Source organism: Micromonospora sp. NPDC047812 (assembly GCF_040704175.1).
In the GTDB taxonomy this organism is placed as follows: Bacteria; Actinomycetota; Actinomycetes; order Mycobacteriales; family Micromonosporaceae; genus Micromonospora.
Map to the genome: position 1 here is coordinate 1,183,576 of NZ_JBEYRY010000001.1, position 57,229 is coordinate 1,240,804.

50 protein-coding genes and 1 pseudogene (2 of these 51 running past the window's edge) are annotated in these 57,229 nt (G+C 74.8%); 20 read left to right on the top strand and 31 right to left on the bottom strand.

Translation table 11 applies throughout. The features are described 5' to 3' along the window. On the bottom strand, positions 1-694 hold the 5' portion of the coding sequence (locus AB0883_RS05395) for a PspC domain-containing protein (RefSeq protein WP_366639638.1). It extends 572 nt beyond the left edge of the window; only the first 694 of its 1,266 coding nucleotides appear in the window; the start codon lies at positions 692-694; its stop codon lies beyond the left edge, outside the window. A 172-nt stretch (positions 695-866) separates the two neighbouring features. Here AB0883_RS05395 and AB0883_RS05400 point away from each other — a divergent pair, with 172 nt between their 5' ends. The 3 genes and pseudogenes from AB0883_RS05400 to AB0883_RS05410 all read left to right on the top strand — a co-directional run bounded on the left by AB0883_RS05400 (position 867) and on the right by AB0883_RS05410 (position 4,707). Then, a complete protein-coding gene (locus tag AB0883_RS05400) occupies positions 867-2,549 on the top strand; it encodes a PspC domain-containing protein (RefSeq protein ID WP_366639640.1) in 1,683 nt (560 codons plus the stop codon). Continuing rightward, positions 2,546-2,734 (top strand): annotated as a pseudogene (locus AB0883_RS05405) (hypothetical protein); the annotation flags it as partial. The gene AB0883_RS05400 and the pseudogene AB0883_RS05405, both read left to right, overlap by 4 nt. A gap of 719 nt (positions 2,735-3,453) precedes the next feature. Then, complete coding sequence (locus tag AB0883_RS05410) at positions 3,454-4,707, top strand: phosphatidylserine decarboxylase (RefSeq protein ID WP_366639642.1); 1,254 nt, start codon at positions 3,454-3,456, stop codon at positions 4,705-4,707. A gap of 67 nt (positions 4,708-4,774) precedes the next feature. Here the strand turns inward: AB0883_RS05410 and AB0883_RS05415 are convergent, their stop codons facing one another. The 3 genes from AB0883_RS05415 to AB0883_RS05425 all read right to left on the bottom strand — a co-directional run bounded on the left by AB0883_RS05415 (position 4,775) and on the right by AB0883_RS05425 (position 8,060). After that, the gene (locus AB0883_RS05415) at positions 4,775-5,695 is read right to left on the bottom strand and encodes a CDP-alcohol phosphatidyltransferase family protein (protein WP_366639644.1); all 921 of its coding nucleotides are present in this window, start codon (positions 5,693-5,695) and stop codon (positions 4,775-4,777) included. Between the two features lie 362 nt (positions 5,696-6,057). Next, a complete protein-coding gene (locus AB0883_RS05420) occupies positions 6,058-6,984 on the bottom strand; it encodes an NUDIX domain-containing protein (RefSeq protein WP_366639646.1) in 927 nt (308 codons plus the stop codon). A 128-nt stretch (positions 6,985-7,112) separates the two neighbouring features. Continuing rightward, entirely contained in the window at positions 7,113-8,060 is a 948-nt protein-coding gene (locus AB0883_RS05425) for an NUDIX hydrolase (RefSeq protein ID WP_366639648.1), read from the bottom strand. A gap of 144 nt (positions 8,061-8,204) precedes the next feature. On the opposite strand from AB0883_RS05425, the gene AB0883_RS05430 reads away from it, so the two are divergent. Continuing rightward, positions 8,205-8,522 (top strand): PspC domain-containing protein, encoded by a 318-nt coding sequence (locus AB0883_RS05430; RefSeq protein ID WP_366639650.1) that lies wholly within the window; start codon positions 8,205-8,207, stop codon positions 8,520-8,522. Between the two features lie 7 nt (positions 8,523-8,529). Here AB0883_RS05430 and guaA read toward each other — a convergent pair whose 3' ends face one another. Next, on the bottom strand, positions 8,530-10,083 hold the full coding sequence (gene guaA, locus AB0883_RS05435) for a glutamine-hydrolyzing GMP synthase (RefSeq protein ID WP_366639651.1): 1,554 nt from the start codon (positions 10,081-10,083) through the stop codon (positions 8,530-8,532). A 46-nt stretch (positions 10,084-10,129) separates the two neighbouring features. Then, positions 10,130-10,954: a bacteriorhodopsin gene (locus tag AB0883_RS05440; protein ID WP_366639653.1), complete on the bottom strand. Its 825-nt coding sequence runs from the start codon at positions 10,952-10,954 to the stop codon at positions 10,130-10,132. A gap of 213 nt (positions 10,955-11,167) precedes the next feature. On the opposite strand from AB0883_RS05440, the gene AB0883_RS05445 reads away from it, so the two are divergent. After that, the gene (locus AB0883_RS05445; RefSeq protein WP_366639655.1) at positions 11,168-11,866 is read left to right on the top strand and encodes a bacteriorhodopsin; all 699 of its coding nucleotides are present in this window, start codon (positions 11,168-11,170) and stop codon (positions 11,864-11,866) included. After that, complete coding sequence (locus tag AB0883_RS05450; protein WP_366639657.1) at positions 11,844-12,959, top strand: Brp/Blh family beta-carotene 15,15'-dioxygenase; 1,116 nt, start codon at positions 11,844-11,846, stop codon at positions 12,957-12,959. The genes AB0883_RS05445 and AB0883_RS05450 overlap by 23 nt, the downstream gene beginning before the upstream one ends. Positions 12,960-13,071: 112 nt before the next feature. Here AB0883_RS05450 and AB0883_RS05455 read toward each other — a convergent pair whose 3' ends face one another. After that, a complete protein-coding gene (locus AB0883_RS05455) occupies positions 13,072-14,769 on the bottom strand; it encodes a GMC family oxidoreductase (RefSeq protein WP_366639659.1) in 1,698 nt (565 codons plus the stop codon). A gap of 136 nt (positions 14,770-14,905) precedes the next feature. Here AB0883_RS05455 and AB0883_RS05460 point away from each other — a divergent pair, with 136 nt between their 5' ends. Continuing rightward, positions 14,906-16,024, top strand: coding sequence for an LCP family protein (locus tag AB0883_RS05460; RefSeq protein ID WP_366639661.1), 1,119 nt, complete (start codon positions 14,906-14,908; stop codon positions 16,022-16,024). Positions 16,025-16,089: 65 nt separating this feature from the next. On the opposite strand, the gene AB0883_RS05465 is transcribed toward AB0883_RS05460, so the two are convergent. The 4 genes from AB0883_RS05465 to guaB form a co-directional block, all read right to left on the bottom strand. Continuing rightward, complete coding sequence (locus AB0883_RS05465) at positions 16,090-17,547, bottom strand: M1 family metallopeptidase (RefSeq protein WP_366639663.1); 1,458 nt, start codon at positions 17,545-17,547, stop codon at positions 16,090-16,092. Between the two features lie 173 nt (positions 17,548-17,720). Beyond that, a complete protein-coding gene (locus tag AB0883_RS05470) occupies positions 17,721-19,130 on the bottom strand; it encodes a M1 family metallopeptidase (RefSeq protein ID WP_366639665.1) in 1,410 nt (469 codons plus the stop codon). 49 nt (positions 19,131-19,179) lie between these two features. Continuing rightward, on the bottom strand, positions 19,180-20,298 hold the full coding sequence (locus AB0883_RS05475) for a GuaB3 family IMP dehydrogenase-related protein (protein ID WP_366639667.1): 1,119 nt from the start codon (positions 20,296-20,298) through the stop codon (positions 19,180-19,182). Positions 20,299-20,328: 30 nt separating this feature from the next. After that, a complete protein-coding gene (guaB, locus tag AB0883_RS05480) occupies positions 20,329-21,891 on the bottom strand; it encodes an IMP dehydrogenase (protein WP_366639669.1) in 1,563 nt (520 codons plus the stop codon). A gap of 186 nt (positions 21,892-22,077) precedes the next feature. On the opposite strand from guaB, the gene AB0883_RS05485 reads away from it, so the two are divergent. After that, positions 22,078-22,488 carry a DUF5319 domain-containing protein gene (locus AB0883_RS05485; RefSeq protein ID WP_132230961.1) on the top strand — a complete coding sequence of 137 codons (411 nt, stop codon included), beginning with the start codon at positions 22,078-22,080 and terminating at the stop codon, positions 22,486-22,488. Positions 22,489-22,619: 131 nt separating this feature from the next. On the opposite strand, the gene AB0883_RS05490 is transcribed toward AB0883_RS05485, so the two are convergent. Beyond that, positions 22,620-23,441, bottom strand: a complete 822-nt coding sequence (locus tag AB0883_RS05490) for a LuxR C-terminal-related transcriptional regulator (protein WP_366639671.1) — start codon at positions 23,439-23,441, stop codon at positions 22,620-22,622. A gap of 252 nt (positions 23,442-23,693) precedes the next feature. Here AB0883_RS05490 and AB0883_RS05495 point away from each other — a divergent pair, with 252 nt between their 5' ends. After that, positions 23,694-24,077: a WhiB family transcriptional regulator gene (locus tag AB0883_RS05495; RefSeq protein ID WP_089003203.1), complete on the top strand. Its 384-nt coding sequence runs from the start codon at positions 23,694-23,696 to the stop codon at positions 24,075-24,077. A 101-nt stretch (positions 24,078-24,178) separates the two neighbouring features. Here the strand turns inward: AB0883_RS05495 and AB0883_RS05500 are convergent, their stop codons facing one another. From AB0883_RS05500 to groES, 3 genes are all read right to left on the bottom strand, one after another. Beyond that, positions 24,179-25,846 (bottom strand): molybdopterin-dependent oxidoreductase, encoded by a 1,668-nt coding sequence (locus AB0883_RS05500; RefSeq protein ID WP_366639673.1) that lies wholly within the window; start codon positions 25,844-25,846, stop codon positions 24,179-24,181. Between the two features lie 112 nt (positions 25,847-25,958). Beyond that, complete coding sequence (gene groL / locus AB0883_RS05505; protein ID WP_366639675.1) at positions 25,959-27,605, bottom strand: chaperonin GroEL; 1,647 nt, start codon at positions 27,603-27,605, stop codon at positions 25,959-25,961. 70 nt (positions 27,606-27,675) lie between these two features. Then, entirely contained in the window at positions 27,676-27,990 is a 315-nt protein-coding gene (gene groES / locus AB0883_RS05510; RefSeq protein WP_088998427.1) for a co-chaperone GroES, read from the bottom strand. 249 nt (positions 27,991-28,239) lie between these two features. On the opposite strand from groES, the gene AB0883_RS05515 reads away from it, so the two are divergent. The 7 genes from AB0883_RS05515 (at position 28,240) to AB0883_RS05545 (ending at position 35,642) form a co-directional block, all read left to right on the top strand. Next, positions 28,240-29,481, top strand: a complete 1,242-nt coding sequence (locus tag AB0883_RS05515; RefSeq protein WP_366639677.1) for a methyltransferase domain-containing protein — start codon at positions 28,240-28,242, stop codon at positions 29,479-29,481. A gap of 83 nt (positions 29,482-29,564) precedes the next feature. Continuing rightward, positions 29,565-30,044 carry a Cys-tRNA(Pro) deacylase gene (ybaK, locus tag AB0883_RS05520; protein WP_366639679.1) on the top strand — a complete coding sequence of 160 codons (480 nt, stop codon included), beginning with the start codon at positions 29,565-29,567 and terminating at the stop codon, positions 30,042-30,044. A 193-nt stretch (positions 30,045-30,237) separates the two neighbouring features. Next, complete coding sequence (locus AB0883_RS05525) at positions 30,238-31,335, top strand: sugar ABC transporter substrate-binding protein (RefSeq protein WP_366639681.1); 1,098 nt, start codon at positions 30,238-30,240, stop codon at positions 31,333-31,335. Between the two features lie 107 nt (positions 31,336-31,442). Beyond that, positions 31,443-32,270, top strand: coding sequence for an ATP-binding cassette domain-containing protein (locus AB0883_RS05530; protein WP_121399830.1), 828 nt, complete (start codon positions 31,443-31,445; stop codon positions 32,268-32,270). Then, on the top strand, positions 32,267-33,526 hold the full coding sequence (locus AB0883_RS05535; RefSeq protein ID WP_121399831.1) for a sugar ABC transporter permease: 1,260 nt from the start codon (positions 32,267-32,269) through the stop codon (positions 33,524-33,526). The genes AB0883_RS05530 and AB0883_RS05535 overlap by 4 nt, the downstream gene beginning before the upstream one ends. Before the next feature lie 28 nt (positions 33,527-33,554). Further along, positions 33,555-34,736 (top strand): ROK family protein, encoded by a 1,182-nt coding sequence (locus AB0883_RS05540; RefSeq protein ID WP_366639683.1) that lies wholly within the window; start codon positions 33,555-33,557, stop codon positions 34,734-34,736. Between the two features lie 168 nt (positions 34,737-34,904). Then, a complete protein-coding gene (locus AB0883_RS05545; RefSeq protein ID WP_366639684.1) occupies positions 34,905-35,642 on the top strand; it encodes a DUF4142 domain-containing protein in 738 nt (245 codons plus the stop codon). A 603-nt stretch (positions 35,643-36,245) separates the two neighbouring features. Here AB0883_RS05545 and AB0883_RS05550 read toward each other — a convergent pair. From AB0883_RS05550 to AB0883_RS05615, 14 genes are all read right to left on the bottom strand, one after another. Further along, on the bottom strand, positions 36,246-37,823 hold the full coding sequence (locus AB0883_RS05550; RefSeq protein ID WP_366639686.1) for a Na+/H+ antiporter: 1,578 nt from the start codon (positions 37,821-37,823) through the stop codon (positions 36,246-36,248). 177 nt (positions 37,824-38,000) lie between these two features. After that, positions 38,001-39,806, bottom strand: a complete 1,806-nt coding sequence (locus AB0883_RS05555; protein ID WP_366639688.1) for an ABC transporter ATP-binding protein — start codon at positions 39,804-39,806, stop codon at positions 38,001-38,003. Beyond that, positions 39,806-41,506 (bottom strand): ABC transporter ATP-binding protein, encoded by a 1,701-nt coding sequence (locus AB0883_RS05560; protein WP_366639690.1) that lies wholly within the window; start codon positions 41,504-41,506, stop codon positions 39,806-39,808. The genes AB0883_RS05555 and AB0883_RS05560 overlap by 1 nt, the downstream gene beginning before the upstream one ends. Before the next feature lie 103 nt (positions 41,507-41,609). Further along, positions 41,610-41,864, bottom strand: a complete 255-nt coding sequence (locus AB0883_RS05565; protein ID WP_091627865.1) for a hypothetical protein — start codon at positions 41,862-41,864, stop codon at positions 41,610-41,612. 18 nt (positions 41,865-41,882) lie between these two features. Further along, positions 41,883-42,929 (bottom strand): tRNA (adenosine(37)-N6)-threonylcarbamoyltransferase complex transferase subunit TsaD, encoded by a 1,047-nt coding sequence (gene tsaD, locus AB0883_RS05570; RefSeq protein WP_366639692.1) that lies wholly within the window; start codon positions 42,927-42,929, stop codon positions 41,883-41,885. Then, positions 42,926-43,384 (bottom strand): ribosomal protein S18-alanine N-acetyltransferase, encoded by a 459-nt coding sequence (gene rimI, locus AB0883_RS05575; RefSeq protein WP_366639694.1) that lies wholly within the window; start codon positions 43,382-43,384, stop codon positions 42,926-42,928. The genes tsaD and rimI overlap by 4 nt, the downstream gene beginning before the upstream one ends. A 55-nt stretch (positions 43,385-43,439) precedes the next feature. Next, positions 43,440-44,117 carry a tRNA (adenosine(37)-N6)-threonylcarbamoyltransferase complex dimerization subunit type 1 TsaB gene (gene tsaB / locus AB0883_RS05580; RefSeq protein ID WP_121399839.1) on the bottom strand — a complete coding sequence of 226 codons (678 nt, stop codon included), beginning with the start codon at positions 44,115-44,117 and terminating at the stop codon, positions 43,440-43,442. 66 nt (positions 44,118-44,183) lie between these two features. Then, positions 44,184-45,032, bottom strand: coding sequence for a maleylpyruvate isomerase family mycothiol-dependent enzyme (locus AB0883_RS05585; protein ID WP_366639695.1), 849 nt, complete (start codon positions 45,030-45,032; stop codon positions 44,184-44,186). 82 nt (positions 45,033-45,114) lie between these two features. Continuing rightward, positions 45,115-45,816, bottom strand: a complete 702-nt coding sequence (gene ung / locus AB0883_RS05590; protein WP_366639697.1) for a uracil-DNA glycosylase — start codon at positions 45,814-45,816, stop codon at positions 45,115-45,117. Between the two features lie 60 nt (positions 45,817-45,876). Then, positions 45,877-46,359, bottom strand: a complete 483-nt coding sequence (gene tsaE, locus AB0883_RS05595) for a tRNA (adenosine(37)-N6)-threonylcarbamoyltransferase complex ATPase subunit type 1 TsaE (RefSeq protein ID WP_366639698.1) — start codon at positions 46,357-46,359, stop codon at positions 45,877-45,879. Continuing rightward, positions 46,356-47,447, bottom strand: a complete 1,092-nt coding sequence (locus AB0883_RS05600; protein WP_366639699.1) for an alpha/beta hydrolase — start codon at positions 47,445-47,447, stop codon at positions 46,356-46,358. Before AB0883_RS05600 ends, tsaE begins: the two co-directional genes overlap by 4 nt. Further along, the gene (gene alr / locus AB0883_RS05605; RefSeq protein WP_366639701.1) at positions 47,444-48,562 is read right to left on the bottom strand and encodes an alanine racemase; all 1,119 of its coding nucleotides are present in this window, start codon (positions 48,560-48,562) and stop codon (positions 47,444-47,446) included. The genes AB0883_RS05600 and alr overlap by 4 nt, the downstream gene beginning before the upstream one ends. Before the next feature lie 99 nt (positions 48,563-48,661). Continuing rightward, on the bottom strand, positions 48,662-50,131 hold the full coding sequence (locus tag AB0883_RS05610; RefSeq protein WP_366639703.1) for an NAD(P)H-hydrate dehydratase: 1,470 nt from the start codon (positions 50,129-50,131) through the stop codon (positions 48,662-48,664). 51 nt (positions 50,132-50,182) lie between these two features. Next, positions 50,183-50,551: a holo-ACP synthase gene (locus AB0883_RS05615; RefSeq protein WP_366639705.1), complete on the bottom strand. Its 369-nt coding sequence runs from the start codon at positions 50,549-50,551 to the stop codon at positions 50,183-50,185. 175 nt (positions 50,552-50,726) lie between these two features. Here AB0883_RS05615 and AB0883_RS05620 point away from each other — a divergent pair, with 175 nt between their 5' ends. Both AB0883_RS05620 and AB0883_RS05625 read left to right on the top strand, forming a co-directional pair. After that, complete coding sequence (locus AB0883_RS05620) at positions 50,727-51,023, top strand: type VII secretion target (RefSeq protein WP_366639706.1); 297 nt, start codon at positions 50,727-50,729, stop codon at positions 51,021-51,023. Positions 51,024-51,103: 80 nt separating this feature from the next. Beyond that, positions 51,104-52,864, top strand: a complete 1,761-nt coding sequence (locus tag AB0883_RS05625; protein ID WP_366639708.1) for an alpha/beta hydrolase — start codon at positions 51,104-51,106, stop codon at positions 52,862-52,864. A gap of 67 nt (positions 52,865-52,931) precedes the next feature. Here the strand turns inward: AB0883_RS05625 and glmS are convergent, their stop codons facing one another. Beyond that, the gene (gene glmS, locus AB0883_RS05630) at positions 52,932-54,845 is read right to left on the bottom strand and encodes a glutamine--fructose-6-phosphate transaminase (isomerizing) (protein WP_366639709.1); all 1,914 of its coding nucleotides are present in this window, start codon (positions 54,843-54,845) and stop codon (positions 52,932-52,934) included. A 204-nt stretch (positions 54,846-55,049) separates the two neighbouring features. Between glmS and AB0883_RS05635 the strand changes: the two genes are divergently transcribed. Continuing rightward, entirely contained in the window at positions 55,050-56,240 is a 1,191-nt protein-coding gene (locus AB0883_RS05635; protein ID WP_366639710.1) for a pyridoxal phosphate-dependent aminotransferase, read from the top strand. A gap of 21 nt (positions 56,241-56,261) precedes the next feature. Here the strand turns inward: AB0883_RS05635 and AB0883_RS05640 are convergent, their stop codons facing one another. Continuing rightward, complete coding sequence (locus AB0883_RS05640) at positions 56,262-56,867, bottom strand: PadR family transcriptional regulator (protein WP_366639712.1); 606 nt, start codon at positions 56,865-56,867, stop codon at positions 56,262-56,264. Positions 56,868-56,964: 97 nt separating this feature from the next. Here AB0883_RS05640 and AB0883_RS05645 point away from each other — a divergent pair, with 97 nt between their 5' ends. Then, positions 56,965-57,229 carry the 5' portion of an FtsX-like permease family protein gene (locus AB0883_RS05645; RefSeq protein ID WP_366639714.1) on the top strand. Its footprint extends 2,564 nt past the window's final position, so 265 of the gene's 2,829 nt are visible here — the first part of the coding sequence; the start codon lies at positions 56,965-56,967; its stop codon lies beyond the right edge, outside the window.

Below are 57,229 nucleotides of genomic sequence, written 5' to 3' on the forward strand. Positions count from 1 at the left end.
CCTGCTCCCGGATGCGCCCCTCGCGCTCCGACCGGAGCTGGTTGTACGTCCGCCACAGCACCGGCGCGGCCACCACGCCGACCCCGGCGAGCCCGACCAGGGCGAAGATCACGCCGTTGAGCACGGCGTCGAAGTTCTGCGCCGGGGAGTACACGGCGGCGACGCCGATGATGCCGACCGCGACCAGCACCCCGCCGCCGATGAACCGGAGCACGAACGCCCGCCGGTCGCTCTCCTCCACCACCGCGCCCAGCCAGGGCACCGGCATGGAGTCGCCCCACTGCCGCCGCCGCTCGGGCGCCGACTGGTGCCAGATCACCCCGGCGCCGACCGCGATGATCGCGACCAGCCAGCCGGCGGTGCCGGCCGCGCCGACCGAGTCGAAGACCATCACCTGCACCAGCAGCACGCCGAGGCCGATCGCCACGAACGGCAGCAGCTGGGCGACGTCCCTGCGGGCCGGCACGGCGGTGTCGCCCGGGCGCAGCGGCACGACCGCCCAGAAGGCCGCGTAGAGCAGCAGGCCGAGCCCGCTCAGCCCCAGCAGCACCATGAAGGCGACCCGTACCCGCAGCACCGAGATACCGAGGTGGTCGGCGATGCCGGCGGCCACGCCCGCGGCCATCCGGTGCTCGGGGGCGCGGTAGAGGCGGGGTGGCTGGGTCACGGCGCTGATCGGAGACTCCCTGGTCACGGCGGGCACGAAAGCGGGCGACGGCCCGTTGCCGGCGTCGGGTCGATCGTCACACGGCACACCGCCGCCCGACCACGGGGACGCCCCCGACATTCGGGCCGCCGGGATCTCAGGGTGGGGTCAGGGTCGGCTCCTGAGGCCGTCCGGCGGGTCGGGGCAGCAGGATCGAGGCATGACCGAGGAAGCTGCCCAGTCCGCCGACCCCGGGGCGGCACAGCCGGGTGGGCCACCCCCCACCGCGACACCGCCCGGTGGGCCCACGCCCGCCGGCACCGGAACGCCGCCGCCCGTGGCAGCGCCGGCCGCCGCCGGAGACGCGGGTGGGACGCCGCCGCCCGGCGCCGGACCGGGCCCCGGACCGCAGCCATCGTTCGGCGGCGCCGGCTTCACCTCGCGGTACGGGCTGGTGCGCCCCCGCGACGGCCGCTACCTGGCCGGCGTCTGCGCAGCGATCGGCCGGGCCACCAACACCGACCCGGTGCTCTGGCGGGTGCTGCTGGCGGTGCTGGGCTTCTTCGGCGGCATCGGCATCCTGGTCTACGTCACCGCCTGGCTCATCATCCCCGGCGAGGGGGACAGCGCCTCCCCCGTCGAGTCCATGCTGGGCCGGGGCCGCTCCAGCATGTCCCCGGTCACCGTGATCGTGCTCAGCATCCTGGTCGCGATCAGTTTCGGCTACATCGTCACGGACGCGTTCCGGGCGGTGCTGCTCGGCGCCACCATCCTGATCGGCGGCGCGCTGCTGCTGAACCGCGACACCCGGGCCGCCCAGGGCGCGCCGGTCGGCCTCGTGCCGCCCGTGCCGCCCGTGCCGCCCACCGCCCCGCCCGGGCCGGTGCCGCCGGTCGGCCATCCCGCCCCGGTCGCGTACGCGGCCCCGCCGACCGTGGCCGTGGCCCCCGGCGCGGGCCCGGTCCCGGCCCCGCCGCTCGCCCAGGCCACCTGGAGCGCCCCGGCCCCCGAGCGGCCGGCCGAGCCCACGGCCGAACTGCCCGCGTGGCCACCGGCTCCCCCGGCCCCGCCCGCCCGCCCCTCGACGGGTACGCCGACCGCCGGCTGGCCGCCCGCCCCGCCCACGTCCGGCTGGCCCGCCGCGAACCCGGGCGCACCGGGACCGGGCCACCCGGCGTCCCCGCCCCGGCCCCCGGGCTACCGGCCCCCGTTCGCCCCGCACGGCCCGTACGCCGGGCTGACCGTCGTGCCGCCCGCGCCGCCGAAGCGGGTGAAGCCGCCGAAGCGACCGCGTGAGCGCTCCCCGCTCGGCGCGGTGACCTTCTCGCTGATCTTCCTCGCCCTGGGCGTGGTCGCCGTCGTCGACCTGCTGGACGTGTTCGACGTCGGGGCGTCGGCGTACTTCGCGGCGACGCTGGCCACCATCGGGCTCGGTCTGCTGGTCGGCACGTGGTTCGGGCGGGCCCGGTGGCTGATCGCGCTCGGCGTGGTGGCCGCCGCCGCCCTCGGGGTGGCCACCGTGGCCGAGTCCTACGACCGGATCCGGGGCGTCGACGGCAACGTCACCTGGGCCCCCACCGACCACCGCGACCTCGCCCTGCGGTACGAGAACAGCTTCGGCGACACGGTCCTGGACCTGCGCGCGGTCGACTTCGACAAGAAGAACACCGAGATCACCGTCTCCGTCAACTTCGGCGAGTGCACGGTGGTGGTGCCGCCGAACGTCGACGTCACCACGGTGGCCGACGTCAACGCCGGCGACGCGGTCGTCTTCGGCAAGCGCTCCGGCGGGCTCGCCGGCGAGCTGCGGGAGGCGACCGACCTGGGGCCGGACGGCCCGGGCGGCGGCACGCTGCGCCTCTACATCCACGTCAACGCCGGCAACCTGGAGGTGACCCGGTGAAGGCCCACCGCACCGACATCGTGTCCTTCGCCTTCGGGCTGATCTTCCTCGGCCTCGCCGCGTGGTGGCTGCTCGCCCAGCTGCTCGGGCTCGCCCTCCCACCGGTCGGCTGGTTCCTGGCCGGCGCGCTGATCCTGATCGGCCTGCTGGGCCTGGTGGGCGCGCTGCGCTCCGGGCGGTCCGCCGGCGCGGCCACGGCCGGCGGGGCCGCTCCCTCCGACACCGCCCCCGCCGACGCTGCGGCCCCGGACGCCCGGGCCGCGCTCGCGGACCCGGTCGAGCCCGTCTCCACCCCACCTGGCGCGCAACCGGGCGGCCGGGCGACGGACCGGCAGGCCACGGAGGTGGACCCGACCCGCTGGGACCTGGACCGGCCCGCGCCGGCCGACGAGCCGGCGGCCTGGGGTGGCCGACGGTCCGACTGGGGCGAACGCTCCGACTGGGGCGGGCGTTCCGAGTGGGACGTGGCCGCGCCGACGACCGGCGGCCCGACGCCGGGCGGACCGACGTTGGACGGCCCGACGCCGGGCGGGCCGACGCCGGGCGGGCCGACGCCGGGCGGACCGACGTTGGGCGGACCGGCGACGACCGGATCCCGGGCCGGGGGCGAGGCCGACGAGTGGCCGACGGAGGCCGTCACCCACGTCCGGACCGAGGCGGTCGAGGACCGCGCCGCCGACGAGGACGCCCCGACCCGGCGGATCGACGGCCCGCCGGCCGGTGAGGAGCGCACGCGCGGCTGACCACAGCGGTGCGACCGTCGTCGGCGGCGGCCTATGCTGGCCGTGGAGAACTCGCCTTCCCCGGCCGGCCCGCGCCGACCTGGCCGCCGCGCCGGCCGGACCGCGCCGCCGTGGCGGTCCCGCCGCGATTCCCGTCTCTACCCGTCAGGAGTCCGTCCGACATGACGCAGTCCCCCGCCGTGCGCACCTTCGGCCGGTCCGGTCCGGTCCGCATCGGCGAGCGAGCCGCCCATACCCTCGTCTCCGAGCTCGCCCGGATCAACGACCCGAAGGCCGCGCTGCTGGTCGGCGCGACGCCGGAGTCCGCGGTGCTGGCCGCGGCGATCGACGCGCTGCTGCCCGGCGACACCCTCACCCTGGTGCCCGCCGGGTCGACCTCCCCGGCGGCCCTCCGGGAGCACGTCACCGCCCAGGGTCGCTGGGTGGCCGACCGGGTCCGCGTGGTCGACACCCTCGCCGAGGCCGAGCCGGCCGCGGTGGTCGTCGCCGGGGAGCCGCTGACCGGCACGGCCGACGAGACCCGCGCCGCCGTCGAGAGCCTGACGAAGTACCTCGTCGACGGCGCGGTGCTGAGCGTGGCCACGACCGCCACGCCGGGGCGTACCGCGGGCGCCGCAGCCGAACTGGACCGGCAGGGCGCGCTGTGCGGCGTCGGGGTCGACCTCGTGCTGCGCAACACGCCGCCGCTGCGGGTGTACCGGCTCCGCTACACCCCGGCCGACGCCGCGTCGGCGGCCCGACTGGCCCCGGCGTACCGCCCGTCCAGCGTCCCGCTGACCCGGGGGATGCACATCGACTCCAACGGCGTGGCCGCGGCCGGCATCGCGCTGGGCCTCGCCGCGGTGGCCCGGGCGACCCGGCCGAAGTCGAAGCTCTGGCTGCTGCCGGCCCTGGCCGCCGCCCCGGTGGCCGCCTTCTTCCGGGACCCGGAGCGCGACGTGCCGGAGGACCCGTCGGCGGTGGTCGCCTCGGCCGACGGTCGGGTGCTGTCCGTGCAGCGGCTGCACGACGAGCGCTTCGGCGAGGGCGAGTGGCTGCGGATCGCCGTCTTCCTGTCGGTGCTGGACGTGCACGTCAACCGCGCCCCGGTGGCGGGCAAGGTGGTCGACTACTTCGTCGCCGACGGTGGCTTCGCCAACGCGATGAAGCCGGCGGCGGAGCACAACGTGGCCGCGTACACGGTGCTGGACACCGCGCGCGGCACGGTGGTCGTGGCGCAGCGCACGGGCCTGATCGCCCGGCGGATCGTGCAGCGGGCGCCAATCGGCGCGCTGCTGGCCCGGGGCGAGCGCTTCGGCCTGATCCGGTTCGGCTCGCGCACCGACGTCTACCTGCCGGCGGACGCGGCGGAGCCGCTGGTCGGCCCCGGGGACAAGGTCGTCGGGGGCTCGACCGTCATCGCCCGCTGGCGCTGAGGGCCGGTCCGGACGACACGAAGAAGGGGCGCCGCGGGATCGCGGCGCCCCTTCTCGCGTACGTGGCTCAGGCGGTGCGACGCTGACGCAGCCAGAGCACCGGGCCGCTGACCAGGTAACCGACCACGATCAGGGCGAAGGTGAGCCGGATGTCGATCAGCGCGCCGATCACCGGGGCCAGCCACAGCCACGGCGGCAGCTTCACCAGCCGGGCGAGCTTCGCGTAGGGGAAGCTGGAGACCATGGCGAAGGCGAGCAGCGCCACGCCGGCGACCTGGACGATGCCCGGCACGGGCAGCCCGATGGCGACGGTCAGGGCGAGCACGGCGGCGGCCATGGTGGTGGGCACGCCGCAGAAGAACCTGCCGTCCTTCGGCGAGACGTTGAACCGGGCGAGCCGGATCGCCGCGCACGCCGCGACGAGGGCGCAGGCCACCGCGGCGGCCGGCGTGGAGACCGAACCGGCCAGCGAGGCGTAGACCACCACGGGGGCGGCCAGGCCGAACGAGCACATGTCGGCCAGCGAGTCCATCTGCGCGCCGAACGGGCTGGCCACGCCGAACTTGCGGGCGAGCGCGCCGTCGAGGCCGTCGAAGACGACGCAGGCGATCAGGCAGAGCGCGGCGACGCGCACCTCGCCCTGCATGGCCAGGAAGATGGCAAGCATGCCGAGCATCAGGCTGCTGAGTGTGCAGGCGTTGACCACCGCGAACTTCATCCGGCGGGCGACCGTCCGCTCGCCCGGAAGCAGCGGGATCGACATCGCCGGGTCGTCGTCGACCGGGGTCGTGGGGCCCAGCGCGGGGCTGACCGGGACGATCGAGGCGACGTCGGCGCGCTCGACCCGGTCAAGTCCGTAGCGGCGGCGCGGCCGGTCGGCGTAGCGGTGCTCGGGCATCGAGAGGTCGCTGGTCGCGTGCAGGTCACCGTCGCGGCGCCCCACCCGGACCAGCAGCACCTGCCGGGCGAGCGTGCTGCTGCGGCGCAACGGGCCCGCCCAGCGACGCCCTGCGGGACGCGGACTGTCAGTGGTACGACGCCGGCGCCATGGGGCTCTCGGCACGTTTCCTCCATCACCGGATCGGTTTACCGCCGCGAGGGCGGGTGTCCGGCTGTCTCGTGCCGGACCTCTCTGGCCCGGCAGCCGTTTTGCGGAGTACACCATCGCATAGGGGAACGGGGGTTGGCGATAGCTGCCGGCGGTACTTATATCTGGTCTAACCGCGCGAACCGCTCTGTTATTCCCATCCCGGGCTCCATCGCCCGTTTCCTCCACCAACCCCACCTCGAATGTACCGGACCCCGTCTCCGCCGGCTCGGCGAGCGGGCGGCGGCGACACCGATGTCCGGTTACGGACGGTCGTCGGCGGGGGCCTTGGCCAGCGCCAGTGCGGCGATCCCGCTCAGCGGCAGCCCGGCGAGCTGCTCCGGCGTGAACCAGCCCGCGCGGGCGGTGGAGCCGCCGGCGAGCTCGGTCACCCGCGGCTCGGTGGGCGTGTCCACCGCCACCCGGTAGACCACCCGGATGCCGTGCCAGTCGAGCGGGCGCCCCTCCGGGCCCAGCGCGGCCGGGTTGTGCAGGTTGTCGACGCCGATCAGCTCGACCACCCGACCGAGCTGGCCGGATTCCTCGACCAGCTCGCGCAGCAGCGCGGCGACCGGCTGCTCGCCGTGGTCGGTCCCGCCGCCCGGCAGGTGCCACCGGCCGGCGCCCGGGTAACCGTCGGCGATCATGGTGAGCAGCACCCGGCCGGCGGGATCGGTGACCAGGCCGTACGCCCCGAAGCGCTGCCTCCGGTCGGGCGGCAGCGGGGCGACCGGCCCCTCCGCCGGAGAGCGGGGCAGATCGGGCGGCAGGGGCGTCACGGGCAGGCCGAGCAGCTCGGCGGTGAACGGCATCAGCGGCACCGCCGCCGCCTCGGCGGTCGTCAACCAGGCCAGCTCGTAGCTGTCGCCGGCCGGCTCCGGCCGCAGCTCGCCGCCGCGCGCGACGACGTCGAAGACCACGCGGTCGGTGTGCACCGCGACGCCGGCGTCACGGAAGGTCGTCACGTCGGCGAACACCGCCCGCAGCCCGGTCACCTCGATCGTGAGGCCGGTCTCCACGGCGAACTCGCGAACCACCGCGTGCGCCGGATGCTCGGCGTGCTCGACGCCGCCCCCGGGAATCCGCCAGACGCCCGGGACCGGGCACGAGCCCGCACCGCGGGCCAGCAACACCCGCCCGTCCGGCCCCCGACACACCCCGTACGCGCCGACCCGCCGCCGTTGTTCCACCCGCCCGCACTCCCCCGCCCGCGCCGACCCGTTCCGTCGATCATGAGGTTAGCCGCAGCGGGTCCGGCGTGTCGCCCGGTCAACCTCATGATCGACGAACGGGGAGGGAGGGCCCCGGGACGGGGCGGTCAGGCCAGGCGGGCGGCCTGGACGGCTTCCGCCGTCACCTCGGTCAGGCGGTCGGTGGGGAGGGCGCCCAGCTCTTCCCGGCCGAACCAGCGGGCCTCGCAGGTGGAACCGCCGACGTCGGCGACGGTGGGCGGGGCGGGCTTGTCGACCACGACCCGGTAGAAGGCGCGGACGCCGTGCCAGTCGATCGGATAGCCCTCCGGGCCGAGGGAGGCCGCGTCCCGGTGGCTGGCCACGCCGAGCAGCTCGACGAGCCGGCCGGTCTGCCCGGTCTCCTCGACCAGTTCCCGGATCAGGGCGGCGCCGGGCTGCTCACCGTAGTCGGTGCCGCCGCCGGGCAGGTGCCAGCAGCCCGCGCCCGGGTAGCCGTCGGAGACCCGGGTGAGCAGCACCCGGTCGTCCGGGTCGGTCACCACCGCGTACGCGGCGAAGCGCTGGGCCCGGTGCAGCCCGTCGGGGCCGGGCACGGCGTAGAACGAGGGGAACTCCGGCGCCTCGTCGGGAACGATGTCGGCGGACGAGGCGGGCAGGCCCAGGGCCCGCGCGGTGAACGACCGCAGCGGCAGCTCGCCGGCCTCCTCCGGGGTGAACCAGCGGGCCAGGTCGGTCGGCCGGTCGACCCGGTCGGCGAGCGTCCCGCCGCGCACCGAGACCTGGTAGATCAGGCGGTCGGTGTGGATGGTGATGCCCCGCTCCGGCAGCGCCCGCATGTCGGCGAGCACGTCGTGCAGGCCCGCGACGGTGACGGAGAGGCCGGTCTCGGCGGCGGTCTCCCGGACGACGGTGTGGTGCGGGTCCTCACCGTGGTCGACCGCCCCACCGGGCAGCGACCAGGTGCCGGGGGTGCCGGAGCGCTCCGATGCGCGGACCAGCAACACCCGGCCGACCGAGTCAGCACAAACTGCGTATGCCGCGATCCTGCGGAGCGGCTCCAGCATGGTGGTCACGGGGCCAAATTCTCCCCGGCCCGGGTTACCTCCATCGAAAAGAGTCAGATTCCTGACTGAATGCTCGCGCCTCAGGGGCGGGTCAGGGTAGGGATCCGGGCGGTCACCGAGGCCGGTCCGACGACCGGCGCGGACCGTGGAGACATGACCTACACCGCCCCTCCCCAGCCCCCGTACAAGCAGCTCCGTCGCCCCGTCACGGACCGGATGGTCGCCGGAGTGGCCAGCGGCCTCGGCCGGTACTTCGCCGTCGACCCCACCCTGGTCCGGGTGGTCTTCGCCGTCGCCGGCCTGCTCACCGGCGGGCTCGCGCTGCTCGCGTACCCGATCATGTGGTTCCTGATGCCCGAGGAGCCGGCCGACGCCCCCGCCTGGCCGCACCCGGCGCAGGCCGCGCCGCCCACGGTGGCGCAGCCGACCGTGGCGCAGCCCACGCCGCCGACCTACCCGCCGGCGGCGTGAGGCGGGATCACTCCCACTCGATCGTGCCCGGCGGCTTGCTCGTCACGTCCAGCACCACACGGTTGACCTCGGCGACCTCGTTGGTGATCCGGGTGGAGATCCGGGCGACCACCTCGTAGGGCAGCCGGGACCAGTCGGCGGTCATCGCGTCCTCGCTGGAGACCGGCCGCAGCACCACGGGGTGCCCGTAGCTGCGGCCGTCACCCTGCACCCCGACGCTGCGCACGTCGGCCAGGAGCACCACCGGGAACTGCCAGACGCCCCGGTCCAGGCCGGCGGCGGTGAGCTCCTCGCGGGCGATCAGGTCGGCCCGCCGGAGCAGGTCGAGCCGCTCCCGGTCGACCGCGCCGATGATCCGGATGGCCAGGCCGGGGCCCGGGAACGGGTGCCGCCAGACCATCGCCTCGGGCAGGCCGAGCTGGAGGCCGAGCGCCCGGACCTCGTCCTTGAACAGCGTGCGCAGCGGCTCCACCAGCGCGAACTTCAGGTCCTCCGGCAGGCCGCCGACGTTGTGGTGGCTCTTGATGTTGGCGGTGCCGGTGCCGCCGCCGGACTCCACCACGTCCGGGTAGAGGGTGCCCTGGACGAGGAACTCGACGTCGCCGTGGGCGGCGACCTCCCGCGCCGCGGCCTCGAAGACCCGGATGAACTCCCGACCGATGATCTTGCGCTTCTGCTCCGGGTCGGTCACCCCGGCCAGGGCGTCGAGGAACCGCTCCTGCGCGTCGACCACCTTGAGCTTGATGCCGGTGGCGGCGACGTAGTCCTTCTCCACCTGCTCGGCCTCGCCGGCACGCAGCAGGCCGTGGTCGACGAAGACGCAGGTGAGCTGGTCACCGACGGCCTCGTGCACCAGCGCGGCGGCGACGGCCGAGTCGACCCCGCCGCTCAGGCCGCAGATGACCTCCTTGTCGCCGACCTGCTCGCGGATCCGGGCGACCTGCTCGTCGATGATGTTCTCGGGCGTCCAGGTCGGCTCGATGCCGGCGATGTCGTGCAGGAAGCGGCGCAGCATCTCCTGGCCGTGCGCGGTGTGCCCGACCTCCGGGTGGAACTGCACGCCGGCCCGGCGGCCGGCCAGGTCCTCGAACGCGGCGACCGGCGCGCCCGCCGACTCGGCGGTCACCGTGAAGCCCGCCGGGGCCTCGGTCACGCAGTCGCCGTGGCTCATCCAGACCGGCAGGTCGTCCGGCAGTTCCCGCAGCAGCACCCCGGCCTCCGGACGGGCGCGCAGCGGGGTGCCGCCGTACTCGCGGTTGCCGGTGCGGGCCACGGTGCCACCCAGCGCCTGGGCCATCGCCTGGAAGCCGTAGCAGATGCCGAAGACCGGCACCCCCGACGAGAACATGCCGGCGTCGATCTGCGGGGCGCCCGGCGCGTAGACGCTCGACGGGCCGCCGGAGAGGATGATCGCGGCCGGGTCCTTCGCCAGCATCTCGGCGACCGGCATCGAGTGCGGCACGATCTCGGAATAGACGTTGGCCTCACGCACCCGACGCGCGATGAGCTGGGCGTACTGGGCTCCGAAGTCCACCACGAGGACGGGGCGAGGCGTGCTCATGGCAGCAAATCCTACCGACCACGCCAGCGGGGTCCCCGCCGGTCCGTCACCGCGCCCCCGCGGTGATCCCCCCGCGGGGCCGGGCGACGTCGTCCTCCACCGCCGGGGCGTATCCCTCGGCGATGCTGACCTTGCGCGCGATGACGCCGAGCAACACGCCGTACACGACCTTGGAGGTGATGTCGGCCACCGTGTAGATGATCTGTCGCGCCACCACCCCGTCGGCGGAGTCCCACATCGCCGGCATCAGATATGCGCCCGGATAGAGCGTCCAGGAGGCCAGCACCAGCCACCAGACGGCCCGGGCGAGGTTCCGGGCCGACTCCGGCAGCCGGGCCAGGCTGCCGAAGATCACCCAGGCCACCAGGACGAGCAGGAACAGGAAGAACGCCGTGCTGACCAGGCCCCAGACCCAGTACGGGGCCGAGCGGTCCACCTCGTGGAACTGGCCGGCGTAGCCGGTGTAGATCATCCCGAGGCCGCCGACGACGAACATCGCCCAGGTCCGGTGGAACACCCGACCGGTGACCCCCAGCACGATGAGCAACTGGATCAGCAGGACAGGGATGTCGATCGCCCAGTTCATGTACCGGTAGCCGTTGGAGAAGAGAACGTCCGACTGGACGTAGGCCGTCCCGTTCCACGAGAACGCCTGGCCCCAGCGTTCCGAGAGCACCCACAGCTCGAAGAAGGCCGACACCATCACCACGGCGGAGAGCACCGATGCGAGTTGGTAGCGCGGTGCCGCCGAGCCGCGGGTCGCGAGGAAGTAGAGCAGCCCGGCAGCCATCACCGCGTAGCCCAGCGTGAGCACGTGGGACACCAGCGTGTACTGGACCACGTTGTAACCGAACAGGTTCTCCACGTTCACGGTGACCTCACGGCTTTCGTGCAGCGAAACCGGAGCTATTAGCCGGATAAGAGGCTTATAACGCATATAGGTTATCTGCACTGGACGGCACCGAGTTCCCGAACGGAACCTCCACCGACTTGCCGGAGCGGCGCCTGCCGACGTGCGCCCGGATCGTCAGAAGCGGCAGCCGGGCGGGCGCGGTGCCGCCTGGAAGCCGGCCGAGGAGTGGGCATGACCGAGTGGTGGCTGTGGATGTACGTCGCCGCCATGGCGGGCGGGGTGGTGCTGTTCACCCGATGGCGGGCGGACCCGTGCGGAGTTCCGCTCAGCGAGTACCGGGTGGCGATCGCGGTCCCACTCTGGTCCGGTTCCTGGTATCTGGTCCTGGCGCTCGGCGGCGGGCGCACGGAGGTGGCTGGCCACGATCTCTACTGGGCGCGGTACGTCGACTGGTCGGTCACCTCCCCCTTGTTGCTGGTGGCCCTGATGCTGACCGCGACGCACGCCCTGCCCGGACGCCGCTGGAGACTGACGAGCGCCCTCATCGGGATGAACCTGCTGGTCTTCCTCTGCGGGCTGGTCGCCGAGCTCACGGCGGACGCCGCGGTCCGCTACACCCTGTTCACGATCGGGGTGCTGGCCCTCCTCGGCCTATACGGCCTGATCTGGGGACCGCTGCGCACCCATGCGTACCGCCAACCGAAGGAGATCGCGGCGGTGTACCGGGAGGCCGCGCTGCTGCTCAGCGTGCTCTGGGTGGGCTACCCCCTGTTCTGGTTCATCGGCCCGGCCGGTGTCGGCCTGATCAGCTCGGCCACCACCAGCCTGCTCTTCGTCGTGCTGTCCATCCTGACGAAGGTGGGCTGGAGCATCCTCGATCTCGGCCGGCTACGCGCCCTCTCCGACCGTGGTGAACTCACCGTCGTCTGAACCGGTCACCGGGGCCGGTTCCCCGGTGCCGGTGGCGGGCGGCCGGGCGCCCACCCGACGCCGACGGCCGCCTCCGCGCCTGACCGGCACGGCAACCGGACCGGAGCGGCCGGACCGGCTGCTGCGACGCGCAGGGACCACCTCGCAGCTCGCGCTCGGCGGGCTGCTGGCGCTGTCCCCGCTGCTCGGCCTCGCCGGGCTGGGCGGCTCGCCGGGCTTCCTGATCGTGGGACTGCTCCTCGGGCTCCCGCACGGCGCGGTCGACCATCTCGTGCCCGCCTGGCTGTCGGCGCGCGCCCGGCCGCTGTCGGCACGGGTGGCGCTGCTGGCGGCCTACACCGCCGTGGCCGGTGCCGGGCTGGCGGCTTTCCGGGCCGCGCCGGACCTGGCGCTGGTCGGGTTCCTCGTCATGTCGGTCGTCCACTTCGGCACCGCCGACGTGGCGTTCCACGCCGAGCGGGACCGCCGGCCGGTCCGGCCGAGGGCCGTCGGTCAGCTCGCCGCTGGCGCTGTTGATGCGGTGACGTCCGTGCTCGCGTACGGGGGGCCGCCGGTGGTCGTGCCGTTGGCGCTGTGGCGGGAACAGGTCGACCCGTTGCTGGCGGCGGTGGCCCCTCAGGCACCGGCGCTGCTCTCCGACGAGGTGCGGACGCTGGCACTGGCCACGGTGCTGTGCGCGGTAGCGGTCACCGCGTTCCGGGACGTTCGAGCGGGACGAGCCCGCGACGCCGTCCAACCGGTCCTGCTCGTCGGGCTGTTCGGCACCGTGCCGCCGGCCCTGGCCGTCGGGGCGTACTTCGCGGCCTGGCACTCCTGCCGCCACGTCGCCCGGCTGCTGCGACACGACCCGCGGAACACGGCCGACCTGGCGGCCGGACGGGTCGGACCGCCGCTGCGTCGCTTCGCCCGGCAGGCGGCGGCTCCCACGGCGGTCGCGCTCGCCGCCCTGATCGCCCTGGTCACCTGGCCCGGCCACCGGGCGGACCCGCTGCCCGCGACGTTCGCCGTGCTGGCCGCGCTGACCCTCCCGCACGCGGTGCTGGTCGCCTGGGCGGACCGACGCGGGCCCCGGGCCGCCACGCCGGGCAGGTGACGGGCTGCTTCCCGGCCGGGGTGCCCGCCGCCGCGGTTGACCGGGCGCCGGGCCCCGGTCACCTCCACCGGGCGCCGGGACCCGGTCACCTCCACCGGACGCCGGGCCCCGGTCACCTCCGCAGGGCGCCGGGGGCGTCGGCCGGGACCGCCGGGAGGCGGGGTGCCACCGGCGCCAACCGGCGGTACGGCGCACCGAGCGGCGGCCTCGGGTCCACGTCGCCCTTGTTGGGCCAGAAGGACATCGCGCGTTCCGCCTGGGCGGTGATGGTCAGCGACGGGTTCACCCCGAGGTTCGCCGAGACCGCCGCGCCGTCGACCACGTGCAGCCCCGGGTGGCCGAACACCCGGTGCCACGGGTCGATCACGCCGTCGGCCGGGGTGGCGCCGATCACCGCTCCGCCGAGGATGTGGGCGGTCATCGGGATGTCGAACGGCTCGGTCAGGGCGCCGCCGGGCGTACCGCCGATCTCCTCGGCCAGCAGGCGGGCCGCCTGGTTGCCGGCCGGGATCCAGGTCGGGTTGGGCGCGCCGTGACCCGGCCCGGAGACCAGGTGGCGGCCGAACGGACCGCGCCGCAGCCGGGTGGTCAGCGAGTTGTCCACCGACTGCATGACCAGGGCGATCACCGTCCGCTCCGACCAGCCGCGCACCGACAGCAGCCGGGCCGCCGTGCCGGGCTGGCGCAGCAGGACCCCCACCCAGCGGCGGAGCCGGCGCGGCCCGCCGTCGACCAGCAGCGACTGGAGCAGGCCCATCGCGTTCGAGCCCCGGCCGTAGCGGACCGGCTCGACGTGGGTCTGCGGGTCGGGGTGGAACGAGCTGGTGATCGCCACCCCCTCGGTGAAGTCGAGCCCCTCGGCGCGGGCCCGCCGGCGGGGCACCGAGGCGCCGAGGATCGCCTCCGAGTTGGTCCGGGTCAGCTCGCCGAGGCGGGGCGAGAGCGCGGGCAGGGCACCCTCCGCCTTCATCGTGTGCAGCAGCCGCTGGGTGCCGAGCGCCCCGGCCGCGAAGACCACCTGGTCGGCGTGGATCACCTGCCGCCGCGCGCGCAGCCAGGCCCCCGTGCGCGCGGTGTGCACCGCGTACCCGCCGCCGTCGGCCGGGCGCACGGCGGTGACCGTGGTCAGCGGGTGCACCCGCGCGCCGAGCCGCTCGGCCAGCCACAGGTAGTTCTTGACCAGCGTGTTCTTCGCGCCCTGCCGGCAGCCGGTCATGCACGCGCCGCAGTGCGTGCAGCCGGTGCGCTCCGGCCCGGCGCCGCCGAAGTAGGGGTCGGTGGCCCGCTGGCCGGGCCGGCCGATGAACACGCCGACCGGGGTGGCGTGGTGGGTGTGCCCCACCCCCATCCGGTCGGCCACCGCCCGCATCGCCCGGTCCGCGCGGGTGACGAGGGGGTACGTGGTGGCGCCGAGCATCCGCTTCGCCTGGTCGTAGTGGCCGGCCAGCTCGTCGCGCCAGTCGGTGACGTCCCGCCACTGCGGGTCGGTGTAGAAGGCGTCCAACGGCTCGTAGAGGGTGTTGGCGTAGACCAGCGAGCCGCCGCCGACCCCGGCGCCGGAGAGCACCAGCACGCCGCCGCCGGCCTTCCGGTCGGCCGGACGCAGCAGGGTGAGCCGCTGGAGGCCGTAGCAGCCGAGGCGGGGCGCCCACAGGAACCGCCGCAGCCGCCAGGAGGTCTGCGGGAACTCGTCGTCGGCGAAGCGGCGCCCGGCCTCCAGCACCCCGACCGAGTAGCCCTTCTCGGCCAGCCGGAGCGCGGTGACGCTGCCGCCGAAGCCGGAGCCGATGACGAGCACGTCGTACCGCATGACCGCATCATTACCGCTCGGTAGCCATCGCGCCAGCGCCCGATTTCGCGGGATCATGCTCCCGTCCGCGATCCGGAGGCGCCCGCCCGCAACTCGGTGCCCCCGTCGGGGCGTTGTCATCACCGGGGGGTGTCGCATGACTCAGCGGACAGGGGCGCCACGCCCGCGATGGGTGCTGGGGCTGGCCGCCCTCGCGGCCGTGGTCCTGGTGGCCGTGGGCGCCCTGGTGGTGACCCGGCTCGTCCGCGACGACGGGCCGCGGCGCGCGATCGGGCCGACGGGCGGCACCGAAACGCCGCAGCCCAGCCCCACCCCCAGCCCGACCGTGCCGCCGGGCGCCGGCATCACCGGCCCGCTCAACCTCCTGCTCGTCGGGGTGGACACCCGGGTCAGCGTGCCGGGCTGGGAGCCGCACGGCGACGCCGTGCTGGTGCTGCACGTGCCGAAGGGCCTCGACCGGGCGTACCTCTTCTCCCTCCCCCGCGACCTGCTGGTCGACATCCCGGCCTTCCCGAAGGCCGGCTACCGCGGCGGGAGGACCAAGCTCACCCACGCGATGAGCTACGGCAGCCGGGTGCCCGGCAAGCCCAAGCAGCCGAGCACCGCCCAGGGGTACGAGCTGCTGCGCAGCACGGTCAGCGGCTACACGGGGCTGCGCTTCGACGCCGGCGCGGTGCTCACCTTCAACGGCTTCGACCGGCTGGTGGACACCCTCGGCGGGGTGGACCTCTACGTCGACCAGCGGGTGGTCTCGCTGCACCGCCGCCCCGACGGCCGGCACCGGGAGCCCGCGCCGGGCGGCGGGGGCTACGTCGGGCCGCAGATGGTCTACGAGAAGGGCGAGCGGCACCTCACCGGCTGGCAGGCGCTGGACTACGCCCGGCAGCGCTACGTCACCGGCGGCGGCTACGCCCGGCAGCGCCACCAGCAGCAGCTGATCAAGGCGCTGGCCACGAAGATCCTCGGCGAGGACCTGGCCCGGCAGCCGGAGCGCGTCCAGCAGGTGGTCGACGCGCTCGGCGACACCCTGGTCTACGCGGGCGGGCCGCGCGTCGTGGACGTCGCGTACGCCCTCGGCGGGCTCACCCCGGAGCGGTTCGTGCTGGTCGACCTGCCCGGCGCGGGCGTCGGCAAGGGCAGCGGCTACCGGGGCGAGGAACTCACGTCGACCGGGCGGAAGTTCCTCACCGAGCTGCGCGCCGGCCGGGCGGACGCCTACCTCGCCGCCAACCCGAAGCTGCGCATCACGCGCTGAGCACCGTCACCGGCGCCCGGGACGGACGGGGGGCCGTCACCGGCGCTCGGGGCGGGCGGGGGCCGTCACCGGCGCTCGGGGCGGGCGGGGCGCTGCGTGCCGTACAGCCACGCCTCGAAGAGGTCGTCGAGCTGCTCGCCCGAGACCCGCTCGGCCAGCGCGACGAACTCGGCCGTGGTCGCGTTGGCGTCGCGCTTCTGCGCCGCCCAGGTCTTCAGGATCTCGAAGAACGCCTTGTCGCCGACGGCCATTCGCAGCGCGTGCACGGTCATCCCGCCGCGCTGGTAGACCGACTCGCTGAACAGGTTCTCCGCCCCCGGCTCGCCCGGCGGCGTCCGCCACACCTGGCCGGACGAGCCGGCGTAGCGGGCGTCGAACGCCTGCTGGGCGGTGCGCCCGCCGTCGTGCTCGGCCCACAGCCACTCGGCGTACGTGGCCAGGCCCTCGTTGAGCCAGATGTCCTGCCACTTCGCCAGCGACACGCTGTTGCCGAACCACTGGTGCGCCAGCTCGTGGGCGACCACGCCGGTGTTCTCGCCGCCGGAGAAGAAGCTCGCGGAGTAGACCGGGCGGCTCTGCGTCTCCAGCGCGTACCGGATCCGGGCGTCGGAGACCACCACGCCGCCGTACGCCCCGAACGGATACGGCCCGAACACGCTCTCCAGGTAGTCGGCCACCTCGACCGTGTCGGCGATCGACCGGTCCGCCGCGCCCTCCGGCAGGTCGGTGGTGACCGCGTGGAACACCGGCCGCCCCTTGTGCTCGCCCTCGGTGATCCGGAACCTGCCGATGACGACGGTGCTCAGGTAGCTCGCCATCGGGCTGCGCTCGGCCCACTTCCAGGTGGTCCAGCCGCCGGTGGTGCTCCGCCCCGCCGGCACACCGTTGCTGACCGCCGTCAGCCCCTTCGGCACCGTGATCTCGAAGTCGTAGGAGGCCTTGTCCGAGGGGTGGTCGTTGACCGGGAACCACGTGCTCGCCGACTCGGGCTGGCCGAGCGCGATCGCCCCCTCGTCGGTGTGCAGGAAGCCCCCGACGCCGAGGGCCTCGTTGCGCAGCGGCTCCGGCTCCCCCTCGTACGCGATCTCGGCGACGAAGCCGTTGCCCGCGATCAGGCCCCGGGCCGGCGTGACGACCAGCTCGTCGCCCTTGCGGCCGTGCTTCGCCGGGGCCCCGTCCACGGTCACGGAGCGCACGGTCAGCCCGGCCAGGTCCAGGTTGAACGCGGACAGGTCGCTGGTCGCCGCCGCCTGCACGATCGTGGTCCCGGTGAGCCGGTCCTCCGCCGGGTCGTAGCGCACCTTGACGGTGTAGCGGCTGACGTCGTACCCGCCGTTGCCGTAGGTCGGGAAGTACTCGTCGCCCGCGCCGGCCGCCCCGGGCGTGAACTGGCGCGACGCCCCGGGCGAGGCGGCGGCCGGGGTCGGGGCCGGCTCGTCGGTCGACCCGCATCCGGCCAGCCCGAGCGTCCCGGCCAGCAGCAGGCCGGTGCCCGCGCACAGCGTCCGCCGCGACAGCGTCATCGCCTCGTCCCTCCCTGCGCCGCCGGCTGCCCCACCGGCGGCCCCCTGGCGGACCCGCGCCCGGCGGGTGCCGCTCGCCCGGGCCGGCCGCGCGGAAGCGGGCCGGTGCGGCGCCGGGGTCCGGCGGGCAGCCTACCGAGCGCCGCCGGAAGCCCGGGCCCTGCCCGCCCGGCTCACGGCTGCGCGGGGGCGCTCCCGCCGACGAGCCAGGCGTCGAGGAGCGGACGCAGGGGCTTCCCGGCGACCCGCTCGGCCAGCGCGACCAGGTCGTCCGTGGTGGCGTTGCCATCGCGCCGCTCGGCGGTCCAGGTCCGCAGGATGCGGAAGAACGTGTCGTCGCCGACCGTGCGGCGCAGCGCGTGCACGGCCAGCGCGCCGCGCCTGTAGACGGCCGAACCGAACAACCGGGACCGTCCGGGGTCGACGGACGGCCGGGACCAGTCGGTCGCGGCGTACTCCAGCTCGAAGGTGCGCTGGGCGGTGCGACCGCCGTCGTGCTCCTCCCACAGCCACTCCGCGTACGTGGCGAAGCCCTCGTTGAGCCAGATGTCGCTCCACCGGCTCAGCGCCACGCTGTTGCCGAACCACTGGTGGGCCAGCTCGTGCGCGACCACCCCCGGGTTGGGCCGCCCGCCACGGAAGAAGCCCGGCCCGTAGACCGGTCGGGACTGGGTCTCCAGCGCGTAGCCGATCCGGCCGTCGGTGACCACGACCCCGCCGTAGGAGTCGAACGGGTACGGCCCGAACCGGCTGGCCAGGAAGTCGGCGATCTCGCCCGTGCGGGCCAGCGAGGCGGCCTCCGGCCCGGTCGCCGGCAGGCTCGCCGGGACCGCCGTGACGATCGGCTTGCCGGCGTGCATGCCGCTGCGCACCCGGTAGTCGCCGATCACCAGGGTCGTCAGGTAGCTGGCCATCGGCGACCGCTCGGCCCAGCGCCAGGTGGTCCAGCCGGCGGCGCTGGTCCTCTCCCCCGGCACCCCGTTGCTCAGCGCGGCCAGCCCGTCCGGCACGGTCACCTCGATGTCGTACGTGGCCTTGTCGGACGGGTGGTCGTTGACCGGGAACCAGGTGGCCGCCGACCAGGGCTGGCCGAGGGCGATCGCGCCGTCGGCGGTGTGCAGGAAGCCGCCGCTGCCGAGCTGCCCGTCGGCCTTCGCCGCCGGCACGCCGGAGTAGTCCACCTCCACGGTGAACCGGGATCCCTCGGAAAGGCCGTCGCGCGGGGTGACGACCAGCTCGTCGCCGTCGCGGGCGGACCCGGCCGGCCGGCCGTCGACGGCCACCCGCGACACGTCCAGGCCGGCGAGGTCCAGGTTGAACCGGGACAGCCCGGCGGTCGCGGTGGCCGTGAGCGCGGCCCGCCCGGAGAGCCGGTCGGTGGCCGGGTCGTAGCGGACGGCGAGCCGGTAGCCCGCGACGTCGTAGCCGCCGTTGCCGGCCCCCGGCACGTACGGGTCGGCGAGGTCGGCCGCCCCCGGCCGGAAGCCGCCCCGCTCGTCGCCCTCGGTGCAGGCCGCGAACACCAGGGCCGCGACGACGGCGACGGCGAGCGCGGGGCGGATCCGACGGCGGGTACGACGCACCGGCCGAGCCTATCGGCGCGGCCGGTGCGGATGGTGCTGCTTGCGCAGGTCAGCGGTCGAGGACCAGGCCGACCTTCTGGAACTCCTTGAGGTCGCGGTAGCCGCACTTGGCCATCGCGCGGCGCAGGCCCCCGAAGAGGTTGAGCTGGCCGTCCGGCTCGTCGGCAGGGCCGAAGAGCAGCTGCTCCATCGAGCCGAGCGGGTCACCGGCGGTCTCGAACGCACCCCGGGGCAGCGACGGGTGGCTGGCGGCGGAGTGCCACCAGGCGCCGCCGGCCGGCGCCTCGGCGCAGAGCGACAGCGGCTCGCCGAGCATCACCGCGTCGGCGCCGCAGCCGAGGGCCTTGGCGATGTCGCCCGAGGTCTGGATGTCGCCGTCGGCGATCAGGTGCACGTACCGGCCGCCGGTCTCGTCGAGGTAGTCCCGGCGGGCCGCCGCCGCGTCGGCGATCGCGGTCGCCATCGGCACCCGGATGCCCAGCACCGACTCGGTGGTCGACCACTCGTCGCCGCCGATGCCGACGATCACGCCGGCCGCGCCCGTACGCATCAGGTGCAGCGCCGTCTTGTAGTCGGTGCAGCCGCCCACGACGACCGGGAGGTCCAGGTCGGCGATGAACTCCTTGAGGTTGAGCGGCTCGTCGGTGGTCGAGACGTGCTCGGCGGAGACGATGGTGCCCTGGATGACCAGGATGTCCACGCCGGCGTCGAGGATCACCGGGGCCAGCGCCAGGGTGTGCTGCGGGGAGACCCGCACCGCCACCGTGCCGCCCCCGGCGCGCAGCTCGCGGACCCGCTCGGCGATCAGGTCGGGGCGGATCGGCTCCGCGTACACCTCCTGGAGCCGCTTCGTGGTGCGGGCGTCCTCGTCGAGCCCGGACAGCTCATCCAGGACCTTGGTCGGGTTCTCGTAGCGCGTCCACAGGCCCTCGACGTTGAGCACGCCGAGGCCGCCGAGCTGGCCGAGCCGGACGGCGGAGGCCGGGCTCATCGTCGCGTCCGAGGGGTGCCCGACGCAGGGGATGCCGAACTGGTACGCGTCGAGCTGCCAGGCGGTGGAGACGTCGTCGACGTCCCGGGTGCGGCGGCTCGGCACGATGGCGATGTCGTCCAGGTGGTAGCCGCGCTGCGCGGTCTTGCCCAGCCCGATCTCGACCACGTCACGCATGGGGGACTCCAGTTGTCGCAGGGGGGATGGTCAGCGGGAGTGGTAGTTGGGCGCCTCGACCGTCATCTGGATGTCGTGCGGGTGGCTCTCCTTGAGCCCCGCCGCCGTGATCCGGATGAGCTGACCGCGGCGGTGCAGCTCGGGGATGCTCTCCGCGCCGACGTACCCCATCGCCGCGCGCAGCCCACCGGTGAGCTGGTGGGCGACCGCGGACAGCGGGCCCCGGTAGGGCACCTGGCCCTCCACGCCCTCGGGGACCAGCTTGTCCTCGGCGAGCACGTCCTGCTGGAAGTAGCGGTCCTTGGAGTAGGACTTGCCCTGGCCCCGGGACTGCATCGCGCCGAGCGAGCCCATGCCCCGGTAGGCCTTGTACTGCTTGCCGTTGATGAAGATCAGCTCGCCGGGGCTCTCCTCGCAACCGGCCAGCAGGCTGCCCAGCATCACCGTGTCGGCGCCCGCGACGAGCGCCTTGGCGATGTCGCCCGAGTACTGGATGCCGCCGTCGCCGATGACCGGGACGCCGGCCGGGCGCGCGGCGCGCGCGGCCTCCATGATCGCGGTGATCTGCGGTACGCCCACGCCCGCGACGATCCGGGTGGTGCAGATCGCGCCCGGCCCGACGCCGACCTTCACGCCGTCGGCGCCCGCCTCGACCAGCGCCCGGGCGCCCGCGTAGGTGGCGACGTTGCCGCCGACGATGTCGATCGTCACGTCCTTCTTGAGCTGGCGGACCATGTCCAGCACGGCCCGCTGGTGGCCGTGCGCGGTGTCCACGATCAGCACGTCGACGCCCGCGTCGACAAGCGCCCGGGCCCGCTTGTAGGCGTCGTCGCCCACCCCGACGGCGGCGGCGACCCGCAGTCGGCCGGCGTCGTCCTTGGTGGCGTTCGGGTACTGCTCGCTCTTGGTGAAGTCCTTGACCGTGATCAGCCCGCGCAGCCGGCCCGAGTCGTCGACGATCGGCAGCTTCTCGACCTTGTGCCGGCGCAGCAGTTCGAGGGCGTCGTCCTTGCTCACCCCGACCGGGGCGGTGACCAGCGGGGTACGGGTCATGATCTGGTGGACCGGGGTGGCCGGGTCGGAGACGAACCGCATGTCGCGGTTGGTGACGATGCCGACCAGCTGGCCCTCGCCGTCCACGACGGGCACCCCGGAGATGCGGTAGCGCCCGCAGAGGGAGTCGACGTCGCGCAGCGTGTCGTCGGGGCTGGCGGTCACCGGGTTGGTGATCATGCCGGACTCGGAGCGCTTCACCAGGTCGACCTGGAGCGCCTGGTCCTCCAGGGAGAGGTTGCGGTGCAGTACGCCGATGCCGCCCTGGCGGGCCATGGCGATCGCCATCCGGGCCTCGGTCACCGTGTCCATCGCGCTGGAGAGCAGCGGGATCGACAGGTTGATGTTGCGGGTCAGCTTCGTCACCGTGTTGACCCGGCTGGGCACCACGTCCGACTCGCCCGGCTGGAGCAGCACGTCGTCGAAGGTCAACCCGAGCGGAACCACCCGGGCGGAGCCGGCGGGCAGCTCCGGCAGGTGGCCGCCCAGCTCGCCGCTGTCGGCGCCGGCCGGAAGATCGGTGCTGGGCGAAAATTCCACGATTGCTCCCCTGAGCTGCTCGGACGGGCTTCAGCGAGGTGGCGCGGGCGGGCACCGGCACACGCCGGGTGACGGGCGCGTCGTCCCATCGTACCCACCGACCCGCGGCGCTCCCGGCCGGTGGCGGCCCAGGTCACCGACGGCCGGGGGCGGACGCGGCCCTGGCGTTGGGTCTACGGTGAGGGGGTGCACGACGAGCCCATCGACCCCTTCAACGGCGACCCGGCTGATCCGGCCGCCGGCCTGCACGATCCGGGCGACGACGCCCCACTCGACCCGCTGACGGACGTCGAGCGACAGGACGTGCTGGAGGATCTCGCCGACCTGGAGATCTACCAGGCGCTGCTGGCGCCGATCGGGGTGCGCGGGCTGGTCATCGAGTGCGAGGACTGCCGGGAGCCGCACTACTTCGACTGGGACCTGCTGCGGGGCAACCTTCGCCACCTGCTCAGCTCGGGGCGGCCCCGGGTGCACGAGCCGGCCTACGACCCCGACCCGGACCACTACGTCACCTGGGACTACGCCCGCGGCTACGCCGACGGGGTGCACGACACCCTGACCGAGGGTGCCGACGAGGAGCCCGACGCCGAACGCTGAGGCGGCCGGGGCCGCACCGGGTGGGCTCAGCCCGCCCGCCCGGCTCCGCGCGCCGAGGCCTTCCGGCGTGCCGTGAGGCTCAGGCCGCCGCCCGGCTCCGCGCGCCGGGGCCTTGCGGCCGGCCGTACGGCTCAGGCCACCAGGCCGGCGCGGAAGCCGGCCGCCACGGCGTGCGCGCGGTCCCGCGCACCGAGCTTGCGGAACAGCCGCCGGGCGTGGGTCTTCACGGTGTCCTCCGAGACGAACAGCTCCCGGCCGATCTCGGCGTTGCTCTTGCCCTCCGCCATGCCCAGCAGCACCTGGAGTTCGCGTTCGGTGAGCCCGACCTGGGACCGCCGCGCGGGCCGGGCCCGCCCCGCCGCCCCGGGGGGCGTGGCCTCCGCCGGCTCGTCGGCGGGCTCGGCCGGGTCGTCGCCGCGCTGCGCCGGCACCACCGTCGGCGTGCCGCCCGGGCTGTCGGGGGCCGTCGCCGACCAGGTGGGACCCGGTTCGGCAGGCGGCCGGCCGGCCTGGCCGGTACGGGCGGGACCGCCGACCGCCGCGGTGTCCCGGGCCGGGTCGGTGACCGGGCGCCGGGCCGCCCGGCCGGGCGACGAGAGCAGCAGCAGGGCCTTGGCCACCGCGCTGGTCAGGTCCTGGTCGACGCCCTGGATGAGGCCCCGCGCGCCCGCGCTGATGGTGGCCGCGGCGGCCTCCGACTCCTCGGTGCCGAGCAGCAGCACGGAGGCCTGCGGCGCGCGGGCGAGCACCCGCCGGACGAAGCCCGCGCTGTCCGGCCGGGTGAGGGCCGTGTCCGCGAGCACCACGTCGGCGGGCCGCTCGGCGAGCCGCAGCATCACCTCGGGATCCGAGACCGCCGTCCGCACCACGGCGGACAGCCCGAGCCGTGCCGCCGCGGACGCGAGATGCTGCGCCGCGAGCGGTGTCCGAACGCACACGAGAACCGTACGCACAGTGGTCTCCTCTCCGTCCAGAAGCAGACCATGAGGGGGTCGGGTCGCGAGGGGGTTCGGGCAATCCAACGAACTTTTCCGACAAGTGGGGCATATGCCGCTACTTGCCGGAAGTTTTCGATCACAGGTGTGTGAGCCGGCGACGCCCCGGGTACGGAGGTCCCAGGCCGGAAACGGCGCGCCTGCGCGGACCGTCGCCCGGACGCCGATTCACCAGGATCTGCGCGGTGCCGCGCGGGAGGAGGGGTGCTGATGTCGAACGTACGCAGACTGCCCGGACCCATCGTCGACCTCTGGGACTGGCAGCGGCTCGGTGCCTGCCGGGGCCGGGACAGCGCGCAGTTCTTCCACCCGGACGGGGAGCGTGGCTCGTCCCGCCTGCGCCGGGAGTCCGGCGCGAAGGCCGTCTGCCGCGCCTGCCCGGTCCGGGCCGAGTGCGCCGCCCACGCCCTCGCCGTGCGCGAGCCGTACGGCGTGTGGGGCGGCTTCAGCGAGTCCGAGCGGCTGCGGCTGCTCGCCGTCGGCTGGGAGGACCTGGCCGACCGCCGCCAGAGCCGGGTGGACGTGGCCCGACTGGAGGCCCGCCTGGGCCAGCCGCACCGGTCGACCGTCCCCGCCCAGCGCAAGATCGCCTGAACCGGCGGCCTCTCAGACCACACCGACGCCGCGTCCCCGCACCCGGGGGACGCGGCGTCGCGGCGTTTCCGGCCGCGCGCACCCCGTGCCCGGGAGGACGCTCAGCGCACCGTGACGGTGACGGTGTGCCAGCCGGTGGCGCCGTCCGGGGCGACCGCCTGCCGCCGTCCGGTCTGCGTCTCGCCGGTGACGTCGGTCGCCCGGACGGAGAGGGTGTGCTCCCCCGGCGTGGCGTCCCACCGCCACGACCACTGGACCCAGGTGTCCACCGAGACCACGGGAGCCAGCTCCGCCTCGCGCCACGGCCCGTCGTCGACGCGTACCTCGACGCGGCGGATGCCGCGGTGCTGCGCCCAGGCCACCCCGGCCACCGTGACCACGCCGGCGGTGAGCCGGTTGCGCGGGCGGGGCGTGTCGATCCGGGACTGGGTCTTCACCGGCCCCTGCGCCGACCAGCCGCGCGGCACCCAGTACGCGTCGAAGTCCGCGAAGCTGGTCAGCTCCAGCTCGGTCACCCACTTGCAGGCCGACACGTAGCCGTACAGGCCGGGCACCACCATCCGCGCGGGGAAGCCGTGCCGCACCGGCAGCGGCTCGCCGTTCATCCCCACCGCCAGCAGCGCGTCGCGCCCGTCCCGGAGCACCGCGGTCGGCGTGCCGCAGGTCCACCCGTCCACCGAGCGGCCGACGACCTGGTCGGCGCCCTCCTCCGGCTCGGCCTCGTCGAGCAGCTCCCGGATCGGCACGCCCAGCCAGCGCGCGTTGCCGACGAGGTCCCCGCCCACCTCGTTGGAGACGCAGGCGAGGGTGACGTACCGCTCGACCATCGGGCGGGCGAGCAGGTCGGCGAAGCTCAGCTCGATCTCGTTGCGTACCCGGCCGTGGATGCGCAGCCGCCAGGTCTCCGGGTCCACCTGTGGCAGCACCAGCGCGGTGTCGATCCGGTAGAAGCCGAAGTTCGGCGTGACGTACGGGGCGAGCTGGGTCAGCGACAGGTCCGCCCCCGCCGGCACCGCCGGGGCGGGCGCCGCCGGGGCGGGCAGCACGACGGCCTCCCGGGCCGCCGACACCCCCCGCCGGCCGGCGAGCCACCGACCGCCGAGCCCGGCCACCCCGGCCGCGCCGACCAGCAGGCCGGCCCCGGTCAGGAACCGTCGCCGCGACGCCGGGTCGCTGGGCTCCAACGGCTGCGCAGGCGCCACGGCGGGCCCCTCGGCCGTGGGCGGCGACGCGGGCGCCTCGGCGGTGGGCGACGGCGCCGGCCCCTCGGCCGTGGGCGGCGGCGCGGGAGCCACGGTGGGCGGTGGTGTGGGCGGGGACCAGGGCCACGGGTCGAGTTCGAGCGGACCGGCGACGAAGGCCCAGAGCACCGCCGCCCCGAGCCCGGCGCCGACCAGCGAGGGCAGCGCGTCGGTGGGCCCGGCGCCGGGCCGGGTCACGGCGGCGGCCACGCCGAGGGCGGCGAAGGCGGCGATGCCGGCGAGGCCGATCGCCAGCCGGCGCAGGGAGAGCACGCCGAGCAGCGCGGCGAAGGCGGCGAGCAGCAGACCCGTCCCGACCAGTAGCGCGACCTTGTCGTACGTGCCGAAGAGGGCGATGCCGAGCTGCTTGAGCGGCTCGGGCACCGTGTCGACCACGAGCCCTCCGACGGCGACCAGCGGCGCCGAACGGGGACCGGTCAGCACCGCCACCAGCTCGGCGGAGCCGATCGCCACCGCGGCGGCGGTGACCCCGGCCAGGGCGGCGTAGCCGCGCGTCGTGCTGCTCATCGGGCCAGTGTTTCCGATGCACCGGCCGGCCGGTAGTCGCGCCGGCGCCCGCGAAGGCGTCGGGGCGCACCGTCACGCGGACGGTGCGCCCCGACGAGGCGTACGGCGAGGGTCAGAAGCCCGGGCCGTGCTGGTGGCCGTGGCCGTGGCTGTGGCCGTGCCCACCGGCGGCGGCCGGCTCGGCCTTCTCCGGCTTCTCCACCACGAGGCTCTCCGTGGTGAGCAGCAGGCCGGCGATCGACGCGGCGTTGGTGACCGCGTTGCGGGTCACCTTCACCGGGTCGAGGATGCCGGCCTTCGCCAGGTCGACGTACTCGCCGGTGGCGGCGTCGAGGCCGTGGCCCCACTCCTTGCCGGCGACCTTGTTCACGACGACGTAGCCGTCGTGGCCGGCGTTCTGCGCGATCCAGCGCAGCGGCTCGACCAGCGCCTTGCGCACGATCGAGACGCCGACCTTCTCGTCACCGGTGAAGCCGAGGTCGTCGTCGAGCGCCGGCAGGATCTGCACCAGGGCGGCGCCACCGCCGGGGACGGTGCCCTCCTCGACCGCGGCCTTGGTGGCGGCGATCGCGTCCTCGATGCGGTGCTTGCGCTCCTTCATCTCGACCTCGGTCGCGGCACCGACCTTGATGACCGCGATGCCGCCGGAGAGCTTGGCCAGCCGCTCGGCGAGCTTCTCCCGGTCCCAGTCGGAGTCCGAGGCCTCGATCTCCTTGCGGATCTGCGCGACCCGGTCGGCGACCTCGCTCGACTTGCCACCACCGTCGACGACCGTGGTGTTCTCCTTGTCGACCACCACGCGCCGGGCGGTGCCGAGCACCTCCAGGCCCACCTGGTCGAGCTTGTAGCCCAGCTCGGGCGCGACCAGCTCGGCGCCGGTGAGGATCGCCATGTCCTGGAGCATCGCCTTGCGCCGGTCACCGAAGCCGGGGGCCTTGACCGCGCAGACCTTGAGGGTCTTGCGGATCGAGTTGACCACCAGCGTCGACAGCGCCTGGCCGTCGACGTCCTCGGCGATGATCAGCAGCGGCTTGCTGTTCTGGAGGACCTTCTCCAGCAGCGGCAGCAGCTCCTCGATCGCCGAGATCTTCTGGGTCGTGATCAGGATGTACGGGTCCTCCAGGACCGACTCCTGCGACTCCATGTCGGTGACGAAGTTCGGCGAGATGAAGCCCTTGTCGAACTGGAGACCCTCGGTCACGTCCAGCTCGGTGTGCAGGGCGGAGCCCTCCTCGACGGTGATGACACCGTCGCGGCCGACCCTCTCCATCGCCTCGGCGATCAGCTCGCCGATGGTGGCGTCCTGCGCGGAGATCGTCGCGACGTGCGCGATCGACTTCTTGTCGGCGACGTCGACCGCGCGGCCGAGCAGCGCCTCGGAGACCTTGGCGGCCGCCGCGTCGATGCCCCGCTTGAGGCCGGCCGGGTTGGCGCCGGCCGTGACGTTGCGCAGGCCCTCGCGGACCATCGCCTGGGCCAGCACGGTGGCGGTGGTGGTCCCGTCGCCGGCGACGTCGTTGGTCTTGGTCGCCACCTCCTTGACCAGCTGCGCACCGAGGTTCTCGTAGGGGTTGGTGAGCTCGATCTCCTTGGCGATGGTCACGCCGTCGTTGGTGATCGTGGGCACACCGAACTTCTTGTCCAGGACGACGTTGCGCCCGCGTGGGCCGAGGGTGACCTTGACCGCGTCCGCGAGGGCGTTGACACCGTGCTCGAGCAGGTGCCGGGCGTCGTCCGAGAAGCTCAGGATCTTCGCCATGAATGTCCCTTCGAAGCGTTGTCGCCCCGGCCCGGCGAGCCGGACCGGGGCGACGACACTGATCGGTTGCTTACTTCTCGATGACCGCGAGGACGTCGCGGGCGGAGAGCACCAGGTACTCCTCGCCGGCGTACTTGACCTCGGTGCCGCCGTACTTCGAGTAGAGGACGGTGTCGCCGACCTTCACGTCGACCGGCACGCGGTTGCCCTTGTCGTCGATCCGGCCCGGGCCGACAGCGAGGACGGTGCCCTCCTGCGGCTTCTCCTTGGCGGTGTCGGGGATCACGATGCCGGAGGCGGTGGTGGTCTCGGCCTCGTTCGCCTGGACCACGATGCGGTCCTCGAGCGGCTTGATCGCAACCTTGGTCGCGGTAGTCACGGGCATACCCTCCTGGGGTACTGGTTTCGTTACCGGTCGGCGCGCCGACCGGCGTCAATCTGCCACATGCCACCGGGCGGGGCCGTCGTCGCGGGTGCCGGTCCGCCTGGCGTTCAGCGCCCGGGCCACGAGGCCCGGAAGCTGGCACCCTCAGGGCGAGAGTGCTAATCGCAGGTTATTCCTCGGCTAGCACTCCGTCAAGGAGAGTGCCAACCCGGCGGCCGGCGCGTCGGGTCCGCCGACCACAATGTCCGGGTGGATCTCGACCAGCTCGCCGCCCTGCGTACGCCCGAGGGGTCGGCCGCGCTCGCCGCGGCCGCGCGGGTGGCCGGCGGCGACCCGCTGACCGCGGCGGCCGCGCTCCGCTCGACCGGGCTGCCGGCCGGCCTGGCGTCGGCCGCCCTCACCCAGGCCGAGCTGCGGCGCCGGGCCGTCGGCAAGTTCGGGCCAGCGGCGGCGGGGATGTTCCTCACCCGGGCCGGGCTGGAGCAGGCCACGCGGGGCGTCGTCGCGGCGCGGCGGGCCGAGCGGCTGCGGGCCGCCGGGGTGCGCGCGCTCGCCGACCTCGGCTGCGGCCTCGGCGCGGACGCGCTCGCCGCGGCCCGCGCCGGCATCCGGGTGTACGGCGTGGAGGCCGACCCGCTGACCGCCGCGATGGCCGCCGCGAACGCCGAGGCGGCCGGGCTGGCCGAGCTGTTCACGGTGGAGTGCGGCGACGCCACGGCGTTCGACGTGGACCGGGTCGACGGGGTGTTCTGCGACCCGGCGCGGCGCAGGGCGGGCACCGGGCGGCGGATCTTCGACCCGAACGCCTACTCCCCGCCCTGGGACTTCGTGGTCGGGCTGGCCGAGCGGGTGCCGCACACCGTCGTGAAGGTGGCGCCCGGCATCGACCACGCGCTGGTCCCGGCGGGCGCCGAGGCGGAGTGGGTGAGCGTCGACGGCGACCTGGTCGAGGCGGCCCTGTGGTGCGGCGAGCTGGCGCGGGTCCCCCACCGCGCCACCCTGCTGCGCGGCAGCCGACGGCCCCCCGTCGACGACTCCGGCGCGGGAGGGGGGCCCGCCGATCGACCGGCCGGCTCCTGCGAGCTGACCGGCTCCGGCGCCGCCGAGGCGGCCGTCGGCCCGGCGCGCCGGTTCCTGTACGACCCCGACCCGGCGGTGGTCCGCGCGCACCTGGTCGCGGAGCTGGCGGAGACGCTCGGCGCGACGCTGGCCGACCCGAGCATCGCCTACCTCTACGCGGACGCGCCGACACCGACGCCGTTCGCCCGCTGCCTGGAGGTCACCGACGTGCTGCCGTTCTCGCTCAAGCGGCTGCGGGCGTTGCTGCGGGAGCGTCGGGTCGGGCGGGTGGAGATCCTCAAGCGCGGGTCCGCCCTGGAGCCGGAGAAGCTCCGCCGGGACCTGCGACTGGCCGGGGACGAGGCGGCCAGCCTGGTGCTGACCCGGGTCACCGGGGCGCCGACGGTGCTGCTCTGCCGGCCGGTCGGGTAGCGCGCGGGACAGTTGCGCGCCGGCGTCGACGGTCCGGCCCTTTCGGCTCGCGGGTCGCGCGGGGCCGGGTTAGCTTGACCGTCATGGCGGGACAGGGCACTCCGGCGACCGCGCTGCTGACGAAGCGGAAGGTCGCCCACAGCACCCATCCGTACGACGTCTCCCCGGACGCCCCGAACTACGGCGCGCTGGTCGCGGCGGCGCTGGGGGTGCCGCCGGAGCGGGTGTTCAAGTCGCTGGTCGCCGAGGTCGACGGCGCGCTGACGGTGGCGGTCGTGCCGGTCACCGGCGAGCTGGACCTCAAGGCGCTCGCGGCGGCGGTCGGCGGCAAGCGGGCCGCCATGGCCGACCGGACGGTGGCCGAACGGGCCACCGGCTACGTGCGCGGCGGGATCAGCCCGCTCGGCCAGCGTCGGTGGCTGCCCACGGTGCTCGACTCGTCGGCGCTCGACCATCCCACCGTCTACGTCTCGGCGGGCCGGCGCGGCCTCCAGCTCCAGCTCGCCCCGCAGGATCTGGTGACGCTCACCGGGGCGACCACGGCCCCGCTGTCGACCCGCTGAGCTGCGCCGCTCCGGCGACATCGAGAGAGCGCTCCCCCATCCGGCGTCGGCCAGGTGTCAGGGACGTTGCTGAATTGTTACTGCCGACAACAAACTCGCGACCTCGGTGCTCTTGTGCCCACACCGCCGCGCGGAATACGTTGCCGGACACAACAAACCAACATCATCCCCCACCCCCGAAAGGACCCTGCTGATGCGCAAGGGCTTCCTCACCTTCGCTGCCGTGGGCCTGCTGGCCACCGGCGGCCTGACCGCCTGCGGCGACGACTCCGGTTCCGAGGCCGGCGGCTCCACCGAGAAGAAGCCGAAGATCGGCGTGATCCTGCCGGACAGCAAGTCCTCCGCCCGCTGGGAGGGCGCGGACCGCAAGTTCCTGGAGGAGGCGTTCAAGGCCGCCGGCGTCGACTACGACATCCAGAACGCCCAGGGCGACAAGACGGCGTTCCAGACCATCGCCGACCAGATGATCACCAACGGCGTCACCGCCCTGATGATCGTCAACCTGGACTCCGGCACCGGCAAGGCCGTGCTCGACAAGGCCAAGTCCCAGGGTGTGGCGACCATCGACTACGACCGGCTCACGCTGGGCGGCTCGGCCACCTACTACGTCAGCTTCGACAACGAGGTCGTCGGCAAGCTCCAGGGCGAGGGCCTGAGCAAGTGCCTGACCGACAAGGGCGCCAAGAACCCGGTCGTGGCCTACCTGAACGGCTCCCCGACCGACAACAACGCCACGCTGTTCAAGAACGGGTACGACTCGGTGCTCAAGCCGAAGTTCGACTCGAAGGAATACACCAAGGGCCCGGACCAGAACGTGCCGGAGTGGGACAACACCCAGGCCGCCACGATCTTCGAGCAGATGCTGACCCAGACCGGCGGCAAGATCGACGGCGTGCTCGCCGCCAACGACGGCCTCGGCAACGCGGCCATCTCGGTGCTGAAGAAGAACAAGCTCAACGGCAAGGTCCCGGTGACCGGCCAGGACGCCACCACGCAGGGCCTGCAGAACATCCTCGCCGGCGACCAGTGCATGACCGTCTACAAGGCGATCAAGGAGGAGGCGAAGGCCGCCTCGGACCTGGCCATCGCGGTGGCCAAGGGTGAGAAGAAGGAGACCAGCCAGACGGTCAAGGACCCGGAGGGCGGCCGGGACGTCCCGGCGGTGCTGCTCACCCCGAAGCTGATCTTCAAGGAGAACGTCAAGGACGTCATCGCCGACGGCTTCGTCACCAAGGACGAGGTCTGCGCCGGGGCGTACGCCAAGCTCTGCGCCGACGCCGGCATCAGCTGACCCGTACCCGCTTCCACGCGCACGCCGCCCGGCACGGACCCTGTGCCGGGCGGCGGTTCGCGCCGGACGGGATCCGAGACCTCCCCTCCACCTGAAGGAGACCCCCCGTGTCCGCAACCCCCCTGCTGGAACTACGCGGGATCGACAAGAGCTTCGGTCCCGTCCAGGTCCTGCGCGACGTCGCCTTCGCCGCCCACCCGGGCGAGGTGACCGCGCTGGTCGGCGACAACGGCGCCGGCAAGTCGACCCTCGTCAAGTGCATCAGCGGCATCTACCCCACCGACGCGGGCGAGTTCCGCTTCGACGGGCGGCCGGTGACCATCAACAGCCCCCGCGACGCCGCCGCGCTCGGCATCGAGGTCGTCTACCAGGACCTCGCGCTCTGCGACAACCTCGACATCGTGCAGAACATGTTCCTCGGCCGGGAGAAGCGCAGCGGCATCGTGCTCGACGAGCCGACCATGGAGCAGATGGCCGCCGACACCCTCGCCGGGCTGAGCGTGCGGACCGTGAAGTCGCTGCGGCAGCACGTCTCCAGCCTCTCCGGCGGCCAGCGGCAGACCGTCGCGATCGCCAAGGCCGTGCTCTGGAACAGCCGGCTCGTCATCCTCGACGAGCCCACCGCCGCGCTCGGCGTCGCGCAGACCGCCCAGGTGCTCGAACTGGTCCGTCGGCTCGCCGACAACGGCCTGGCCGTGGTGCTCATCTCGCACAACATGAACGACGTCTTCGCCGTCTCCGACCGGATCGCCGCGCTCTACCTCGGCCAGATGGTCGCCCAGGTGAAGACCACCGACATCACCCACTCGCAGGTGGTCGAGCTGATCACCGCGGGCCGCTCCGGCGGGCTCGGGCTCGCCGCCGCCGAGCCGGCCAACGGCGGCAACGGGCACGGCGCGGAGCCGGCCGGCAGCAACCCAGGAGGCGTCCGATGATCACCACCGTCGTGCACAAGGACGGCCCCGCGTCCGTCACACCGCCGCCCACCCTCGGCAGTCACGTCCGCAACTACGTCAGCCGGGTCCGCGGCGGCGACATCGGCGCGCTGCCCGCCGTGCTCGGCCTGGTCGTGCTCTGCACGGTCTTCTCGATCATGCAGCCGACGTTCCTCAGCGCCGGCAACTTCGCCAACCTGTTCACCCAGGGTGCCGCGGTCACGCTGATCGCGATGGGGCTGGTATTCGTCCTGCTGCTCGGCGAGATCGACCTCTCCGCCGGCTTCGCCAGCGGCGTCTGCGCCGCCATCCTCGCCAACGTCGTCACCGTGCTCGGCTACCCCTGGTACGTGGCCGTGCTCGCCGCGATCGTCACCGGCGTGGTGATCGGCACCACCCTCGGCTTCCTGGTCGCGAAGATCGGCATCCCGTCCTTCGTGGTGACCCTCGCCGGGTTCCTCGCCTTCCAGGGCATCGTGCTGATGCTGATGGAGGAGGGCGCCAACATCTCCGTCCGCGACGAGGTGCTGGTGGCCATCTCCAACCGCAACCTCCCGCCCGTCCTGGGCTGGCTGCTGGCCGCGGTGGCGGTCGCCGGCTACGCGGCCGTGCAGCTGCTGCGGCACCGTACGCGGGCCGCCCGGGGCCTGGTGACCGACCCGGTCGCGGTGGTGTTCGCCCGCATCGGCGGGTTGGCGCTCGTCCTCGGCGTCGCGGTCTTCATCCTCAACCTGGAGCGCAGCCGCAACGTCGTGATCAGCTCGCTCAAGGGCGTGCCGATCGTGGTGCCGATCATCGCGGTGCTGCTGGTCTTCTGGACCTTCGTGCTCCAGCGCACCAGCTACGGCCGGCACGTCTACGCTGTGGGCGGCAACAAGGAGGCGGCGCGCCGGGCCGGCATCAACGTGGACCGCATCCGCATCTCGGTCTTCGTCATCTGCTCCTCGATGGCGGCTGTCGGCGGTATCGTCGCCGCCAGCCGGGCCAACTCGGTGGACCCCAACACGGGTGGCAGTGACGTACTGCTCTACGCGGTCGGCGCGGCGGTCATCGGGGGCACCAGCCTCTTCGGCGGCAAGGGCCGGGTGCTCGACGCCGTCCTCGGTGGCGCGGTCGTCGCGGTCATCGACAACGGAATGGGCCTGATGGGATACAGCTCGGGGGTGAAGTACGTGGTCACCGGCGTGGTGCTGCTGCTCGCCGCGAGCGTGGACGCGTTCTCCCGCCGGCGTTCCACCGCCACCGGCAACCGTTGACCGCGCGGCACCGGAAGTGACGACGGCGATGCGCGCAGGACCGAGCCAGGACGAGATCCGTCGGCAGAACCTGGGCGCGTTGCTGCGGTACGTGCACGTGCACGGGGCCACCACCCGCGCCGAGCTCACCACCACGCTGGGGCTCAACCGCAGCACCATCGGCGCGCTGACCGCCGACCTCGCCGGCGCCGGGCTGGTCAGCGAGGGGACGCCGAAGGAGACCGGCCGGGCCGGACGACCGTCGCTGGTCGTCCGGCCCGAGTCGGACCGGGTGCACGCGTACGCGTACAGCATCGAGGTGGACCGGCTGCGGGCCGCGCGGATCGGTCTCGGCGGCGCGGTGCTCGACCGCCGGGAACTGGACCGCCCCCGGGGTCTGACCGCCGCGGAGGCCGCCCCGCTGCTGGCCGGGGCGGTCAAGGAGATGCAGCAGAGCGCGCCGGCGGACGCCGTCTGCGTCGGCGCGGGCGTCGCGGTCTGCGGCATGGTCCGGCGCGACGACGGGCTGGTCCGGCTCGGCCCGACCACCGGGTGGGTGGACGAGCCGATCGGCGCGGCACTCGGCGCCGAGCTGGGCTGCGACGTGCCGGTCACGGTCGGCAACGTGGCCGACGTGGCGGCCTTCGCCGAGCACGCCCGGGGCGCGGCGGCCGGCTGCGACAACGTCATCTACCTGTACGGGGACGTGGGCGTCGGCGCCGGCATCATCGCCGGCGGGCGCCGGCTGACCGGGCACGGCGGCTACGGCGGCGAGGTCGGCCACATGGTGGTCGTCCGGGACGGCGCGCCCTGCGAGTGCGGCTCCCGGGGGTGCTGGGAGACCGAGATCGGCGAGTACGCGCTGCTGCGCGCCGCCGGCCGCTCCGACGCGCGGGGCCGCGACGCGCTGCTGGCCGTCTTCGACGCCGCCGACCGGGGCGACCTGCGGGCGCAGACGGCGGTACGTCAGGCCGGCGACTGGCTCGGCTTCGGGGTGGCCAACCTGGTGAACATCTTCAACCCGGAGATGGTCATCTTCGGCGGCGGCATGCGGGACCTCTACCTCGCGGCGGCGGCCCAGGTACGCAGCCGGCTCAACTCGATCGCCCTGCCGGCCTGCCTGGAGCACGTCCGGCTGCGCACCCCGAAGCTCGGCGACGACGCGACCCTCATCGGCGCCGCCGAACTGGCCTTCGAACGCCTGCTCGCCGACCCTCTCGACGTCGGCTGACCGGTCCCGCCCCGCCCCGGGCGGACCGTGGACAGGGTCCGGGAGCCGGCGGGGCGGTCCGGTGAACCGATCGGCCGGCCCGTCCGTACCAGTGCGCGGACGGGCGAAGGCGGAGGCGTCGCCCGGCCCGGACTCGTTTTCGGACCGGACCGAGGAGACACCACGGACATGGCACCGCTCAGATCCGCCCGTCGCCGGCAGGGGCACCGCAGCAGTCGCCTGGCGGCGCTGCTCGTCACGATCGCCGCCGGGCTCGGGGTGCTGCCCGGCGCGGCCGTCGCCGCGCCGGGCGGTCAACAGCTCAACGCGGCCGACGCCGCCCTGCTCAACGGGGTACGCCTGGCCGGGCTCTGGGAGATGCCGGCCGGGCAGATGGCCGCCGACAAGGGGCAGAGCGCGAAGGTACGCGAGATCGGCGCCGGCATCGCCACCGAGCACGAGGAACTGGACCGCCTCACGGTCGAGGCGGCCAACAAGCTCGGGGCGAGCATCCCGAGCGACCCGACGGCCGAGCAGAAGGGCTGGCTGACGGAGATGCAGAACGCCTCCGGCGCCCGCTTCGACCAGATCTTCGTCACCCGGCTCCGGGTCGCCCACGGCAAGATCTTCCCGGTCATCGGGGCGGTCCGCGCCAGCACCCGCGAACCGGTGATCCGCAAGCTCGCCGACGACGCCAACCGGTTCGTCCTGCACCACATGCAGATGCTGGAGAGCACCGGGCTGGTCCGCTGGCCGGAACTGCCGCCGGCCGCCCTGCCCGCGCCGGGCGACGACGGCCTGCTCGCCGCCGCCTCCGCCAACTCCGGCCCGCCGATCGGGGTCAGCAGCACGGTGGTCTGGCTGGTCTTCCTCGCCGCCCTCGGTACGGGAGGCATCGCCACGTACCGCATCCTGCGCCGCACCTGACCGACCGCCCGCGCCGGGGAGGGCGCGGCCGGGCTCCTACCGGCCGCTGTTCCCACCGACCGCTGCGCCGGCTGCCCGGGCCCGGTGCCCGGCGCTCTGGCCGTCCCCTGACCGGCTGCCCGCAGTTCCTGGCTCATGGCCCGGCTGCCCAGGATGGCCTGGCTGCCCACGGTCCGGCTGCACGCAGCCGGCCGCACCCGCTCCGGTCACCGGCGGACGGGCCGCGCATCACCGTCAGTGACTACCGCAGGCATTCTTCCCGCCGCCGACGGTCACCTGGTTCGCCCCTTTGCTCTGCAGCCATCGACGCACCAGCTACCCAGCGTGGCTGGTGCGTCGGCGGCTGCAGAGCAAAGGGGGCGCGGGGTGAGGTGGCAGGCGCGGCTACCGGGAAGAGAATTCACTGGTCAAGAGATCGTGGGTCGGAATCGGTCACGCTCGCGCCCGAGAACCGGGCGGAAATGACTACCCTGCGTGCCGACGGCAGCCTCTCCGTCCGTCTCGTCACGCTGAGTACCGGTAGTGCCTCGCCGCCGACCGCGCGTGGGCCTCCACGCCCACCCCGCCGAGACGTCCGGACGTGCGGTGGGAGGGCCGGGCACGCTACTCGTTGAGCTCGGGTCCCAGCAGCCGGATCTCCTCGATGTCGAGGACCGCCTGCAACTCCCGCAGGACGATGTCGTCGATCTCGTTCGTGTCCCGCATCCTGGTGATCTCGCGCCGCTTGTGTTCGAGCACGGCGAGCCGCAGCCGCCGGTCGACCTCCCGGGCCTGCTCCGCCGACTGGCTCTCGTCGGTGGAGCGGACGTCGTCGAGGTGTTGCTCGTAGTCCGCCCGGACCCGGTCGACCGCGTCCGGCGTCGCGCCGAGCCGGTCCGCGACCTCGGGCAGCACCGCCAGCGCGGCCTCGGTGGCACGCGTCCGGGCCAGTCGTAGCTCGCCGGCCCGTCGGATGTCGCCGACCAGGCCCGCCCACCCGACGACGGCGGGCAGCGTGGTGCCCTGGATCAGCATCGTCAGCAGGATGACCACGGCGGTGGCGAAGATGATCAGATCACGATCGTGCACACGTGTGCCGGTGGTCGTGGTCACCGGCACGGCGAGAGCGGCCGCGAGGGAGACCGCGCCCCGGAACCCCGCCCACCCGGCCGCCGTCCGCACCCGCCAGTTGACCCGCTCGTCCTGCTCCGCCGCCCGGCGGTCGACGACCAGGAAGGCGAACGCCGCCAGGTGGATCCACAGCATCCGGGTCAGCACGACCACGCCGGTCACCACCACCGCGATGACCAGCGCCCGCATCACCGACAGGCTGGTCACCCCGCGCAGGGCGCGCGGGATCTGCATCCCCAGGAGCACGAAGAGCCCGCCGTTGATCAGGAACGTGGCGAGGTCCCAGAAGCCGTACGCCAGCACCCGGGAGCGGGCCCGGATGACCCGGGGGGCGGCGTACGCCAGCATGAGGCCCGCGACCACCACCGCCAGGACGCCGCTCGCGTGCACGAACTCGGCGAGGAGGAAGGCGACGAACGGCGTGAGGACGCTCAGCGCGCCCTCGCGCAGCGGGTCGTCGAGCCGTCGCCGGACCAGGATCACCGCCCAGCCGACCAGCAGGCCGGCGGCGACGCCACCGGCCGACGCGAGGACGAACCGCTCGGTCAGCCCGAGCAACCCCGGCTCGGTGCCGCCCACGATCAGGCCCACTCCGACGGAGAAGAGCACCAGCGCGGTGCCGTCGTTGATCAGGCTCTCCGCGTGCAGGGTGGTCAGGATCCGGCGCGGCATCCGCTTGGCGAGGCCGGCGACCGCCGCCGCGTCGGTCGGCGCGAGCACCGCGCCCAGCACCCAGGCGGCGGCCGGGTCGACGCCGAACCGCTGCACGACGAGCGACACCGCGACCATCGTCGCCACCACCAGCCCCACCGCGAGCAACCCGATCGCGAGCAGGTTCGTGCGGATCTCACGCAGGCTGGTGGTGATGCTCTCCTTGTAGAGGATCGCCGGCAGGAACAGCAGCAGCACCACGTCGGGCTCCAGCACCACGTGGGACAGCGGCGGCAGGAGCGCGAGCAACGCGCCCATCGTGATGAGCAGGACCGGGGGCGCCACGCTGTACCGCCCGCCGAGGGTCGTGCCGATCAGCACCGTGACGCCAAGCACCACGATCAGTTCGAGACCGCCCACGTCGCACCCCCGTCACCGGCCGACGCCACGGCGCCGGGTACGCGCCGGTCGCCTGCCGCTCCACCATCGTGGTACGGCGGTCCGGCGCGGCACCCTCGAACCCGGAAACAGGCAACCTGCCCGACGGCGTCGACGGCGCCGTCCTCGGACGCGACACGCCGCACGCCGCGCGGCGCGTCAGGAGCCGGTGCCGTGCCAGGAGCGCCAGAGGGCCGCGTAGGAGCCGTCGGCCGCGACCAGCTCGTCGTGCGAGCCGATCTCGGCGATCCGGCCGTCCTCCACCACCGCCACGCGGTCGGCGTCGTGCGCCGAGAAGAGACGGTGCGCGATGGCCACGACCGTGCGGCCCTGGAGGACGGCCGCGAGGGACCGTTCCAGGTGCCGGGCGGCGCGGGGGTCGATCAGCGAGGTGGCCTCGTCCAGCACCAGGGTGTGCGGGTCGGCCAGCACCAGCCGGGCCAGCGCCAGCTGCTGCGCCTGCGCGGGCGACAGCGGGTGCCCGCCGGCACCGACCACCGTGTCCAGCCCGTCCGGCAGCCCGTCGGCCCAGTCGAGCGCGTCGACGGCGGCCAGCGCCGACCGGACCGCCGACTCGTCGGCGCCCGGTCGCACCATCGCCACGTTCTCCCGCAGCGTGCCGATGAAGACGTGGTGTTCCTGGGTGACCAGGGCGACGTGCGTCCGCAGCTCCGCCAGGGGCAGCTCGTCGAGCCGCCGACCGGCCACCGTGACCGAGCCGGTGCGGGGCGCGTGCACCCCGGCGAGCAGCCGGCCGAGCGTGGACTTGCCGGCGCCCGAGGGGCCCACCATGGCCAGCTTCTCCCCCGGCTCCGGCACCAGGGTCACCCCGTGCAGCACGTCCCGACCCTCCCGGTACGCGTACCGGACGTCCCGGGCGGCGAGCCGCCGGTCCCCCGGTGGCGGAGGATCGGTCGGGCCCGGGGAGTCGACGGCGGGCCGGCCCGGGGAGTCGACGGCGGGCCGGGTTGGGGCGCCGGCCGGTGGGTCGGCGTCGGCCACCCCGAGCAGGCGGGCCATGGAGGCGCCGCCGACCTGCAACTCGTCCAGCCAGGAGAGCAGCCGGTCGACCGGGTCGATCAGCTGCTGCACGTAGAGCGTGGCGGCGGTGACCTCGCCGAGGCTCACCCAGCCCTCCAGGTGGAACCAGCCGCCGATGATCAGCGTCGCCACCACCGGCAGCACGTAGCCGATCTCGGCGATCGGGAAGAACACCGTGCGCAGCCGCAGGGTGTAGCGCTCCGCCGCGTACGACCGGTGGATGTCGGCGTCGGTGCGGGCCCGGCGGCGCGCCTGCTGCCGCAGCGCCTCCGTGGTCCGCGAACCCTCGACGGTCTCGCTGATCCCGTCGGTGATGTCGGAGTAGGCGGCGTTCTCCCGCAGGTAGCCGTCCGGGGCGCGGCGCAGGTACCAGCGGGTGCCGGCCCACAGCAGCGGCACCGCGAGCAGGCAGGGCAGCGCGAACAGCGGGTCGACCAGGAGCAGCGCGCCGACGATGAAGCAGCCGGTGACGACGGCGATCAGCGTCTCCGGCACCGCGAACCGGACCGTCCGCGACAGCGCCGAGACGTCCCGGGACGTCCTGGTGAGCAGGTCGCCCGTGCCGGCCCGTTCCACGGTGGCCAGCGGCAACGCCAGGATGCGGTCGACGAACTCCTCGCGCAGCTCGGCCAGCACCCGCTCGCCGAGCCGGGCCGACGCCAGGTGGGCGAAGCGGACCAGCACCGACTGCACCAGCACGAACCCGGCGATCAGCAGGGCGATGCGGTCCACGGTGACGCCGGACGTGCCCCGGGAGATCCCCTCGACCAGGTCGCCGAGCAGCCACGGCGCGACCAGGCCGGCCGCGGCGGCCAGCGCGTGCAGGCCGAGCGCGACCCCGAGCGCCCTCGGATGCCGGCGGGCCAGCGTGCGGGCGTAGCGGCGCACCTGGCGCCCGTCGGCGACCGGCAGGGCGGTGGCCATCAGTCCTCCCCCCGGCTGACCGTCGCCCGGTAGCGCGGCTCGCCGTCGAGCAGTGCGGTGTGCGACCCCTCGGCCACCACCTTGCCGTCCTCCACGAAGATCACGTGGTCGGCGCGGTGCAGCACGAGCGGGCTGGTGGTACAGACCAGGGTGGTGCGACCCGTCCGGGCCGCCCCGAGCCGGTCCGCGATCCGGGCCTCGGTGTGCGCGTCCACGGCGCTGGTCGGCTCGACCAGCAGCAGCGTCTCCGGGTCGGCGACCAGCGCGCGGGCCAGCCGCAGCCGCTGCTGCTGGCCGCCGGAGAACTCCCGGCCGCGCTCGGCGACCACGCTGTCCAGCCCCGCCGGCAGGGCCTCGACGATGTCGGTCGCGCTCGCCGCCGCCAGCGCCGCCGCGATCGTCGCGTCGTCGGCCCGGTCGTGCGGGTCCAGCTCCGCGCGCAGCGGGCCGGTGAACAGGTGCGCGTCGTTGTCGGCCACCAGGATCCGCTCCCGCACGGTCGCCAGCGCCACCTCCCGCAGCGGTACGCCGTGCAGCGTCGCGTCCGAGTCGACGTACCGGCCGAGGCGGTCCACGACCGCCGCCGCGTCCTCGGGGGCGGTGGCGGCGAGCGCGGTGAACCGACCCGGGCGTACCGTCACGCCGGAGGCCACGTCGACCAGCTCGCCGGGGCCGTCCGGCAGGGCGGTCGGGCGGGTCGGGTCGAGCAGTTCCGGGGTGAGCCGCAGCAGCCGCACCACCCGCCGGGCGGCGACGTGCCCCCGGGTCAGCTTGTCCACCGCCTCGGTGAGCTGCCGCAGCGGGCTGACCAGGAACGCGGTGTAGCCGTAGAACGCCACCAGCTCACCGGCGCTGATCTCGCCGCGCAGCGCGAACCGGGCGCCGAGCCAGGTGACCAGCACCAGGAACGCCCCCGGGAGCAGCACCTGGGCCGCCTCCAGCAGCGACTCGATCCGGGCCACCCGCAGGCCGTCGGCGCGCAGCGCCTGCGAGCGCGACCGGTAGCGGGCGGAGAGCACCGGCTCGCCGCCGACGCCGCGCAGCACCCGCAGCCCGGAGACGATGTCGCCGGCCCGGGCGGTCAGCGCCCCCTCCGAGTCCCGGTACGCCTGCTGCTGCCGGTGCAGCGGCCGGATGAGCAGCCCGACGACCGCCATCAGCAGCGGCACGCCGAGCACCACGACCAGCCCGAGCGGCACCGAGGCGCCGAGCAGGATCACCCCGACGGTCACGATCGCCACGGCCGCGCCGGCGCCCCGGGCGGTGATGTCGATGGCCGAGCCGATCTGGCTGATGTCGGCCGTGCCGATGCTCACCACCTCGCCGGCGGAGACGCGGCGGGGCAGCGCGGCACCGAGCCGGTTCGCCGCGCCCACGGTCAACTGCACCGTCCGGTACGCCCCGGCGAGGAAGTTGTGCACCGCGCACCGGTGCCGCAGGATCCCCGCGACGGCCTGGAGCACGCCCAGCCCGAGCAGCGCCAGTCCCCAGGTGAGCAGCGCCGCCTCGTCCCGGCGGGTGAGCCCGTCGACGGCCCGGCCGACGGCCGCCGGCACCAGCGCCTGGGCGACCATCCAGACGACGCCCAGCAGGATGCCGACGGTGAGCAGCACCTTGTGCCGCCCGGCCAGCCACACGAGGTAGCGGGTCGCCGAGCGGATGTCGGGTACGCCGGGGTCCCCGGCCGGTGGAAAGCGCATGGCCCATCGACGCTAGGTGGCGGGCCGGCCGTCCCGCCAACCAATTACCGCTCCGGCGTGCCGTGGCTCACGCGTCTTCCACCGGCGCGCGGCCGGCCCCGCCTCAGCGGTCGACCTGGGTGAAGTCCCAGGAGTGCGGCGGGCGGGCCAGCAGCGTCGCCGGGGGCTCCGGCAACGGACGCGGGTTGCTGCGCCACTTGGAGATGACCACCACCCGGTGGTCGGTGGAGGAGAACACCTCGCTGGACAGGTGCATCGGGTCGTGCTCGAACTCCGGCAGCGCGGTGTCGCACACCCAGGTGATCAGGTCCGCGGCGCCGTACGGCTCCGCCCGCGCCTCCCACATCCGCACGATCACGTCAGCCATCCTCGGGGTTCACACGCTGACCGTGGTCAGCGGCATGGCGGAGTCGGCGGGCAGGTCCAGCCGGCTCGGCGCGACACCCGAGGCGACCAGGTGCGAGCCGAGGGCGGCGACCATCGCGCCGTTGTCCGTGCAGAGCCCGGGTCGGGGCACCCGGACCCGGATGCCGTGCGCGGCGGCGCGGTCCTCAGCCATCGCCCGCAGCCGGGAGTTGGCCGCCACGCCCCCGCCGATCACCAGCGTCTCCACGCCGTTGCTCCGGCAGGCGTCCAGCGCCTTGCGGACCAGCACGTCGCAGACCGCCTCCTGGAAGGACGCGGCCACGTCGGCGACCGGCACCGGCTCGCCGGCCCGCTGCCGCGCCTCGACCCACCGGGCCACGGCCGTCTTCAGCCCGGAGAAGGAGAAGTCGTAGCGGTGGGCGGCGAGGTCCTTGGGGGCGGTCAGGCCGCGCGGGAAACCGATGGCGGCCGGATCGCCGGCCCGGGCCTCCCGGTCGATGTACGGGCCGCCGGGGAACGGCAGCCCGAGCAGCCGGGCCACCTTGTCGAACGCCTCCCCGGCCGCGTCGTCGATGGTGGCGCCGAGCGGGGTGACGCCCCGGGCCAGGTCGTCGACGAGCAGCAGGGAGGAGTGCCCGCCGGAGACCAGCAGGGCGATCGCCGGCTCGGGCAGCGGGCCGTGTTCCAGGGTGTCCACGGCGACGTGCGCGGCCAGGTGGTTGACCCCGTAGACCGGCTTCTCGGCGGCGAGCGCGTAGCCCTTCGCGGCGGCCACCCCCACCAGCAGCGCGCCGGCCAGCCCCGGGCCGGAGGTGACCGCGATCGCGTCGATGTCGGCGAGGGTCACCCCGGCCTCCCTCAACGCCCGGTCCATGGTCGGCACGATGGCCTCCAGGTGGGCGCGGCTGGCCACCTCGGGCACCACGCCGCCGAAGCGGGCGTGCTGCTCGACGCTGGAGGCGAGCGCGTCGGCCAGCAGGGTGTGCCCGCGTACGATGCCGACCCCGGTCTCGTCGCAGGAGGTCTCGATGCCGAGGATCAGGGGTTCGTCAGTCATCGCTCACTTCCCGCGTTGCGCTGCATGACCAGCGCGTCGGTGTTGCTCGGTTGGTAGTAGGCGCGCCGCACGCCGATCGGCTCGAAGCCGTACGTCGCGTAGAGCTTCTGGGCGGGGGCGTTGTCCGCCGCGACCTCCAGCAGGACGCTGCGGACGCCGAGCCGGGCGGCCTCGGCGAGCAGCGCCTCCAGCAGGAGCCGGCCGACGCCGCGCCGCTGGGCGTCCCGGCGCACCGCGACGTTCTGCACCCACGCCTCGTCGGGCGGGGCCACGGCGAGCCCGGCGTAGCCGAGCAGGCCCCCGTCGTCGCCGGTGGCGACGAGGTAGAAGTGCCCGTTGGCCAGCTCGTTCCAGAACATCGCCGCCGACCACTGCTCGGCACCGAACAGGTCCGCCTCGATCGGCAGCACCTCGTCGACGTGCCACCACCGGAACCGCTCCAGCCGAACACTCACGGCGTCACCTCGGTTCGCGACCGCGGGGCTCGCAGACCCGGCTCACTCCTCGCACTCACGGCAGGACCGGCTTGCGGGCGGTCGCCGCCACGGCGTCCGGGCGGCGCAGGTAGAGCGGGGTGAGCGCCTCCGACGGGGCGCCGGCCCGGATGCGTTCGGCGGCCAGGGTCGCCAGCACGCCCGCGTCCGGGTAGCGGGGCTCGTCCCGCACGGGCAGGCCGAGCGCGTCCGCGTACCGGTGCGCGCCGTCGCCGACCGCCGCCGTGACCGCCAAGCCGCGGGCGCGCTCGGCGGCGACCGCCGGCACGGACACCTCCGGCCCGACGATCCGCTGGCCCGCGCCGTCGTAGACCGCCCAGTAGATCTCCCGGCGGCGCGCGTCGCTCGCCGCCAGCACCGGCTCGCCGGCGGCCGCCGGGTGGCCGATGGCGTCCAGCGAGCAGACGCCGTACGTCGGGACGCCCAGCACCTGGCCGATGGTGGCGGCGGTGACCAGCCCCACCCGCAGCCCGGTGAACGGGCCGGGGCCGAGCCCGGCGACGATCGCGCCCAGGTCGGCGGGGCGGGCGCCGGCCTCGGTGAGCACGGCGTCGACCTGCGGCGCGAGCAGTTCACCGTGGGCGCGGGCGTCGACCGTGCAGCGGTGCGCGCGGGTCGCCACGCCGTCCGCCGCGACCTCCACCAGCGCCGCGGTCACCGCGGGGGTCGAGCTGTCCACCACCAGTACGAGCACGGTGAACCAGCCTAGTCGCCCCCGTGGTCACCCCCGGTCACGCCCCGTCCGGCGGGGCGGGCGGGGTCAGCTCGGGGTGCGGAACTTGCGCAGGAAACCCGGCAGCAACCAGGGCCGCCGGCCGCTGATGCGCACCCTGCCGGTGAGCACCGCCCGGGCCCGGCTGACCCGGCCGAACATCATCAGGTTGAGCGTGCCGGGATCGTGGTCGATCCGGGCGTCGGGCCGGGCGTCGGGGTCGGCGAACGTCATCCGCCCCCGGTGCAGCAGGAGCCGGACCGGGGCCGCGTACGCCGAGCGGAACTCGACCACGACCGGGCGTTCGCTCGGCGGCGCGCCGCCGTCGATCAGCCGCCCGTAGCCGTGCCGGACCACCCCGGCCAGGAACAGCTCCATGAACAGCGCCGCGTCCCGGCCGGGGAGCGACCACGGCCGCCCGGCGGCGCGGGCGACGTCGTGACCGTGGATGAGCAGCTCGTTGACCAGGTGCGCGCAGAGGCCGGCGAGGGGCACCCGGGCCCCGCCGAGCCAGGGCACCGTCTCGTCGGGGGCCCGCCCCTCGCAGGCGAGGAGGAGCCGCCCCACGTCGGCCCGCAACCGGTCGGCCAGGGCCTGCGGCTCGCGCTCGGTGAGGTGCCGCAGCAGCACGTCGTTGAAGTCCGCCACCGTGTCGACGGTGACGTCGGGGAGCTGCCGGAGCAGACCCGGGACCGGCAGGGGTGGATGCTCCGGGTCCACCAGGCACACGTAGTACCACGCGAGGGAGCCCACGTGGGCCAGCGTGTCGGCCACCGACCAGTGGGCGGTGGCCATCGCCTCCGGCGGGGTGGCGCGGACCAGGTCGAGGAAGCGGTCCGTCTGGTCCGCCAGCGCCGTCCGCGCCACCCGCCACCGCTCGTCGCTGACCGCCGCCATCGCCGCCTCCCGGCTCGCCGACCGCTGAGGCACAGGCTACAACGGACGGTCACCGCGCGGTGACCGCGAAAGTGCGCAGCTGTCAGCCGGCGGAGCGCTCCCACTCGACGGTCGGCAGGCCGGCGTCGGCGAGCGCCTTGTTGGCCGCGCTGAACGGGCGGCTGCCCAGAAAGCCGCGCGGGTTCATCGGGCTGGGGTGCCCGGCCTCCAGCACCACGTGCTGCGGGTTGGTCACCAGGGCCGCCTTCTTGCGCGCGTAGCCGCCCCAGAGCAGGAAGACCACCCGCGAGTCCATCGCGTCGAGCGCCCGGATGGTGGCGTCGGTGAACTCCTCCCAGCCGCGGTTGGCGTGCGAGCCGGGCGTCGCCTCGCGGACGGTGAGCACGGAGTTGAGCAGCAGCACGCCCTGCGCCGCCCAGCCGCTGAGGTTGCCGCCGCGCGGCTTCGGCACGCCGAGGTCCTCCCCCAGCTCCTTGAAGACGTTGCGCAGCGACGGCGGCACGCTCACGCCCTCCCGCACGCTGAAGCTGAGCCCGTGCGCCTGCCCCGCCTTGTGGTAGGGATCCTGCCCGAGGATCAGCACCCGGCAGTCGGCCGGCCCGCAGAGCCGGTAGGCCGAGAAGAGGTCCTCGACCGGCGGGAAGACGGTGCGGGTCGCGTACTCGCCCGCGACGAACTCGGCCAGCGCGGCGGTGCGGGCCGGGTCGAGGTGCGGGGTGAGCACGGCACGCCAGTCCTCCGGCAGCAGCGCCAGCAGGTCCAGGGTGGGGGCGTCGTCGGGCATCGGCAACCTTTCGCCTGTCGGGTCCGTCCCGCGCACTCTAGGCAGCCGGTACGACAGCGCTCACCCGAGGGCGGTCAGGCGCTGCGCCCAGTCGCCGCCGACCGGCTCCAGCTCGACCACCCGGGTGTCGTCGTCGCGCCGGTCGACGCGCACCCGCAGGTGGGCGTCGACGAGCTGCTCGACCAGGCCCTCGCCCCACTCCACCACGGTCACCGACTCGTCCACCGAGGCGTCCAGGTCGAGGTCGTCGATCTCGGCGCGCGGGTCGGCGGCGTCCCCCAGCCGGTACGCGTCGGCGTGCACCAGCGCCACCGTGCCGCCCCGGGCCGGGTCGGGCCGGTGCACCCGGGCGATCACGAAGGTGGGCGAGGTGACGTCCCCGAGCACGCCGAGCCCGGCCCCGACGCCCCGGGTCAGCGCGGTCTTGCCGGCACCGAGCGGCCCGGTCAGCAGCAGCAGGTCGCCGGCGCGCAGCAGCCCGGCCAGCCGCCGCCCGAACTCGTGGGTGTCCTCGACGGTCGGCAACTCCACGACGTGACTCACAGCGCCTCCAGGAACCGGACCAGCGCCGCGTTGACCTCGTCGGCGTGCTCCAGCATCACCACGTGCCCGCTGTCGGTGATCTTGACGAACTCGGCGTGCGGCAGCCGCCGGACGATCTCCTCGGAGTGCGTCACGGGGGTGATCATGTCCTTGTCGCCGACGACCACCAGCACGGGGGTGTCCGCCAGCGCGGCGAGCGCCGGGAACCGGGAGTGCGTGGCCAGCGTCCGCAGGTAGCGCGTCACCGTGTCGGCGGAGGTACGGGAGTTCATCGTCTCGACGTACGACACCAGGGCCGGGCTGGGGTGGCGGGTGCCGAAGCCGTACTTGCGGGTGAGCAGCCACGCCACGTTGGTGGTGGACCTGCGCGCCCGGTCGATCACCGGGCCGCCGTAGCGGGTGACGTTGCCGACCATGTGCAGCACCGGTGCGCCGACCCGGCCGAGCAGGGCGGGCGCGACCAGCTTGGTCTCGGCGATCAGGCCGCCCGAGGTGGCCATCAGCACGGTGCCCACGACCCGGTCGCCGAACAGCTCCGGGAAGAGCTCGGCGAACGCCATGATGGTCATTCCGCCCATCGAGTGGCCGACCAGCACCAGCGGCCCCTCCGGGGCGGTCCGGTCGATCACCTCGCGCAGCGTCCGGCCGAGCGCGGTGAGGTCGTACTCGCCGGTCTCCAGCCGCCCCGACCGGCCGTGCCCGGGCTGGTCGTACGCGACGATCCGGTGCTCGCCCCGCTCGGCGAGCAGCTTGCGCTGGAAGTGGAAGGTGCCCATGTCCAGGCAGAAGCCGTGCACCAGCACCACGGTCGGGTTGCCGGGCACGGGCCGGGTCGGCTCCACCACCTCGACGTGGATGTCGGTGCCGTCGGGCATCTCCAGCCGGAAGGAATCGTCGTACCGCTGGTCGCCGAAGACCTCCCCGGCGTACCGGTCGGTAGGGTCGGCCTTGAGCTTGCGGACCAGGGCGCGTTCGGTGGCGACGCCGGCCGCGAGCCCGGCGGCGGCGACCCCGACGGCGGCCAGCGCGCCGATGGCCGCCCTGGCGTGTCCGGTACGTGGCAGCGGGATGCGGGGACGAGGCGTCACGGGCGCTCGCCGTCGTAGACGCGGGGCACCCGGGTGCTGCCGAACCGGGTGACGATCTCGTAGTTGATGGTGCCGGCCGCCTCGGCCCAGTCGTCGGCGGTGGGCCCGCCGTCGGTGCCGTCGCCGAAGAGGGTGACCTCGTCGCCGGCGGCCACCGGGTCGTCGCCGCAGTCGAGCACGAACTGGTCCATGCAGACCCGGCCCGAGATCGTCCGGCGCTTGCCGCCGAGCTGCACCGGGCCGCTGTTCGAGGCGTGCCGGGGCACCCCGTCGGCGTAGCCGAGCGGCACCACCGCGAGGTTCGCCGCCCGCTCGGTGGTGTAGGTGTGCCCGTACGAGACGCCGGAGCCGGCCGGGACGCGCTTGGTGAGCATCACCCGGGCCCGGGCGGTCATCGCCGGACGCAGCCCGTAGCTCTCGCCGGACACCGGGGAGAGGCCGTAGACGGCCAGGCCGGGCCGGACCAGGTCGAAGTGGGTGTCCGGCCGGGTCAGGGTCGCCGCCGAGTTGGCCAGGTGCCGGTAGCGCGGTCGCAGGCCGGCCTGCTCGGCCATGCCGATCCCCTCGTGGAAGACGGCGATCTGGCGGTCGATGGTCGGGTGGCCGGGCGAGTCCGCGTACACGAAGTGGCTCCACACCCCGACCACCTCGACCAGGCCGTCGGCCTGCGCCTTGGCGGCGGCGTCGAGCAGGGCCGGCCAGTCGGCGACGGTCGCGCCGCCCCGGGCCAGCCCGGTGTCGATCTTGAGGTGCAGCCGGGCCGGGCGGCCGGCGGCGCGGCCCGCCGCGACCATCTCGTCGAGCTGGGGCAGGCTGGCGACGCCGAGGTCGACCCCGGCGGCGACGCCCTCGTGCAGCGGCAACCCGGGCGAGAGGAGCCAGGCCAGCACCGGCACGGTGATCCCGGCCCGGCGCAGCGTCAGCGCCTCGTCCAGCGTGCAGACCCCCAGCCAGTCGGCCCCGGCGTCGAGGGCGGCGCGGGCGGCCGGGACCATGCCGTGGCCGTAGCCGTCGCCCTTCACCACCGCCATCAGCTCGGCGGCGGTGCCGGACCTGAGCCGGCTCACGTTCTCGCGGATCGCGTCCAGGTCCACGCGCACCTCGGCCTGCCACATGCCCCCAGCCTACTTTCCGCGCCGATCTCCCTGGCCGAGGCCGGCGCAGCCGGTGCCGCCGGCACAGGAGCCACCGCCGGTGCGGCCGGTGCGGCCGGGTCAGCCGAGGCGGGCGAGGACCGGGCGGAGGGCGTCGGCCACGTCGGGCGCCGTCACCGGCCCGCCCCGGGCCGCCTCCCGGCCGGCCAGCCCGTGCAGGTACGCGGCGGCGGTCGCCGCCCGCTCCGGGGGCAGCCCGGCCGCGAGCAGCGAACCGAGCAGCCCGGCCAGCACGTCGCCGGTGCCCCCGGTGGCCAGCGCCGGGGTGCCGGTCGGGTTGACGTACGCCCGACCGTCCGGCGTGCCGATCACCGTGCGGTCGCCCTTGAGCAGCACCACCGCGTTCATCCAGGCGGCCAGCCGCAGGGTGGCGCCCACCCGGTCGGCGCCCGGCTCCTCCCCGCAGAGCCGGGTGAACTCCCGGTCGTGCGGGGTGACCACGATCGGGGCGTCCCGCGTGCGCAGCCGGCCGGCGAGGGAGCCGTCGACCAGCAGGGTCAGCGCGTCGGCGTCGAGCACCACCGGCACCGGGGCGGCGAGCACCGCCCGCAGTTCGGCGGCCGCCTCCTCGCCGGTGCCCAGGCCGGAGCCGCAGACCCACGCCTGCACCCGCCCGGCGTCGGCGACCCGACCGGTCGCGATCACCGACGGGTGCCGGCGCAGCACGTCGTCCCGGGCCGAGCCGGCGTAGCGGACCAGGCCGGTCGGGCCGGCCAGCGCCCCCGCGACGGAGAGCACGGCCGCGCCGGGGTAGGTCGCCGAGCCGGTCGCGACGCCCACCACGCCCCGGGTGTACTTCTCCGAGGCCGGGCCGAGCCGGGGCCACCAGTCGACGACGTCCGACCACTCGGTCACGCCCAGCGCCGGGCTGCCCCGCAGCCACGGCTCCAGCCCGATGTCGACCAGCTCCACCTCACCGGCGAGCACGGCGGCCGGGCCCACCACCAGGGCCGGCTTCAGCCCGCCGAACGTCACCGTCACGTCGGCCCGCACCGCGCTGGGTCGCCCCGAGGCGGTCAGCGGCACGTGCCCGGTGTCGACCGCGACCCCGCTGGGCACGTCCACGGCCACCACGGCGGCCGGGGCGCCGTCGCGCCCGCGGTGCCGCACGAGGCTGGCGGCGAGCTGGTCGGCGGTGTCCCGGAGCCCGCCGCGCCCGCCGATCCCCACGATGCCGTCCAGCACCAGGTCGACGGTCCCGGGCGGCCGGTCGACGACCCGCCCGCCCGCGGCCCGCAGCGCGGCCAGCCCCTCCGCGTGCGCCCGGCCGGGGGACAGCAGCAGCGCCGACACGGCCGCGCCCCGCCGGGCCAGGTGCGCGCCGGCGAGGAGCGTGTCACCGCCGTTGTCGCCGGAGCCGACCAGCAGCAGCACCCGCGCGGCGTAGACGCCGCCCCGGTCGGCCAGCAGCAGCGCGCAGCGGCGGGCCAGCCCGGCCGCCGCCCGCTTCATCAGCGTCCCGGGCGGCAGCGTGGCCATCAGGCCCGCCTCCGCCGCGCGTACGTCCGCGACCCGCCACACCGCTCTCATGCCACCCCGTCCCGTCCGATTCCCGGCGCGCCGCGACCGGCACGCTCCCGATCACCGTTCCGCGACCACCATGGCCGAGGCGATCCCGCCGTCGTGGGACAACGAGAGATGCCAGCGGTTGACCCCGCGTTCGGTGGCCGCCGCGGCGACCGTGCCGGAGACGGTCAGCCAGGGCCGGCCGTCCGGGTCCGGCACGATCTCGCAGTCGTGCCAGCTCAGCCCGGCCGGGGCGCCGAGCGCCTTGGCGACCGCCTCCTTGGCCGCGAAGCGGGCGGCCAGCGACTCGGGCGAGCGCGGGTTGCCGGAGCGGGTGCAGCGCTCGGCCTCCGTGAAGAGCCGGTCGGCGAGCAGCGGTGTCCGTGCCAGGGCCTTGGCGAACCGCTCGACGAGGACGACGTCGATGCCGACAGCGACGATCACCCGCTCACCCTACCGGCGCGGGCGGCCGCACATTAGCCGCCGCTTCCGCGCGGGGCAACGCCTGTGGACGACCGGCCGTACGCCGGGCGGGCCGTCGTCCACAGGCCACGCGAGGGGGTGTGGACGACGCCTAGCGTCGCGCCCGTCGATGTTCTCGCGAGGCGGGGGGCCGGGGATGACCGAGGAGCCGTTGACCGTACGACCGGACGCGCTGCGCCGGGCCGCGCGCGGGCTCGACGACGACGCGTACCGGCTGGCGCACGGGCTGGCCGGGGCGTCCGGGCTGGTGGTGCCGGCCCCGGAGTGGTCGGCCGGGGCGGCGTTGGCCGGGCTGGAGTCGGCCGTGCACGCCTGGTTCGGCGGGCTCGGCGCCCGGGTGGCCCACACGGCCGGGGCGGTCCGTTCCGCCGCCGAGGCGTACGAGGCGGTGGACGACCGGGCGGCCGGCCGGCTCACCGCGCTGTCCCGGTGACCGCGCCGGCACCCCCGGCGGCGGGTCGGTCGGCCCCGGCCGGGCACGCGGCGCGTCCGGCGCGTCCGGTCGCCGGCCCGATGGGCCGGACAGCTCCGACACGCCCGGCGCACCCCGCCGACCGCGCGGCGGACGTCGGCTACCGGCAGCTGTGGGCGGCCGATCCCGAGGCGTGGCGGGCCGCCGGGGTGGCCTGGCGAGGGCTGACCGGACCGGTGGCGCGGCGGGCCGACGGGCTGGTCGCCGGTGCGGCGGCGCTACGGTCCGGCTGGTCTGGCGGGGCGGCCGTCGCCGCCGACGCCCGGCTCGCGGCCCTGCGCACCGAGCTGACCTCCGCCACCCCCGCCCTGATCGAGGCCGACCAGGTGCTGGCCGAGTTCGCCGGTCGGCTGGCCGCCGCCCGGGCCCGGCTCGCCGCCGCGGTGACCCGCGCGGACGCGGCCGGGCTGCTGGTCGACCGGCAGGGCCGGGTCACCGCCGGCCCCGCCCGCGCGCCGGCGACCGCCCGCTCCGGGGCGGGCGCGTCCGGGACGGGCACGTCCGGAACTGGCGCACCCGTGGTCCGTGCGCCCGGAGCGAACCCGTCCGGGGCCGACGCACCCGGAGCCGGCGCATCCAGGTCCGGCGCGGGCGAGGTGGGCGTGGCCGAGGTGGGCGCGGCGATCCGGGCGGCGCTGGAGCTGGCCGGTGCGGCCGACCGGGAGGCCGCGGGCCGGCTGGACGCGCTGGCCGCCGCCGCCCGCGCGGCGTGGGCGGACGCGCCACCGCCCGGTCGCCCGGCGCCCGGCGCCGAACCGACCGCGGTGCGGGCCTGGTGGACCGGGCTCACCCCCGCGCAGCGCCGGTGGCTCGTCGCGCACGAGCCGGGGCTCCTCGGCCGCCTCGACGGGGTGCCGGTGGCCGCCCGCGACCAGGCCAACCGGCTGCTGCTCGGGGCGCGGCGGGAGGAACTGCTGGCCGCGCGGCGACGGCTGCTGGCGCGGGTGCCGCGCGGGCCGGTCGAGCTGGCCGGGCTGTTGCGGCTCGGGAGGTCCCTGGCCGGGCTGGACGCGCTGGCCGCCCGCCTGGCCGGCGACGAGCAGCCCCGGGCTTACCTGCTGGGGCTGGGCACGGCCGGCGAGGGGCGGGCGGTGGTGGCGCTGGGCAACCCCGACCGGTCGGCCCGGGTGCTGACCTACGTGCCGGGGATGACCGCCGGCCTGCACGACGTGCCCGGCGAGCTGGGTCGGGCGGCCCGGGTGCTGTCCCGCTGCGCCGCCCTCGCCCCCGAGGAGGAGGCCGCCGCGGTGCTCTGGCTGGACTACGACGCCCCCGACTTCCTGCACGAGGCGGCGTGGCCGGGTCAGGCCCGGGACGCCGGCCCGGCGCTGCACCGGTTCCAGGAGGGGCTGCGGGAGACCCACGACGGGCCCCCGGGCCGGCAGACCGTGCTCGGGCACAGCTACGGCTCGCTGGTGGTCGGCACGGCCGCGCGCGATCACGGGCTGGCCGCCGACGCGCTGGTCTTCGTCGGCTCGCCCGGGGTGGGGGTCGCGCACGCGGGCGAGCTGGGCGTGCCGGCCGGGCAGGTCTGGGCGAGCACCGCGCCGGACGACGTGATCCGGTGGGCCCGGCCGCCGGACGAGCTGGCCCGCCGGTTCCTGCTGGGCGCGTCGCCGGTCGGCCCGGCGGTCGGGGGGCTGCTCGGCGCGCCGGAGCGGGAGCTGTGGTTCGGGCAGGACCCGTCCCACCCGGGCTTCGGCGGGCGTACGTTCCCCAGCGGCCGGCACGGCCACACGGGCTACTGGGCGCCCGACAACCCGGCCCTCGACGGGATGGCCCGGGTGGTGCTCGGCCGCTGACCCCCCGCGACGCGACGGGCCCCGTCCACCGGCGCGGATGGACGGGGCCCGTCGTGGGGCGCTACGGCTACTCGACCGTGACCGACTTGGCCAGGTTGCGGGGCTGGTCCACGTCGTGCCCCCGGGCGGCGGCGATCTCGGCCGCCATGACCTGCAACGGCACGGTGGTGACCAGCGGCGCGAGCAGCGTCGGCGTACGCGGCACGTAGATCAGGTGGTCGGCGTAGCGGACGACCGCCTCGTCGCCCTCCTCCGCGATCACGATGGTCCGGGCGCCGCGCGCCCGCACCTCCTGGATGTTGGAGACCACCTTGTCGTGCAGCATGCCCCGGCCGACCGGGGACGGCACGATGCAGATCACCGGCGTGCCCTTGTCGATCAGCGCGATCGGGCCGTGCTTCAGCTCGCCCGCGGCGAAGCCCTCGGCGTGCATGTACGCCAGCTCCTTGAGCTTGAGCGCGCCCTCCAGGGCCACCGGGTAGCCCACGTGCCGGCCGATGAAGAGCACCGTCGGCTCGGCCTTCAGGTCGCGGGCCAGCTCGCGGACGGGCTCGATGCGCTCCAGCAGCTCGCGCAGCTTGCCCGGCATCTCCTGGAGCTGGGCGACCACGGCGGCCACCTCGTCGGCGAACTTGATGCCGCGCACCTGGGCCAGGTGCAGGCCGATCAGGTAGCAGGCGACGAGCTGGGTGAGGAACGCCTTGGTGGAGGCGACGGCGATCTCCGGCCCGCCGTGGGTGTAGAGGACCGCGTCGGACTCCCGGGGGATGGTGGAGCCGTTGGTGTTGCAGATGGCCAGGACGCGGGCCTTCTGCTCCTTGGCGTGCCGCAGCGCCATCAGGGTGTCCATCGTCTCGCCGGACTGCGAGATCACCACGATCAGCGTGGACCGGTCGAGGACCGGGTCGCGGTAGCGGAACTCGCTGGCCAGCTCCACCTCGCACGGGATCCGGGTCCAGTGCTCGATGGCGTACTTGGCGACCAGACCGGAGTGGTACGCGGTGCCGCAGGCCACGATGAAGATCTTGTCGACGTCGCGCAGGTCCTGGTCGCTGAGGCGTACCTCGTCGAGCATGATCTCGCCGGAGTCGGTGAGCCGGCCGAGCAGCGTGTCGGCGATGGCCTGCGGCTGCTCCTCGATCTCCTTGAGCATGAACCAGTCGTAGCCGCCCTTCTCGGCGGCGGAGGAGTCCCAGTCGATGTGGAAGTCCTTGCCGCTGGCGGGCTGGCCGGCGAAGTCGGTGATCTCGATGGTGTCACCGGTGATCAGGACGATCTGGTCCTGGCCCAGCTCCACCGCCTCCCGGGTGTGCTCGATGAACGCGGCCACGTCGCTGGCGAGGTAGTTCTCCCCGTCGCCCCGCCCGACGACCAGCGGTGAGTTGCGCCGGGCGCCGACCACCGCGCCGGGCACCGCGGCGTCGACGGCGAGCAGCGTGAACGCGCCCTCCAGCCGCCGGCAGACGACCTGCATGCCGGCGGCGAGCAGCTGCGGCCCGTCGGGGTGGCCGGCGGCGCGCAGGTCGGCCAGCGCGGCGGAAAGCAGGTGTGCCGCGCACTCGGTGTCGGTGTCGCTGGTGAACTGGACGCCGTCGGCCTCCAGCTCGGCGCGCAGCTTCGCGAAGTTCTCGATGATGCCGTTGTGGATCACGGCGACGCGGCCGTCGGGGGCCAGGTGCGGGTGGGCGTTGCGGTCGGTCGGACCGCCGTGGGTGGCCCAGCGGGTGTGCCCGATGCCGGTGGTGCCGTCCCCGATGCCGATGGGGCTGGCCGCGCAGGACGTGGGGTCCTCGGCGGCCCGCTCGGAGAGCACCTTCTCCAGGTTGGCCAGCTTGCCGGCCTTCTTCTCGGTCAGCAGCACGCCGTCGCAGACGATGGCGACGCCGGCCGAGTCGTAGCCGCGGTATTCCAGCCGCCGCAGTCCGTCGAGCACGATGCCGAGCGCCGGGCGCGCGCCGGCGTAACCAACGATTCCACACATGTCCCGCAGCCTAACCTAGTTCCACTCATCGCGCGTGCGCGAAAGCCGGGTAAACGATCACCCAACTTGAGCGATCGGAGGGGAAGCGGCACTCTCCGTGACATAGCTCCGCCGGGCGACGGCGCCGCCCGCGACGGTTCCGCGCGGTCGGGGCCGCCCTCGGCAGGGGTTGAAGCCGCGCCGGGAGTCCGTAGGCTGGCGGGCGTGACGACCGCCGACGTGGATCCGCTGGTGGCCCGGATGCGTCCGTTCGGGACGACCGTCTTCGCCGAGATGTCCGCCCTCGCCGTGCGCACCGGCGCGGTCAACCTCGGTCAGGGCTTCCCCGACACCGACGGGCCGCCGGAGATGCTCGCCGCCGCCGCGGAGGCGCTGCGCACCGGGCAGAACCAGTACCCACCGGGTCCGGGCGTCCCGGCGTTGCGCGCGGCGGTGGCCGCGCACCAGCGCCGGTTCTGGGGGCTGGAGTACGACCCCGACGGTGAGATCGTGGTGACGGCGGGCGCCACCGAGGCGATCGCGGCGGCGATCCTCGGGCTCTGCGAGCCGGGCGACGAGGTGGTCTGCTTCGAGCCGTACTACGACTCGTACGCCGCCTCGATCGCGCTGGCCGGCGCGGTCCGGCGCCCGGTCACGCTGCGTCCCGCCGCCGACGGCCGGTACGCCTTCGACCCCGCCGCCCTGCGCGCCGCGTTCGGCCCGCGCACCCGACTGGTGCTGCTGAACTCACCGCACAACCCGACCGGCAAGGTGTTCACCCCCGACGAGCTGGCCCTGGTCGCCGAGTTGTGCCGGGAGCACGGCGCGTACGCGGTGACCGACGAGGTGTACGAGCACCTGGTCTTCACCGACGCCTCCACCCTGCACGTCCCGCTGGCCACGCTGCCCGGCATGCGCGAGCGGACGTTGCGCATCTCGTCGGCCGGCAAGACGTTCTCCTGCACGGGCTGGAAGGTCGGCTGGGTGAGCGGGCCGGCGACGCTGGTCTCGGCGGTGCTGCGGGTGAAGCAGTTCCTCACCTTCGTCAACGCCGCGCCGCTCCAGCCGGCGGTCGCGGTGGCGCTGGCCCTGCCCGACGACTACTTCACCGCCTTCCGCGACGGCATGCAGGCCCGCCGGGACCAGCTCGTCGGCGGGCTCACCGACGCCGGGTTCGAGGTGCTCCCGCCGGAGGGCACGTACTTCGTCACCGCCGACGTCAGCGCGCTGGGCGGGCGCGACGGGGTGGAGTTCTGCCGCTCCCTGCCCGAGCGGTGCGGGGTGGTCGCCGTGCCGACGCAGGTCTTCTACGACGACCCCGAGGCCGGTCGACACCTGATCCGCTTCGCGTTCTGCAAGCGCCCGGAGGTGCTGACCGAGGCGGTCACCCGACTGCGCCGGCTGTCCACGACCTGACCGACGCGTACGCCCGACCCGTCAGCCGGCCGCCCGGGTCGGGCCGGTCCCCCGTTCCGCCGGCGCGCCCTCGGGGCGGGGCGCACGAAGCCGGGCGAGCGCCGCGCCGCCGTCGGCGAGCAGCACCCCCTCGGCGTCGTCGACGAAGGCCAGGTCGGCCTCGACGTGCCGACTCGCCGCCGAGAGCAGCAGGCCGACCACCGGGTCGTCGGCCCGGCGGCGCAGCCCGTCGAGGTTGCGCAGCTCCCGCATCAGGTGGCCGCGCTGGTTGCCGAGCACCGTCCGCACCGTGGCCGGCTCGCCGGAGCGGGCCGCGGCGGTCACCTTGAGGAAGAAGTCGTCCCGGAACCCGCCGCTGCGCGGGCTGGGCTCGCCGAGCCAGCGCGCCAGCTCGGCCCGGCCGCCCGGGGTGATCTCGTAGACCACCCGGTCGGGCTTGACCGGCTGGGGCTGCCGTTCGGCCACCACCAGGCCGTCGCGGGAGAGCCGGTCGAGGATCTGGTAGAGGTGCCCGATGTTGAGCGGCCCCCACTGCGGGCCGACCGCCTCCTCGAAGGCGCCCTTCAGCTCGTAGCCGTAGCTGGGGCCGCCGGCGAGCAGGGCCAGGACCGCGTGCTGTATCGCCACCGTCTACTCCGATCCGGCCCGGAGCCGGCCGCCGGCCGGGCCTTGCATTGTCACAATGTATCGCGCAGAGTGTGCACAGCACACGGGGAGGCGCGACATGCTCGACATCATCTGGAAGCAGCTTCGCGGCCGTGCGGGGCGGTCGGTGGCGCTGCTGCTCGGCGTACTGGTGGCGACCACCGGTTTCGTCGTGCTGACCGGCGCCACCACCACCTCCCGACTCGACGTCACCGGCGCCGTCGAGCGGAACACCGAGGCCGCCTACGACATCCTGGTCCGCCCGAAGGGCGCGCGCACCCCGCTGGAGGCCGAGCGCCGGCTGGTCCAGCCCAACTACCTCTCCGGCCTCTTCGGCGGCATCA

Bases quoted from the DNA above. Each gene is read 5' to 3' on its own strand.
- glmS (WP_366639709.1), bottom strand. From the start codon at position 54,845: ATGTGTGGAATCGTTGGTTACGCCGGCGCGCGCCCGGCGCTCGGCATC.
- AB0883_RS05455 (WP_366639659.1), bottom strand. From the start codon at position 14,769: ATGCGGTACGACGTGCTCGTCATCGGCTCCGGCTTCGGCGGCAGCGTC.
- AB0883_RS05430 (WP_366639650.1), top strand. From the start codon at position 8,205: ATGACCTACACCGCCCCTCCCCAGCCCCCGTACAAGCAGCTCCGTCGC.
- AB0883_RS05545 (WP_366639684.1), top strand. From the start codon at position 34,905: ATGGCACCGCTCAGATCCGCCCGTCGCCGGCAGGGGCACCGCAGCAGT.
- AB0883_RS05610 (WP_366639703.1), bottom strand. From the start codon at position 50,131: ATGAGAGCGGTGTGGCGGGTCGCGGACGTACGCGCGGCGGAGGCGGGC.
- AB0883_RS05460 (WP_366639661.1), top strand. From the start codon at position 14,906: ATGACTCAGCGGACAGGGGCGCCACGCCCGCGATGGGTGCTGGGGCTG.
- AB0883_RS05525 (WP_366639681.1), top strand. From the start codon at position 30,238: ATGCGCAAGGGCTTCCTCACCTTCGCTGCCGTGGGCCTGCTGGCCACC.
- tsaD (WP_366639692.1), bottom strand. From the start codon at position 42,929: ATGACTGACGAACCCCTGATCCTCGGCATCGAGACCTCCTGCGACGAG.
- AB0883_RS05500 (WP_366639673.1), bottom strand. From the start codon at position 25,846: ATGAGCAGCACGACGCGCGGCTACGCCGCCCTGGCCGGGGTCACCGCC.
- AB0883_RS05585 (WP_366639695.1), bottom strand. From the start codon at position 45,032: ATGGCGGCGGTCAGCGACGAGCGGTGGCGGGTGGCGCGGACGGCGCTG.
- AB0883_RS05465 (WP_366639663.1), bottom strand. From the start codon at position 17,547: ATGACGCTGTCGCGGCGGACGCTGTGCGCGGGCACCGGCCTGCTGCTG.
- groL (WP_366639675.1), bottom strand. From the start codon at position 27,605: ATGGCGAAGATCCTGAGCTTCTCGGACGACGCCCGGCACCTGCTCGAG.
- ung (WP_366639697.1), bottom strand. From the start codon at position 45,816: ATGCCCGACGACGCCCCCACCCTGGACCTGCTGGCGCTGCTGCCGGAG.
- ybaK (WP_366639679.1), top strand. From the start codon at position 29,565: ATGGCGGGACAGGGCACTCCGGCGACCGCGCTGCTGACGAAGCGGAAG.
- AB0883_RS05555 (WP_366639688.1), bottom strand. From the start codon at position 39,806: ATGGCCACCGCCCTGCCGGTCGCCGACGGGCGCCAGGTGCGCCGCTAC.
- AB0883_RS05535 (WP_121399831.1), top strand. From the start codon at position 32,267: ATGATCACCACCGTCGTGCACAAGGACGGCCCCGCGTCCGTCACACCG.
- alr (WP_366639701.1), bottom strand. From the start codon at position 48,562: ATGTGGCAGGCCGAGGTGCGCGTGGACCTGGACGCGATCCGCGAGAAC.
- groES (WP_088998427.1), bottom strand. From the start codon at position 27,990: ATGCCCGTGACTACCGCGACCAAGGTTGCGATCAAGCCGCTCGAGGAC.
- AB0883_RS05445 (WP_366639655.1), top strand. From the start codon at position 11,168: ATGACCGAGTGGTGGCTGTGGATGTACGTCGCCGCCATGGCGGGCGGG.
- AB0883_RS05475 (WP_366639667.1), bottom strand. From the start codon at position 20,298: ATGCGTGACGTGGTCGAGATCGGGCTGGGCAAGACCGCGCAGCGCGGC.
- guaA (WP_366639651.1), bottom strand. From the start codon at position 10,083: ATGAGCACGCCTCGCCCCGTCCTCGTGGTGGACTTCGGAGCCCAGTAC.
- AB0883_RS05400 (WP_366639640.1), top strand. From the start codon at position 867: ATGACCGAGGAAGCTGCCCAGTCCGCCGACCCCGGGGCGGCACAGCCG.
- AB0883_RS05410 (WP_366639642.1), top strand. From the start codon at position 3,454: ATGACGCAGTCCCCCGCCGTGCGCACCTTCGGCCGGTCCGGTCCGGTC.
- AB0883_RS05560 (WP_366639690.1), bottom strand. From the start codon at position 41,506: ATGCGCTTTCCACCGGCCGGGGACCCCGGCGTACCCGACATCCGCTCG.
- AB0883_RS05540 (WP_366639683.1), top strand. From the start codon at position 33,555: ATGCGCGCAGGACCGAGCCAGGACGAGATCCGTCGGCAGAACCTGGGC.
- AB0883_RS05625 (WP_366639708.1), top strand. From the start codon at position 51,104: ATGGGCCGGACAGCTCCGACACGCCCGGCGCACCCCGCCGACCGCGCG.
- AB0883_RS05495 (WP_089003203.1), top strand. From the start codon at position 23,694: ATGTCGAACGTACGCAGACTGCCCGGACCCATCGTCGACCTCTGGGAC.
- AB0883_RS05620 (WP_366639706.1), top strand. From the start codon at position 50,727: ATGACCGAGGAGCCGTTGACCGTACGACCGGACGCGCTGCGCCGGGCC.